General features: G+C 60.1%; 46 protein-coding genes and 1 pseudogene (1 of these 47 running past the window's edge). 23 read left to right on the top strand and 24 right to left on the bottom strand.

Annotated elements, in window-relative coordinates:
- The coding region annotated (locus CAG47_RS26295; RefSeq protein ID WP_143515935.1) for a retention module-containing protein crosses the window boundary (this coding region is incomplete at its 3' end): on the bottom strand, nt 1-3,154 show 3,154 of its 5,161 nt. Its footprint begins 2,007 nt before the window's first position.
- 587 nt (nt 3,155-3,741) lie between these two features.
- Here CAG47_RS26295 and CAG47_RS26290 point away from each other — a divergent pair.
- The 3 genes from CAG47_RS26290 to CAG47_RS26280 are packed head-to-tail and all read left to right on the top strand — an operon-like array spanning nt 3,742 to nt 8,641.
- Nucleotides 3,742-5,100, top strand: coding sequence for a TolC family outer membrane protein (locus tag CAG47_RS26290; protein WP_085729082.1), 1,359 nt, complete (start codon nt 3,742-3,744; stop codon nt 5,098-5,100).
- A gap of 16 nt (nt 5,101-5,116) precedes the next feature.
- Nucleotides 5,117-7,276: a type I secretion system permease/ATPase gene (locus CAG47_RS26285; RefSeq protein ID WP_085729075.1), complete on the top strand. Its 2,160-nt coding sequence runs from the start codon at nt 5,117-5,119 to the stop codon at nt 7,274-7,276.
- Nucleotides 7,277-7,285: 9 nt separating this feature from the next.
- Nucleotides 7,286-8,641 (top strand): HlyD family type I secretion periplasmic adaptor subunit, encoded by a 1,356-nt coding sequence (locus CAG47_RS26280; protein WP_085729072.1) that lies wholly within the window; start codon nt 7,286-7,288, stop codon nt 8,639-8,641.
- Nucleotides 8,642-8,779: 138 nt separating this feature from the next.
- Here the strand turns inward: CAG47_RS26280 and CAG47_RS26275 are convergent, their stop codons facing one another.
- Nucleotides 8,780-9,376: a tRNA-uridine aminocarboxypropyltransferase gene (locus CAG47_RS26275; RefSeq protein ID WP_085729070.1), complete on the bottom strand. Its 597-nt coding sequence runs from the start codon at nt 9,374-9,376 to the stop codon at nt 8,780-8,782.
- Nucleotides 9,377-9,380: 4 nt separating this feature from the next.
- Complete coding sequence (locus CAG47_RS26270; RefSeq protein ID WP_007972518.1) at nt 9,381-10,274, bottom strand: LysR family transcriptional regulator; 894 nt, start codon at nt 10,272-10,274, stop codon at nt 9,381-9,383.
- Between the two features lie 349 nt (nt 10,275-10,623).
- On the opposite strand from CAG47_RS26270, the gene speB reads away from it, so the two are divergent.
- From speB to CAG47_RS26240, 6 genes are all read left to right on the top strand, one after another.
- Entirely contained in the window at nt 10,624-11,574 is a 951-nt protein-coding gene (speB, locus tag CAG47_RS26265; protein WP_085729068.1) for an agmatinase, read from the top strand.
- Between the two features lie 9 nt (nt 11,575-11,583).
- Nucleotides 11,584-11,988 carry a nuclear transport factor 2 family protein gene (locus CAG47_RS26260; RefSeq protein WP_085729066.1) on the top strand — a complete coding sequence of 135 codons (405 nt, stop codon included), beginning with the start codon at nt 11,584-11,586 and terminating at the stop codon, nt 11,986-11,988.
- 73 nt (nt 11,989-12,061) lie between these two features.
- Nucleotides 12,062-13,573, top strand: coding sequence for a cytosine permease (locus tag CAG47_RS26255; RefSeq protein WP_085729064.1), 1,512 nt, complete (start codon nt 12,062-12,064; stop codon nt 13,571-13,573).
- A gap of 163 nt (nt 13,574-13,736) precedes the next feature.
- A complete protein-coding gene (locus CAG47_RS26250; protein WP_085729062.1) occupies nt 13,737-15,116 on the top strand; it encodes a sodium:solute symporter in 1,380 nt (459 codons plus the stop codon).
- Between the two features lie 85 nt (nt 15,117-15,201).
- Nucleotides 15,202-15,927 carry an MBL fold metallo-hydrolase gene (locus CAG47_RS26245; protein WP_085729060.1) on the top strand — a complete coding sequence of 242 codons (726 nt, stop codon included), beginning with the start codon at nt 15,202-15,204 and terminating at the stop codon, nt 15,925-15,927.
- Between the two features lie 70 nt (nt 15,928-15,997).
- Nucleotides 15,998-16,252: a phosphopantetheine-containing protein gene (locus CAG47_RS26240; RefSeq protein ID WP_085729058.1), complete on the top strand. Its 255-nt coding sequence runs from the start codon at nt 15,998-16,000 to the stop codon at nt 16,250-16,252.
- A gap of 86 nt (nt 16,253-16,338) precedes the next feature.
- Here the strand turns inward: CAG47_RS26240 and CAG47_RS29180 are convergent, their stop codons facing one another.
- Both CAG47_RS29180 and CAG47_RS26235 read right to left on the bottom strand, forming a co-directional pair.
- Entirely contained in the window at nt 16,339-16,467 is a 129-nt protein-coding gene (locus tag CAG47_RS29180; protein ID WP_007972508.1) for a PA1414 family protein, read from the bottom strand.
- A 135-nt stretch (nt 16,468-16,602) separates the two neighbouring features.
- Entirely contained in the window at nt 16,603-17,496 is an 894-nt protein-coding gene (locus CAG47_RS26235) for a LysR family transcriptional regulator (protein WP_085729056.1), read from the bottom strand.
- A gap of 104 nt (nt 17,497-17,600) precedes the next feature.
- Here CAG47_RS26235 and CAG47_RS26230 point away from each other — a divergent pair, with 104 nt between their 5' ends.
- Nucleotides 17,601-18,782 carry an MFS transporter gene (locus CAG47_RS26230; protein ID WP_085729054.1) on the top strand — a complete coding sequence of 394 codons (1,182 nt, stop codon included), beginning with the start codon at nt 17,601-17,603 and terminating at the stop codon, nt 18,780-18,782.
- Here the strand turns inward: CAG47_RS26230 and CAG47_RS26225 are convergent.
- Together CAG47_RS26225 and CAG47_RS26220 are read right to left on the bottom strand one after the other, a co-directional pair.
- Nucleotides 18,727-19,659, bottom strand: a complete 933-nt coding sequence (locus CAG47_RS26225; RefSeq protein WP_085729051.1) for a DMT family transporter — start codon at nt 19,657-19,659, stop codon at nt 18,727-18,729. The two genes, CAG47_RS26230 and CAG47_RS26225, sit on opposite strands and share 56 nt — an antisense overlap.
- A gap of 195 nt (nt 19,660-19,854) precedes the next feature.
- Entirely contained in the window at nt 19,855-20,691 is an 837-nt protein-coding gene (locus tag CAG47_RS26220; RefSeq protein ID WP_085729049.1) for a S1 RNA-binding domain-containing protein, read from the bottom strand.
- A 351-nt stretch (nt 20,692-21,042) separates the two neighbouring features.
- Here CAG47_RS26220 and CAG47_RS26215 point away from each other — a divergent pair, with 351 nt between their 5' ends.
- The 3 genes from CAG47_RS26215 (at nt 21,043) to CAG47_RS26205 (ending at nt 23,108) form a co-directional block, all read left to right on the top strand.
- On the top strand, nt 21,043-21,231 hold the full coding sequence (locus CAG47_RS26215) for a hypothetical protein (protein WP_177409079.1): 189 nt from the start codon (nt 21,043-21,045) through the stop codon (nt 21,229-21,231).
- A gap of 207 nt (nt 21,232-21,438) precedes the next feature.
- A complete protein-coding gene (locus tag CAG47_RS26210; protein ID WP_085729047.1) occupies nt 21,439-22,161 on the top strand; it encodes a TorF family putative porin in 723 nt (240 codons plus the stop codon).
- 77 nt (nt 22,162-22,238) lie between these two features.
- Complete coding sequence (locus CAG47_RS26205; protein WP_085729045.1) at nt 22,239-23,108, top strand: DUF6279 family lipoprotein; 870 nt, start codon at nt 22,239-22,241, stop codon at nt 23,106-23,108.
- Nucleotides 23,109-23,225: 117 nt separating this feature from the next.
- On the opposite strand, the pseudogene CAG47_RS26200 reads toward CAG47_RS26205, so the two are convergent.
- Nucleotides 23,226-23,324, bottom strand: a pseudogene (locus CAG47_RS26200) (transcriptional regulator); the annotation flags it as partial.
- Nucleotides 23,325-23,422: 98 nt separating this feature from the next.
- Between CAG47_RS26200 and CAG47_RS26195 the strand changes: the two are divergent.
- The 3 genes from CAG47_RS26195 (at nt 23,423) to CAG47_RS26185 (ending at nt 25,563) form a co-directional block, all read left to right on the top strand.
- The gene (locus CAG47_RS26195; protein ID WP_085729042.1) at nt 23,423-24,157 is read left to right on the top strand and encodes a thioredoxin family protein; all 735 of its coding nucleotides are present in this window, start codon (nt 23,423-23,425) and stop codon (nt 24,155-24,157) included.
- Nucleotides 24,158-24,362: 205 nt separating this feature from the next.
- Nucleotides 24,363-25,145: a bifunctional 2-polyprenyl-6-hydroxyphenol methylase/3-demethylubiquinol 3-O-methyltransferase UbiG gene (locus tag CAG47_RS26190; protein WP_158091333.1), complete on the top strand. Its 783-nt coding sequence runs from the start codon at nt 24,363-24,365 to the stop codon at nt 25,143-25,145.
- Nucleotides 25,146-25,287: 142 nt separating this feature from the next.
- Nucleotides 25,288-25,563, top strand: coding sequence for a hypothetical protein (locus CAG47_RS26185; RefSeq protein ID WP_085729037.1), 276 nt, complete (start codon nt 25,288-25,290; stop codon nt 25,561-25,563).
- A 63-nt stretch (nt 25,564-25,626) separates the two neighbouring features.
- Here CAG47_RS26185 and CAG47_RS26180 read toward each other — a convergent pair whose 3' ends face one another.
- Nucleotides 25,627-26,967 (bottom strand): DEAD/DEAH box helicase, encoded by a 1,341-nt coding sequence (locus CAG47_RS26180; RefSeq protein ID WP_085729035.1) that lies wholly within the window; start codon nt 26,965-26,967, stop codon nt 25,627-25,629.
- 192 nt (nt 26,968-27,159) lie between these two features.
- On the opposite strand from CAG47_RS26180, the gene CAG47_RS26175 reads away from it, so the two are divergent.
- Nucleotides 27,160-28,458, top strand: a complete 1,299-nt coding sequence (locus CAG47_RS26175; protein ID WP_085729033.1) for a mechanosensitive ion channel family protein — start codon at nt 27,160-27,162, stop codon at nt 28,456-28,458.
- Nucleotides 28,459-28,524: 66 nt separating this feature from the next.
- Here CAG47_RS26175 and CAG47_RS26170 read toward each other — a convergent pair whose 3' ends face one another.
- The 4 genes from CAG47_RS26170 to CAG47_RS26155 form a co-directional block, all read right to left on the bottom strand.
- The gene (locus CAG47_RS26170; protein WP_085729031.1) at nt 28,525-30,003 is read right to left on the bottom strand and encodes a S41 family peptidase; all 1,479 of its coding nucleotides are present in this window, start codon (nt 30,001-30,003) and stop codon (nt 28,525-28,527) included.
- 70 nt (nt 30,004-30,073) lie between these two features.
- Nucleotides 30,074-30,940 carry a carboxylate/amino acid/amine transporter gene (locus CAG47_RS26165; protein ID WP_085729029.1) on the bottom strand — a complete coding sequence of 289 codons (867 nt, stop codon included), beginning with the start codon at nt 30,938-30,940 and terminating at the stop codon, nt 30,074-30,076.
- Between the two features lie 352 nt (nt 30,941-31,292).
- Entirely contained in the window at nt 31,293-31,892 is a 600-nt protein-coding gene (locus tag CAG47_RS26160) for an FMN-dependent NADH-azoreductase (RefSeq protein WP_085729027.1), read from the bottom strand.
- A 254-nt stretch (nt 31,893-32,146) separates the two neighbouring features.
- A complete protein-coding gene (locus tag CAG47_RS26155) occupies nt 32,147-32,461 on the bottom strand; it encodes a 3-phosphoglycerate kinase (protein ID WP_085729025.1) in 315 nt (104 codons plus the stop codon).
- A gap of 49 nt (nt 32,462-32,510) precedes the next feature.
- On the opposite strand from CAG47_RS26155, the gene CAG47_RS26150 reads away from it, so the two are divergent.
- The 4 genes from CAG47_RS26150 (at nt 32,511) to CAG47_RS26135 (ending at nt 36,745) form a co-directional block, all read left to right on the top strand.
- Nucleotides 32,511-33,434 carry a LysR family transcriptional regulator gene (locus CAG47_RS26150; RefSeq protein ID WP_085729023.1) on the top strand — a complete coding sequence of 308 codons (924 nt, stop codon included), beginning with the start codon at nt 32,511-32,513 and terminating at the stop codon, nt 33,432-33,434.
- Between the two features lie 14 nt (nt 33,435-33,448).
- Nucleotides 33,449-34,252, top strand: a complete 804-nt coding sequence (locus CAG47_RS26145) for an alpha/beta fold hydrolase (RefSeq protein WP_085729021.1) — start codon at nt 33,449-33,451, stop codon at nt 34,250-34,252.
- Between the two features lie 3 nt (nt 34,253-34,255).
- Nucleotides 34,256-34,819 carry a peptidylprolyl isomerase gene (locus CAG47_RS26140; RefSeq protein WP_085729019.1) on the top strand — a complete coding sequence of 188 codons (564 nt, stop codon included), beginning with the start codon at nt 34,256-34,258 and terminating at the stop codon, nt 34,817-34,819.
- Nucleotides 34,820-34,912: 93 nt separating this feature from the next.
- Nucleotides 34,913-36,745 (top strand): ABC transporter ATP-binding protein, encoded by a 1,833-nt coding sequence (locus tag CAG47_RS26135; RefSeq protein ID WP_085729017.1) that lies wholly within the window; start codon nt 34,913-34,915, stop codon nt 36,743-36,745.
- A 60-nt stretch (nt 36,746-36,805) separates the two neighbouring features.
- Here CAG47_RS26135 and CAG47_RS26130 read toward each other — a convergent pair whose 3' ends face one another.
- Complete coding sequence (locus CAG47_RS26130) at nt 36,806-37,930, bottom strand: GNAT family N-acetyltransferase (protein ID WP_085729078.1); 1,125 nt, start codon at nt 37,928-37,930, stop codon at nt 36,806-36,808.
- 281 nt (nt 37,931-38,211) lie between these two features.
- On the opposite strand from CAG47_RS26130, the gene CAG47_RS26125 reads away from it, so the two are divergent.
- The gene (locus CAG47_RS26125; protein ID WP_085729015.1) at nt 38,212-39,543 is read left to right on the top strand and encodes a putative porin; all 1,332 of its coding nucleotides are present in this window, start codon (nt 38,212-38,214) and stop codon (nt 39,541-39,543) included.
- A 230-nt stretch (nt 39,544-39,773) separates the two neighbouring features.
- Here CAG47_RS26125 and CAG47_RS26120 read toward each other — a convergent pair whose 3' ends face one another.
- From CAG47_RS26120 to aceK, 3 genes are all read right to left on the bottom strand, one after another.
- Nucleotides 39,774-40,895, bottom strand: coding sequence for a beta-ketoacyl-ACP synthase III (locus tag CAG47_RS26120; protein WP_085729013.1), 1,122 nt, complete (start codon nt 40,893-40,895; stop codon nt 39,774-39,776).
- Between the two features lie 326 nt (nt 40,896-41,221).
- Nucleotides 41,222-45,133: an ATP-dependent RNA helicase HrpA gene (gene hrpA / locus CAG47_RS26115; RefSeq protein ID WP_085729011.1), complete on the bottom strand. Its 3,912-nt coding sequence runs from the start codon at nt 45,131-45,133 to the stop codon at nt 41,222-41,224.
- Between the two features lie 111 nt (nt 45,134-45,244).
- Nucleotides 45,245-46,954, bottom strand: a complete 1,710-nt coding sequence (gene aceK / locus CAG47_RS26110; protein WP_085729009.1) for a bifunctional isocitrate dehydrogenase kinase/phosphatase — start codon at nt 46,952-46,954, stop codon at nt 45,245-45,247.
- Nucleotides 46,955-47,113: 159 nt separating this feature from the next.
- Here aceK and CAG47_RS26105 point away from each other — a divergent pair, with 159 nt between their 5' ends.
- Nucleotides 47,114-48,007, top strand: a complete 894-nt coding sequence (locus tag CAG47_RS26105) for a DMT family transporter (protein ID WP_085728936.1) — start codon at nt 47,114-47,116, stop codon at nt 48,005-48,007.
- Between the two features lie 138 nt (nt 48,008-48,145).
- On the opposite strand, the gene CAG47_RS26100 is transcribed toward CAG47_RS26105, so the two are convergent.
- The 7 genes from CAG47_RS26100 to CAG47_RS26070 all read right to left on the bottom strand — a co-directional run bounded on the left by CAG47_RS26100 (nt 48,146) and on the right by CAG47_RS26070 (nt 57,015).
- Entirely contained in the window at nt 48,146-49,726 is a 1,581-nt protein-coding gene (locus CAG47_RS26100) for an aldehyde dehydrogenase (NADP(+)) (protein ID WP_085728890.1), read from the bottom strand.
- A gap of 74 nt (nt 49,727-49,800) precedes the next feature.
- On the bottom strand, nt 49,801-50,796 hold the full coding sequence (gene araD1, locus CAG47_RS26095; protein WP_085728888.1) for an AraD1 family protein: 996 nt from the start codon (nt 50,794-50,796) through the stop codon (nt 49,801-49,803).
- A gap of 53 nt (nt 50,797-50,849) precedes the next feature.
- Nucleotides 50,850-52,025, bottom strand: coding sequence for an L-rhamnonate dehydratase (locus CAG47_RS26090; RefSeq protein ID WP_085728886.1), 1,176 nt, complete (start codon nt 52,023-52,025; stop codon nt 50,850-50,852).
- Between the two features lie 33 nt (nt 52,026-52,058).
- Nucleotides 52,059-53,384: an MFS transporter gene (locus CAG47_RS26085; RefSeq protein ID WP_085728884.1), complete on the bottom strand. Its 1,326-nt coding sequence runs from the start codon at nt 53,382-53,384 to the stop codon at nt 52,059-52,061.
- Nucleotides 53,385-53,724: 340 nt separating this feature from the next.
- The gene (locus tag CAG47_RS26080; RefSeq protein ID WP_085728882.1) at nt 53,725-54,729 is read right to left on the bottom strand and encodes a 4-hydroxythreonine-4-phosphate dehydrogenase PdxA; all 1,005 of its coding nucleotides are present in this window, start codon (nt 54,727-54,729) and stop codon (nt 53,725-53,727) included.
- A complete protein-coding gene (locus CAG47_RS26075; RefSeq protein ID WP_085728880.1) occupies nt 54,726-55,682 on the bottom strand; it encodes an amidohydrolase in 957 nt (318 codons plus the stop codon). Before CAG47_RS26075 ends, CAG47_RS26080 begins: the two co-directional genes overlap by 4 nt.
- Nucleotides 55,675-57,015, bottom strand: coding sequence for an MFS transporter (locus CAG47_RS26070; protein WP_085728878.1), 1,341 nt, complete (start codon nt 57,013-57,015; stop codon nt 55,675-55,677). Before CAG47_RS26070 ends, CAG47_RS26075 begins: the two co-directional genes overlap by 8 nt.
- Between the last annotated feature and the right edge of the window lie 656 nt (nt 57,016-57,671).

The raw sequence follows: 57,671 nt of genomic DNA, 5'->3' as shown, positions 1-57,671 counted from the left end.
GCAAGGTGTTGGCGTTGTTGCCCGTCGGGTGCGCTTCGTTGTCGTTGAGGGTGTAGCTGTAGCTCACCACGCCCGTCGCGGCGTTGAAGCCGGTGATGGTCAGGGTGCTGCCCAGCGGGGTGGTGATCGACTGCGGGAAGCCGGCGGCCACGCCAGCGGTGACCACGGCGATGCCACCCACGGTCAGGGTCGTCACGCCGTCCAGCGCGGTGATGGTGAAGGTGCCGTTCTGGGTCAGGGCCGTGGCATCCGGTGCGCTGCCGTCGCCGAGGTTTTTCTCGAAGACGGTGAGTTCGCCACCGGTGACGTTCAAACCGCCCACCGTGATCGGGTCATCGTTGTTGTGGATCTGCAGCACCAGGTTGGCCGTGCGGCTGTCGCCATCCGAGTCGGTGATGGTGTAGGTGAAGGATTCGGTGCCATTGCCACCGCCGTGCAGGGCTTTGAAATCGGCATCGCTGGTGTTGAGGGTGTAGGTGTAGGTGCCGTTGGCATTCAGCACCAGGGTGCCGTAGGTGCCGGTGAAGGTGCCGGGGGTGATCGGGCCAGTGCCTTCACCGATGGTTACGCGGTCGGCGCCTTGCACATCGTTGCTCAGCACGTTGCCGTTGAGGATCAGTTGGGTTTCCGAGGCGGTGCCATTGCTGTCATCGATTGCTTGCGGCACGTCGTCGACGATGTTCACGTCCAGCGAGCCGGTGGCGGTGCTGCCGTTGTCATCGACCACGGTCACGGCGAACTGCTCTGGCAGGCTGTTGGCGTTGTTGCCCGTCGGGTGCGCTTCGTTGTCGTTGAGGGTGTAGCTGTAGCTCACCACGCCGGTCGCGGCGTTGAAGCCGGTGATGGTCAGGGTGCTGCCCAGCGGGGTGGTGATCGACTGCGGGAAGCCGGCGGCCACGCCAGCGGTGACCACGGCGATGCCACCCACGGTCAGGCTGGTGACGCCGTCCAATGCGGTGACGGTGAAGGTGCCGTTCTGGGTCAGGGCTGTGGCATCCGGTGCGCTGCCGTCGCCGAGGTTTTTCTCGAAGACGGTGAGTTCACCGCCGGTGACGTTCAAACCGCCCACCGTGATCGGGTCATCGTTGTTGTGGATCTGCAGCACCAGGTTGGCCGTGCGGCTGTCGCCGTCGGCGTCCGTCAGCGTATAGGTGAAGGTTTCCGTGCCATTGCCACCGCCGTGCAGGGCTTTGAAATCGGCATCGCTGGTGTTGAGGGTGTAGGTGTAGGTGCCGTTGGCATTCAGTACCAGGGTGCCGTAGGTGCCGGTGAAGGTGCCGGGGGTGATCGGGCCAGTGCCTTCACCGATGGTTACGCGGTCGGCGCCCTGCACGTCGTTGCTCAGCACGTTGCCGTTGAGGGTCAGTTGGGTTTCCGAGGCAGTGCCATTGCTGTCATCGATTGCTTGCGGCACGTCGTCGACGATGTTCACGTCCAGTGAACCCGTGGCGGTGCTGCCGTTGTCATCGACCACGGTCACGGCGAACTGCTCAGGCAAGGTGTTGGCGTTGTTGCCCGTCGGGTGCGCTTCGTTGTCGTTGAGGGTGTAGCTGTAGCTCACCACGCCCGTCGCGGCGTTGAAGCCGGTGATGGTCAGGGTGCTGCCCAGCGGGGTGGTGATCGACTGCGGGAAGCCGGCGGCCACGCCAGCGGTGACCACGGCGATGCCACCCACGGTCAGGGTCGTCACGCCGTCCAGCGCGGTGATGGTGAAGGTGCCGTTCTGGGTCAGCGCCGTGGCATCCGGTGCGCTGCCGTCGCCGAGGTTTTTCTCGAAGACGGTGAGTTCGCCACCGGTGACGTTCAAACCGCCCACCGTGATCGAGTCATCGTTGTTGTGGATCTGCAGCACCAGGTTGGCCGTGCTGGTGTCGCCGTCGGCGTCCGTCAGCGTATAGGTGAAGGTTTCCGTGCCATTGCCACCGCCGTGCAGGGCTTTGAAATCGGCATCGCTAGTGTTGAGGGTGTAGGTGTAGGTGCCGTTGGCATTGAGTACCAGGGTGCCGTAGGTGCCGGTGAAGGTGCCGGGGGTGATCGGACCAGTGCCTTCACCGATGGTCACGCGGTCGGCGCCCTGCACGTCATTGCTCAGCACGTTGCCGTTAAGGGTCAGTCGGGTTTCCGAGGCGGTGCCATTGTTGTCATCGATTGCTTGCGGCACGTCGTCGATGATGCTGATATCCAGCGTACCGGTAGCGCTGTCGCCATTTCTGTCGACGGCCACCACAGTGAAGGGTTCGGCGAGACTATTGGCCCCCTCGCCGCTTGCGTGGGTTTCGGAACGGTTGAGGGTATAGCTGTAACTGACCACGCCCGTGACCGGGTTGTAATCGGTGAAGGTCAAGGTACTGCCCAGAGGGGTAGTAATCGACTGCGCAAAACCTGCCGCCACACCGCCGCTGATCACGTTGATTCCGCCAATGCTGAGGCTGGTGAGCCCGTCGGGCGCATTGATGGTGAAGGTACCGCTTCGTGTCAGCGAGACTTCGTTGCGCGCCGAACCGTCGGCCAGGTTGGCTTCATTGACGGTCCGCTCGCCGTTATGCTCCGACAGGCCGACAAAGGTGACGGGATTGTTCGGCACCTCCGGCGTCACTGGCGGCACCACAGGGGTATCGGCCACTACAACGTTGTTGTTCGGGGTAGCGTCCAGCCGTTCTTCGGGAAGCTCGGGAATGCCGTTGAAACCCGCAGTAGGGAAGCCGATGGTGGGATCGACTCGCCCACCTACTTCTTCCAGCATGACGAAACTATGGCCACTGCCCTGGACTCCACCCGGTACACCGGTTGTCGTGGAAGGTCCTGCAGCGGTGGCTTCAGCGGTTTGGGTCGGGTCGTCGCCCGCCGCGATGGCTTTCTGCAGCTTTTCGACATCCGTCAGCTGCGCTTCGCTTGGCGTCACCGCCTCGGACGAGCTCACATGGGGAATCTGATTGGCGAGCAACTGCGGAGTCATCTGCATGCTGCTGCCGCGCCCGAGGGTCAACTCCTGGCCATTTTGCAGATGCACCGCGACCGCGCCTTCGGCGCCGGTGCTCAGTTGGTCGCCGGCGAACAGCTTGTCCCCCTCGACCAGCACGCGCCGGGTGCCGTCGCTTGCAACCGCGAACACCTGGCCGATGACCTTACTGACGATTCCGATGAGCGTAGCCATGTGCACTTCCTCCGCTGCCAACCATTGTCGGCACCTTGTCTGTGCGAAGAACGCGCTCGTGGCTCAAGCGGGTTGTCTGGCGAATCGTGTTCCGGGTACCGATTTACTTGAGTAAGCCGTGGTCCCGGCAACGATCTCGCCCAGCCAGTTGCTCACGGCGCTGTTTACGATTTCGGGAAAAATCCTCTGCAATCAATGGCATTGGATCCCTGTTCGCAACAGCGTGCCAGTGAGCGATGCGTAACGATCCTGAACCACTCGAGTGACAGAAAACCGTCACCTTTCAGGTCATTCGCGTCCCTCCCCTCCAGCACTTCTCCGCTCTATGTCGATAAGTGGATTGGAACTTTCCTCAAACCCCGGAGAGCGCCCTAGAGCTCATAAAACAAGGGTTTTCGAATTGAACAATGTGCTGGATTTCGCAGAGCGCATAAGTTTTTTTTGACATAGCCGTTATGAAAAAAATTTCTTAGCTACGCTTCAGAATGTTCTTAGCTCTTTTGTTAAGTATGTGAAACAACTTTACCTATAAATGCCGTCAAATAATTGGCGACGGCTAAGCACCATCAGGAATCAGGGAGATGTACATGCGCCTATTAACGCCCCTCTGCAGCGCGGTTCTTTTGGCCATGGCCTGCTCGTCCCAGGCTCAGGCCATGACACTGACCGAAGCGATCCAGAGCACCATCGCGACCCACCCGGAGCTGGCATCACGGGTGGACAGCCGGCTGTCGGCGGATGAAGACGTGAAGGTCGCCAAAGGGGGCTTTTATCCATCGGTCGATCTGAACGCCGCCTACGGGCGCGGCTACAGCGATAACACCAATACCCGGGCATTCGGTAATCACCACACCGAAACCCTCAACTACACCCAGTCGGAATTGCGCCTTCGGCAAATGCTCTTTGACGGGTTCAACACCGCCAATGAAGTCAATCGCACCAAAGGCGTGGTCAACTCGCGTGCCTATTACGCTCAGGGCACGGCCCAGGATCTGGCCCTGCGCACCACCGAGGTTTACCTCGAAGTGCTCAAGCGTCGCGAACTGGTGACACTGGCCAAGAACAACCTGCAAGCGCACTTGCGGGTCAACGACCAGATCGGCCTGCGCACCCAGCGCGGTGTAGGCAGCAACGCCGATGCCGACCAGTCCACCGCTCGTCGGGCACTGGCGGAAAACAACCTCGACACCGCCGAAGTCGATCTGGCGGATGCCGAGTCGAACTTCTACGCCGTTGTCGGGCGCATGCCCGATGAACTCGAGACCCCACCGTCAATTCGCGGCGAAGTCCCTGCCTCTCTGCCCGAAGCCCAGCAAAGCATGGTGGAAAACAACCCTTACCTGAAATCCGCCCAGGCCGACGTGCAATCGGCCGAAAGCCAGTACGAAGTCGCCAAGTCGCCGTTCTACCCTCGCCTCGACGCCGAGGCCGCCGTGGGTGCGAACAACAACGTGCAGGGTGACGAAGGCCACGACAACGAATGGCGGGTCGGCGTGGTGATGAACTACAACCTGTTCCGTGGCGGCAGCGACAAGGCGCGCCTGGCCTCCGACGCGCACAAGATCAACCAGGCCATGGACATTCGTAACAACGCCCTGCGCCAGTTGAACGAAAACATCCACCTGGCCTGGAACGCCATGGTCAATGCCAAGAAACAAACCCCGACCGCCCGTGAATACGCCGAGACCAGCAAACGCGTGCGCATCGCCTATCAGGATCAGTTCGGCCTCGGCCAACGGACCCTTCTTGACTTGCTCGACAGTGAAAACGAACTCTACAACGCCAACCGTCGCTACACCGAGGTGCGCTACACCGAAGAGTTTTCGATGTACCGTGTACTGGCGAACATGGGCCAGTTGCTGAGCAAGCAACGGGTCGTACTGCCCGCCGATGCCATCGCCCAGACAGAAGTGAAAAACGAAGCGCGGCTGCCTGAAATGAAGTAGTGCGCGGGAGCGTTCAATGACCAGCATGGAACCCGGCAACACCGGTGTCGATCCGCGTCTGAGCTTCGATGACCCGCTTCTGGACGGTCTATTGATCCTCTGCAAACTCCACGGCGCGACGGTCAGTCGCGCCAGCCTGAGTGCCGGGCTGCCCATGGCACACCAACGCCTGAGCCTGGACCTGCTGCCCCGTGCAGCGGCCCGTGCGGGTTTGCAGGCGCGCATGCTGCGTCGCGATCTCAAGGACATTTCCGCGCTCAACCTGCCCGTACTGCTGCTGTTGAACAACGGCCGTACGGCCGTCCTGCGCCGTTATGGCGAAGACGGCAAGGTACTTATCCTGCCCAGCGAAGCCGACGGCGGCGAGCAATGGCTCAGCCCCGAGGAACTGGCCGAACACTACAGTGGACAGGCGCTGTTTGCCCGGCCACGCCACGAACTCGAAGACTTGCGCTCGCCGCTGGTACCGCGGGTGCAGGCATGGTTTCGCGATACGCTGAAGCTGTCGAAATGGCTGTACAGCGACGCAATTCTGGCGAGCTTGCTGATCAACCTGCTGGGCCTGATGGTGCCGCTGTTCGTGATGCAGACCTACGACCGCGTGGTGCCGAACCAGGCCACTTCGACCCTGTGGGTGCTGGCGATCGGTCTGCTGATCGGCACCGCTTTCGAATTGGTGCTGCGGGTGGTGCGCGCGCACTTGCTGGATACCGCCGGCAAGAAAACCGACGTGATCCTGTCGGCCACCCTGTTCGAGCGCATCACCGGCATGTCGATGAAAGCGCGTCCGGCGACCATTGGCGGGTTTGCCCAGAGCATTCATGACTTCCAGGGGCTGCGGGAATTTCTCACCGCCGTGACCCTCACCAGCCTGATCGACCTGCCCTTCTGTCTGCTGATGCTGCTGGTGATCGGCCTGCTCGGCGGCTGGCTCGTGGTGATCCCGATCCTCGCGTTTCCAATCACCATCATCTTCGCCATGGTGATCCAGGTGCGCCTGCGCGACACCGTGCAAAAGAGCCTTAGCCTCGGCGCCGAACGCCAGGCCCTGCTGATCGAAACCCTCAGCGGCCTGGAAACCCTCAAGGCTTGCAGCGCCGAAAGCGAACGCCAGCACAAATGGGAAAGCACCCACGGCGCTCTCACCCGCCTCGACAGCCATGCGCGCAACCTCTCGGCCCTGGCCACCAACGGTACACTATTCATCCAACAACTTTCCGGCATGGCGACCATCGTCGCCGGGGTCTACAGCATCATCGCCGGCAACCTCAGCGTCGGTGCCCTGGTAGCCAGCTACATGCTCGGCAGTCGGGTACTGGCGCCACTGGGGCAGATCGCCGGCCTGATCACCCGCTACCAGCAAGCACAACTGACCATGAAAAGCACCGACGCGCTGATGGGCCTGCCCCAGGAGCGCGACACCAAACAACGGCCATTGGAGCGCACGCAACTGCAAGGCGCACTGGATGTTGTCGGCGTGAACTTCCACTACAACGGCCAGAGCACTCCCGCCCTGGCCAACATCAGCTTCAGTGTGAAACCCGGCGAGCGCGTCGGCATCATCGGCCGCAGCGGCTCCGGCAAAAGCACCCTGGCGCGCCTGGTGATGGGATTCTATGAACCGGAAGAAGGCCAGTTGCTGCTTGACGGCCTGGACCTGCGCCAACTGGACGTCGCCGACCTGCGCCATCAAATCGGCTACGTTGCCCACGACCTGCCGCTGCTGGCCGGCAGCCTGCGCGACAACCTGACTCTCGGCGCGCGCTACATCAGTGACTCACGCATGCTCGAAGTGGCGGAAATGACCGGTGTCACCGAACTGGCCCGGCAACACCCGCACGGCTTCGACCGGCCGGTGGGCGAACGCGGGCAGTTACTGTCCGGCGGCCAGCGCCAGGCGGTACTGATGGCCCGGGCGATGCTGCTCGACCCGCCGATCATGCTGCTGGACGAGCCCACCAGCGCCATGGACAACAGCAGTGAAGACGTTCTGCGGCAAAAACTTCACGGCTGGGTCCAGGGCAAAACCATCCTGCTGGTGACCCACCGCACCTCGATGCTGAGCCTCGTGGACCGGTTGGTGGTGCTGGACAACGGACGGATCGTCGCCGACGGTCCGAAAGAAGCGGTCATCGATGCACTGCGCAAGGGCCGTGTAGGCTCTGCGGCCGTCTAGGAGTCGCCCATGTCTGCCGATCAGGGATCCCGTGGCTACTTCGACAGTTTCAACAAAAGTGCCGAAACCGAGTTCATGCCGGAAACCGCCGGCGCCTCATTGCAGGACTCACCGCGCTGGTCGCGAATCACCGTGTGGCTGGCCGCCGCGCTGCTGGCCAGCGCACTGGTCTGGGCCAAGTTCGCCGTGTTGCAGGAAGTGACCATGGGCGAAGGCAAGGCGATTCCGTCGAGCAAGGTCCAGGTGATCCAGAACCTTGAGGGTGGCATCGTCACTGAAATTTTCGTCCGTGAAGGACAAATGGTGAACAAGGGCGACACCCTGCTGCGCCTGGATGACACGCGCTACCTGTCGAACAAGGGCGAAAGCGAAGCCGATCGTTATGCCTTGACCGCGCAGGTCGAACGGCTTTCGGCCGAAGCCGAGGGCCGGCCTTTCACGCTGTCAGAAGATGTGATCGCCAAAGCCCCGCAAGTGGCCGAAGACGAACGTTCGCTGTACGAGCAGCGGCAACGTCGACTCGCGAGCGAGCAGCGCACACTGTCCGAGCAACTTCGGCAAAAAACCCAGGAACTTGCGGAATTTCGCTCGAAACAGGGTCAGTTCAGTTCGAGCCTGGCGCTACTGCAACAAGAGATGAACATGTCCACGCCACTGGTAGGCACCGGTGCCGTGTCACCGGTGGAAATCCTGCGCCTCAAACGCAGCGCGGTGGAGATTCGCGGCTCGCTGAATGCCACTACCCTGGCGATTCCCCGGGCGGAGGCGGCGATCAACGAGATCAAGAGCAAGATCGATGAGTCGGAACAAACCTTCCGTTCCGAGGCGGCGAAAGAACTGAATGAGAAACGTACAGACCTGTCAAAAATAACGGCATCGAGCATCGCCATCGACGACCGCGTGACCCGTACCACCGTGGTCTCCCCGGTACACGGCATCATCAAGGTGTTGAAGGTCAACACCATCGGCGGTGTGGTCCAGCCAGGCAGCGACATGGTGGAAATCGTGCCGCTGGAAGACAACCTGCTGATCGAAGCCAAGGTCCGTCCGCAGGATGTTGCATTCCTGCATCCTGGCCAGAAAGCCATGGTCAAGTTCAGTGCCTACGACTACACGATCTATGGCGGCCTCAGCGCCAAACTGGAACTGATCGGTGCCGACACCATCACCGACGACAAGGGCAACAGCTTTTATCTGATTCAGGTGCGCACTGACAAAAACCACTTGGGCGGGGACATCAAACCCCTGCTGATCATCCCGGGGATGGTGGCGACGGTGGACATCATTACCGGAGAGAAGACGGTGCTGGATTACTTGCTTAAACCGGTGTTGAAAGCGCGGACCGAGGCGATGCGGGAAAGGTAGTGACTGTTCAAGATCTCTTGTGATTGTTCCACCGCTTTCGCGAGCAGGCTCGCTCCCACATTCGACCGGGTTCCTTCAGGAAAAAACGATCAACCGTGGGAGCGAGCCTGCTCGCGAAGACGCAATCAAAAACACCGACTAATCCGGCCCATGGTTACGCTGAAAAACCTCCTCCCCCATCGCCGCAATCTGCCCCTCGATCAACGCTTCGAATGGCTTCAACAACGGCGCGAACGAAGTCGGGGCTTCGAGGGTTTCCAGCGCCTGGACAATCGCCTCCACTGTCGACAATGCTCCCGGCCCCGGCGCCTTGCGCAACCGGTAACGGGATACACCGCCTTCGGCCAGCGTCACCCTCGGCAACGCCGCCAGCAGCGGATTGAGGTGCAGCAACTTGCGCGCCTTGCGCCAGGTGCCGTCCGGGACGACCAGCAACAAGGGTTCGTCTGTCGCGGCACAAGCCTGCATCGGCTGCGCATCGTCACCCGGGAACAACAAGCGTGCCTGATATCCCGGCTGATTCAGCAGTGCTGGCAAATCCTCGAACACTTCACCCACAATCAACTCGGCATTGTTCAAGCCCAATGCCGCCAATCGCGCCGTGTTCAGCGCATGATTGACTTCGCTCGGATGCTGCAGCAGCAACACGCGGGTACGGCTGTCGAGGCTCGGGATCAAGGGGCACAGGCAATGGCTTTGCGGGCGCAGGCAGCGCGGGCATTGGATTCTGGACATCTTCTCAGGCCTGGTTCAGTTGGGCTTTAAGCAAGTCGCGGAATGTCTGGATCAGCGGCTCGCGGCTACGACCTCGACGCACGATCATCGAAAACGGTGCCTGATAACCAAAGGTCGCGGGCAGCAACACCCGCAAGTCACCCTTGTCGGCCCAGGCCTGGGCGTAATGCTCCGGCAGGTAGCCGATGTAGGCACCAGACAACACCAGAATCAACTGCGCTTCCATACTTTCCACGGTCGCGGCACTGTGCTTGAAGCCGTGACGCGCCAGTTCGGCCTGGCTCCAATAGCCACGACCGACCATGCGCTGCTGGGTGATGACTTGCTCGGGAATGCGCCGCTCGTTGAACAGCGGATGCCGCGTGCTGCAATACAACCAGTGTTGTTCACGATACAGCGGCATATACACCAGGCCGCTCATGCGCGTGGAAAATGCGCCAATAGCCAGGTCGAGACGGTTGTCCTGCACGCCGAGTTGCAATTCGTAAGGGCTCATCACCGACAGGTGCAGGTGCACGGCCGGGTGTTCCTGGCTGTAGGCACCGATAGCTTCGGCGAACGGCAGGGCCTTGTCGCTGACCGTGGAGTCGATCACACCGAGGTTCAAGGTACCGCGCAACTCGCCCTTGAGGGCGGCGGCGTACTGCTCGAAGCCTTCGAGCTCACCCAACAGACGCAGGGTTTCCTGATGGAACAGCTCGCCCTTGCTGGTCAGGCTGAAACCGCCACGACCGCGATGGCACAGCACCAGGCCAAGGGCCGCTTCGAGCTGACTCATGTAGGTGCTGATGGCCGACGTCGAGAGATTGAGTTCCTGCTGGGCGTTGGCGAAGCCCTGATGACGCACCACGCTGACGAAAATGCGCAATAGTTTCAGGTCGGGTAAAGCGTTGGCCATGGAAAAGCTCCAATCTCGGGGTAACGCGTAGTGCTCGAATCAATAGAGAACCTTGTGGGAGCGAGCCTGCTCGCGATGAGGGCATAACAATCAGCATCAATGTTGACTGACCCACCGCTATCGCGAGCAGGCTCGCCCCCACAAGGTTTGCGTCTGGCATCGGGTTATGCATATGGAAGGAAGTCTACCGCTGCCCCGGTCATTAGTTTAGAAAAATCTGAACTAAGTATTTGCCCGTAGCGATTCTTCCCGGTCACTACATTTCGCAGAATCGGCGCCACAAGGTGCCCCCGTGCTTCCGTACAGGGTGCAACCCAATAAATAAAACAACGACGATGAGGCCCTACCCGTGGACAAGATTCTTCACCAACCACTGGGCGGCAACGAAATGCCGCGCTTCGGCGGCATCGCCACCATGATGCGACTCCCCCACCTGGAAACTGCCGCCGGCCTGGACGCTGCCTTCGTAGGCGTGCCGCTGGACATCGGTACCTCCCTGCGCCCTGGCACCCGTTTCGGGCCTCGCGACATTCGCACCGAATCGGTGATGATCCGTCCTTACAACATGGCCACCGGTGCTGCGCCGTTCGACTCGCTGTCGGTTGCCGACATCGGCGACGTGGCGATCAACACCTTCAACCTGCTGGACGCCGTACGCATCATCGAAGAAGCCTACGACGACATCCTCGAGCACAACGTGATCCCGCTGACCCTGGGCGGCGACCACACCATCACCCTGCCGATCCTGCGTGCCATCCATAAAAAGCACGGCAAGGTCGGCCTGGTCCACATCGACGCTCACGCCGATGTGAACGATCACATGTTCGGCGAGAAAATCGCCCACGGCACCACCTTCCGCCGCGCCGTCGAAGAAGGCCTGCTGGACCCGGACCGTGTCGTGCAGATTGGCCTGCGCGCCCAGGGCTACACCGCTGACGACTTCAACTGGAGCCGCAACCAGGGCTTCCGTGTGGTCCAGGCCGAAGAGTGCTGGCACAAATCGCTTGAGCCATTGATGGCTGAAGTCCGCGAGAAAGTCGGCGGCGGCCCTGTCTACCTCAGCTTCGACATCGACGGCATCGACCCAGCCTGGGCACCCGGTACCGGCACCCCGGAAATCGGCGGCCTGACGACCATCCAGGCGATCGAGATCGTTCGTGGCTGCCAAGGCCTCGACCTGGTCGGTTGCGATCTGGTAGAAGTCTCGCCCGCTTACGACACCACGGGTAACACCTCACTGCTGGCCGCCAACCTGCTGTACGAAATGCTCTGCGTACTGCCTGGCGTAGTCCATCGCTGAGGATGGTTCATGAACGAACGTGATCAGGTACTGAAAGCCGCCGCCGACCTGGTGGCCGCTTTTGCCCGCAACGATCGCGAAGCCTACTTCGGCGCGTTCAGCGCCGATGCCAGCTTCGTCTTCTACACCCTCGAACAGCCCCTGCTGTCGCGCGACGCCTATCAGGCGATGTGGGACAGCTGGCGCGCCGAGGATGGCTTCGAGGTGCTCTCGTGCACCTCGAGCAACGCTTTCGTCAGCCTGCAGGGTGACGTAGCGATTTTCATCCATGACGTAGCCACCGAGCTGCGCATGCAAGGGGAGCAGCACTTTAGCCAGGAGCGCGAGACGATTGTTTTCAAGAAACAGGCGTCTGGCCCGGAACGACAAGGCCCATGGCTGGCCTGCCACGAACATTTGTCCGCGATGCCGTAACGACTGCCAACCCCTTGGCCAACACAGGTGACGCTCACGCACGATGAGCGCGCCTTTATGATCGGAGCTGATCATGAATAACAACAACAAAGACCAAAGCCTTACACAAATTGAAACCCACGGGGTCGAGCAGATCCCGGATAACGAACGCACCGCAGGCCCGACGGACTTGTTCCGGATGATCTTCGGTGGTTCGAATACCTTTGCTACCGCCGTACTTGGCAGTTTCCCGGTACTGTTCGGCCTGTCTTTCCAGGCGGGCGCCTGGGCGATTGTGCTGGGCGTATTGCTGGGTTCGCTGATCCTTGCGCCGATGGGCCTGTTCGGCCCGATCAACGGCACCAACAACGCCGTGTCTTCCGGTGCGCACTTCGGCGTGCACGGGCGGATCGTCGGTTCGTTCCTGTCGCTGTTGACCGCCATCGCCTTCTTCTCGCTCTCGGTGTGGAGCTCGGGTGATGCGCTGATCGGTGGCGCCAAACGCCTGATCGGCCTGCCGGAAACCGACCTGACCCTGGGCCTGGCCTACGGTCTGTTCGCTGTTCTGGTATTGACCGTGTGCATCTATGGCTTCCGCTTCCTGCTGTGGGTCAACAAGATCGCGGTATGGAGTGCCAGCCTGCTGTTCCTGCTGGGCGTCCTCGCTTTCGCCGGTCCTTTCGATGCGAACTACGCCGGCACCGTCAACATGGGGCAACCAGGTTTCTGGGCGGCGTTCATTGGCGCTGCGCTCGTGGCCATGAGCAACCCGATTTCCTTCGGCGCGTTCCTTGGCGACTGGTCACGCTACATTCCACGTGACACCTCCAAGCGGCGGATCATGGCCGCGGTGGTGATCTCGCAGGTCGCGACGTTCATCCCGTTCCTGTTCGGCCTCATCACCGCCACCATCGTAGCGGTCAGGGCGCCCGACTACATTGCGGCCAACAACTATGTCGGCGGCCTGCTGGCGGTATCGCCGAGCTGGTTCTTCCTGCCGGTGTGCCTGATTGCCGTGATCGGCGGCATGTCCACCGGCACCACCTCGCTCTACGGTACCGGCCTGGACATGTCCAGCGTGTTCCCGCGAGTGCTGTCGCGAGTCAAGGCCACGCTGCTGATCGGTGTACTGTCGATTGCCTTCATCTTCATCGGGCGCTTCGCGGCCAACCTGGTGCAGAGCGTGTCGACCTTCGCCGTGTTGATCATCACCTGCACCACCCCCTGGATGGTGATCATGATCATCGGCCTGCTGGTGCGCCGCGGCTTCTACTGCCCGGATGACCTGCAAGTGTTCACCCGTGGCGAGAAAGGTGGCCGCTACTGGTTCACCCACGGCTGGAACTGGCGTGGCCTGGGTGCCTGGATCCCGAGCGCGGCCGTCGGCCTGTGCTTCGTCAACCTGCCGGGGCAGTTTGTCGGTCCACTGGGCGAGATTGCCGGAGGCATCGATATCAGCCTGCCAGTGACTTTGGGCCTGGCCTCGCTGGTGTACCTGGCGCTGCTGAGCCTGTTCCCGGAACCGCGCGAAGTGTTCGGCCCGAACGACCCTCGCAGCAAGAGCACAAGCATCACGGCGAAACCGGAATTACGTCAGCCTGCCTGACACAGATACGCCTGTGGGAGCGAGCCTGCTCGCGAAGACTGCGGCACATTCAACATTGATGTGACTGATAGACCGCATTCGCGAGCAGGCTCGCTCCCACAGAAAGCAACCCCACAAAATCGCTTTTGTTCCACATAAAAAAGACAATCGGAGACACGCCATAATGGCTTTGGATTTATTCGTCGTACTCATCTACGCCGCCGCGATGCTGCTACTCGGCTACTACGGCATGCGCAAGGCCAAGACCAACGAAGACTTTTTGGTCGCCGGTCGTAACCTGGGCCCAAGCCTGTACATGGGCACCATGGCTGCCACCGTTCTGGGCGGCGCGTCCACCGTGGGCACTGTGCGTCTGGGCTACGTGCATGGCATCTCCGGTTTCTGGCTATGTGCCGCACTGGGTTGCGGCATCGTCGCGTTGAACCTGTTTCTCGCCAAACCGCTGCTGAAACTGAAGATCTACACCGTTACCCAGGTGCTGGAAAAACGCTACAACCCGATGGCCCGCTCCGCGAGCGCGGCGATCATGCTGGCCTACGCGCTGATGATCGGCGTGACCTCGATCCTGGCAATCGGCACCGTTCTGCAAGTGCTGTTCGGCCTGCCGTTCTGGATTTCGGTACTGCTCGGCGGCGGCGTCGTGGTGATCTACTCGGCCATCGGCGGCATGTGGTCCCTGACCCTGACCGACATCGTCCAGTTCATCATCAAGACCGTAGGCCTGATGTTCATCCTGTTGCCAATCTGCATGTACCGCGTCGGCGGCTGGGATGAGTTGGTGACGAAACTGCCGGCGGCGAGCTTCAGCTTCACCACCATCGGCTGGGACACCATCATCACCTACTTCATGATCTACTTCTTCGGCATCCTGATCGGTCAGGACATCTGGCAACGGGTGTTCACCGTCAAGACCGCCAAAGTGGCTCAGGTTGCCGGTACCGCTGCCGGTATCTACTGCATCCTCTACGGTCTGGCCTGCGCCCTGATCGGCATGGCCGCACACGTACTGATCCCGGATCTGGACAACGTCAACAACGCCTTCGCCGCCATCGTCAAACTGTCCCTGCCGGACGGTATCCGTGGCCTGGTGATCGCTGCCGCACTGGCCGCCATGATGTCCACCGCGAGCGCCGGCCTGCTGGCCGCTGCCACCACCCTGACCGAAGACCTGCTGCCGAAACTGCGTGGCGGTAAACAGTCGAGCCTGGCGATCAACCGTCTGTTCACCCTGTTGACCGGCATCGTGGTACTCGGCATTGCACTGGTGGTCAACGACGTGATCAGCGCCCTGACCCTGGCCTACAACCTGCTGGTGGGCGGCATGCTGATCCCGCTGATCGGCGCCATCTTCTGGAAACGCGCCACCACCGCCGGCGCCATCGCCAGCATGGGCATGGGCTTCGCCACCGCGCTGCTGTTCATGTTCAAGGACGGTCTGGACGCCAACACCCCGATCTACTACAGCCTCGGCGTAGGCCTGGTGAGTTTCGTAGTGGTGAGCCTGATGTCTCGCCGCCCGGTGACAGTGGCCAGCGCTGCCTAAGCTATACATAACGACTTGATGCTTTCTTCGACGGGTGTGGCGTCGGTTGCCACACCCGTTTTTTTTCGTCTGGAGAATACGTTTCATGAAGATTGTTTCTCGTGACCAGTGGTTCGAGGTGAAATCGCTCAACGACGGCATTCGCTTGATCCACGAGCCGTATATCCGCCCGTTCTACCGCTGCAACCTCTGGCACATCCAGGGCCGGGACAAAGACCTGCTGCTGGACAGTGGCTCGGGCCTGGTCAGTCTGCGCGAGCAACTGCCGTGGATCACCGAACGGCCGCTGGTGGCCGTGGCCAGCCACTGCCATTTCGACCACATCGCCGGTCATCACGAATTCAAAGAGCGCCTGGTGCATCCGGCCGAGGCGGACATTCTCGCTGCACCCGATGGCAACAACGATCTGAGCAAGGCTTTTGTCGGCGACGATATGTTCGAAGCCCACCCCGATTGCCCGCTGTGCTACGCCGAGTATCGGGTCAAGGCCGCACCGGCCACGGGATTTGTCCAAGACGGAGATGTGCTGGACCTGGGCAATCGGGTATTGCAGGTCGTACACACACCGGGACATTCGCCAGGCGGCATCTGCCTGTACGAAGCTGCCACCGAGACGCTGTTCAGCGGCGACATCATCTACGACGGCCCGCTGATCGAAGACGCCTACCATTCCAATCTCGACGACTACGCCCGCAGCCTGCAACGCTTGCATGCGCTGCCGATCCGTACGGTGCATGGCGGACATTTCGGCAGTTTTTCCGGGGAACATTTGCGCAGCATGATTGACCAATGGCAGCGCTCACACGGCTAAAACCTGCTGTACTCAACGGCAGGAACGACACCGGCAGGGAGAACTACGCCGATCTCCTGGAAGAACGCTCATGAGAAAAAAAGACGACGTTCGTGCTGCCGTGCATCGCTTTATCAGCCGTCTGCTGGAAGGGCGGGATGGCTTCGACGACAACGCCAGCCTGGTGCAGTTGGGATTGGATAAGGAAGATATCGAAGAACTGATCTTCCATCTGGAAGATGAGCTGGGGGTAACGGCGTTTACCGCCGAGGAAGACCGGATGCTGAAATCCGCCAGGACAGCGAATGATTTGAGCCGGTTTTTGCTGGAGATCGGGCGGCACTAAGGCCGGCGATCAAACGTACACGAAGCGGCAAGGGATTTTGCTCCCTCGCCACGGAAAGCCTTTCACCTGTCAGGTGTTGCCTGCCTTTACCGGCGCCGTTGCTGCCGCCGACGTTGTTCGTCGTCGGTACGAACAGGCACGGGTTGCAGAGGCGGCTCGATCAAACCGAGAGCCACGCCCAGGTCATGCAGCCAGTTTTGGATTTTCTCTTTCATGGTGCCCCCTTCAGGGTAGTGCCGAGCGGCCCAGATTCTGTAGCCCCTTCGCACAGATAATAGTCCGAAGTCCTACGCAATGCTCGCGCAAAGTGGCAATGATCTGTTACTGAATCCAACACAATCAGCCATTGTTCAGGCAATTTCCTGGGTCTGCACCGGTGCCTGCGGAAAAACCACCTGTTGCTGCTCGATCCAGGCATTCAGGTTGGCGCCGACCATGCCCTTGCGCCACATCAGCCAGGTGGTAGCGCTGGCAAACGGTTCGGCCAAGGGATGCACCGCCACGCTTTCACGGCCCGGCAAGCTGGCGAGCATCGACTCCGACATCAATGCCACACCGGAACCGGCAATCACGCAGGCGAGCATCCCCGGATAGGACTCGATCTCCATCGCCCGCCCCATGGCTGCGTGGTCATGGGCGAACCAGGCCTCCAGGCGCATGCGGTAGGAACAGCCCTGGCGAAAGGTGAACACCGCGCGTCCTTGCACATCCAGCGCACTGTGCACCGGCGGATGGTCGGCCTCGCTGATCAGCACCAGGCGTTCTTCGCACAAGGGCACACCGTCGAGTCCGGCCAATTCCAGAGGACCATCCACCAGCGCCGCATCGAGACGGCCGGCAAGCAGGCCCTCGAGCAATTCACCGCTGGGTCCGGATTGCACTTGCAGATTTACCGCCGGATACATCCGGTGGTAACGCGCCAACAACCCCGGCAGGTGAATCGCCGCCGTGCTGTACATGGTGCCAAGCACAAAATCACCCGCCGGTTGCCCGCCCTGCACTGCCGCGCTGGCTTCGTCGCGCAAGGCAAACAGCTTGGCGGTGTAGTCCAGCAAGACTTTTCCCGCAGGTGATAGCTGCAAGCGCTGACGCTCGCGCAGGAAAAGTTCGACACCCAGTTGTTCTTCCAACTGCTTGAGCCGGGTCGACAGGTTCGACGGCACTCGATGCAACCGCTCGGCAGCACGGGTGATGGAACCTTCTTCGGCCACCGCCTGGAAGATGCGCAATTGGTTGAACTCCACGACACTCTCCAAAAAAGAACAACTTGCTCAATATTATTCATTTTTAAAGAAAGTCAATCAGTCCTAGCCTGACGGTCATCAGTCCTCTAAACGGAATCCCGACCATGTCTCCCCTGATTCGCTTATCCGCCAGTTTCGTTGCCCTCATGATGGCCATGGGTATCGGCCGTTTTGCCCTGACACCGCAACTGCCGCACCTGCTCAGTGAAGGCCAGATCGACCTGACCGCCGCCGGACTGATTGCCGCCGCCAACTACCTCGGATATTTAATCGGCGCGGTGGATGCCATGTTCTCCCGGCGTCCGGCGCAAGTGCGCGGGCGCTTGCTGGGCGGGTTGTGGCTTTGCGTGCTGCTGACCCTGGCGTCGTTCTGGGCCAATGGTTTCTGGTCACACCTGCTGCTGCGTTTCGGCACCGGCGTGGCCAGCGCCTGGGTGCTGGTGATGATCACCGCACTGAGCCAACCGCTTGCGGCAGCGGCCGGGCGTCCCCGGCTTGGCGCCCTGGTCTTCGCCGGACCGGGCCTGGGGATTTTTCTGACCGGCTTGTTGGCCCTGGGCTCGAATCTGCTGGGCCAGACTTCCGCAACCCTGTGGCTGGTATACGCCGCCGTGGCGCTGGCGATGCTGCTGGGGATTCTGCCGTTCCTGCCACAACCGGGCGCAACCGCGACCGCTGCGCCCGGCGCCGACTTGTCGGGCACCCAAGGCATCGGTCGCCTGGGCTGGATTTATGCCTTGTACGGTTTGGGCTACATCATCCCCGCGACCTTTCTCTCGCAAATGGCCAACGCGCAATTCCATGGTCAATGGCAGGCTGATCTGTTTTGGCCGTGCTTCGGTCTTGCGGCTGCCACGGGCGTGGTGTTGGTGAGTCTGCGTCGGCAAAACACCGGCGCGACGCGTCACTGGCTGATGGCGACCTTATGGCTGCAAGCCGCTGGTGTATTCGCTTGCCTGCTGGGCAACGGGCCAGGCCTGGCGTTGGGTGTGGTGCTGTGCGGCACGCCGTTCCTGGCCTGCATGCAACTGGTGATGCAGCGTTCCCGGGAACTGGCGCCCCACGCCACCCAGCGCAATGCTGGCCTGCTGACGGCCTGCTTCGCCGTGGGCCAGCTGAGCGGGCCATTGCTGGCGGCGTTGAGCAGTCATTTCAGTGGCGGTCTGCAACCGGCACTGGTGGTCGCCGGCTGCGGCCTGCTGATCGCCGGCGGCCTGTCGCTCGTACCGGTCAGTGCTGCCCGAGGGCTTTGCGCAAACGCCGGCGCAACCACTGCTCGGCGCTGACAAAAGTGATGCCCGCCAACACCAGCACTGCGCCGATGACGAAGTTCAAGCTCAGTTCCTCGCCGAGCAGCACGACACCGAACGTGACGCCAAACAACGGCGTCATGAACGAAAACACCGCGAGGTTGGCCGCCAGGTAACGGCGCAACAACCAGAACCAGACCAGGTAACTGAAAAAGGACACGACCACACCCTGAAACAGCACGCTGGTCAGCGCAACGGTGGTCAGGCTGACATGGGTGATCTGGCCGCTGAGCAGTGCGATCAACAACAAACCGAAGAAACCGACGATCAACTGATAGAACAGCGTCAGGGTCACCGGCGCTTCCGACAAGCGCGAGGCACGCACCACTACCGTGGTCGCCCCCCAGGCCGCGCCCGCCAGCACACCCAGGGCATCGCCCATCAACATGCGGTAATCAAGGTTGCCCCAGGACACCCCACCGGCAAACGCGATGGCAATCCCGATAAAAGCCAGGACAATCCCCAGCCATTGCAAAGGTCGCAAACGCTCACTGGGCAACAACCAGTGCACACCCAACGCGGTGAAGATCGGCGCGGTATAAAGGAACACCGACATGTGCGCCGCCGTGGTCAGTTGCAAACCTTCGGAAATGAAGAAGAACTCCAGACCGAACAAGGCACCGGCCAGCAGACCGCCTCGCCAGGTCGTACTCACCTGGTTCCAGCCGCCCTTCCAGCAGATCAACAGCCCGACCAGCAACGCCGACATGCCGGAACGTCCGGCCGCCTGCATCACCGGCGCGATATCAGCCGCAGCCCACTTGATCATCACCTGTTGAACGCCCCAGACCAGGCACAACCCGATCATCACTTGCAGGGCAAACCCGTCGGCACTGCGCCGGGTGGCGCTCACCGGAACACCTCGAAGACACAATCCATGGCAAAAGACTCGGCAGTAAAAGCAAAGCCCCGGCCTTCTCGTTGAAGAGAAAACACCGGGGCGAAAAATTCTGTTGTCAATTATTAACCAGAAGGCCAGAAAATGCCGCCTGCCAGAGACCTCTACGTCTCTGCTTGCGCCATCCTGGCCCTGCATATTGTCAGAGCATCAGCTAAGTTCGATGCGATCGGAATGAATGACGATCTGGCCACTCTTGTACAGCGCACCGATAGCCTTCTTGAAGTTCCCCTTGCTGACACCAAACAGGCTGCTGATCAACGCTGGATCGCTCTTGTCGCTCACCGCCAGGCTGCCGTTGTTTTCACGCAACTTGGCGAGGATCTTCGAGTTCAGGCTGGTGGCCGCGTCCTGACCGACCGGTTGCAGGCTCAGGCTGATCTTGCCGTCGGCGCGAACTTCCTTGATGAAGCCCTTTTCCTCTTTCCCGGCGCGCATGAACTTGAAGATTTCGTTCTTGTGGATCAGGCCCCAATGCTTGTTGTTGATGATGGCCTTGAAGCCCATGTCCGTGGCTTCGGCCACCAGCAAATCCACTTCCTGGCCCGCGGTATAGTTGGCCGGGACCTTGTCCAGATAACGATCCAGGCGCGCCGTCGCGGTGATGCGGCGGGTGTGTTTGTCGAGGTAGACGTGCACCACCACATACTCGCCCGCCGACATCTGGCGCTTCTCCTCGGAGAACGGCAGCAACAGGTCTTTCGGTAAACCCCAGTCGAGGAATACGCCGATACTGTTGACTTCAACAACTTTCAAACTGGCAAACTCACCAACTTGAACTTTCGGCTTTTCGGTAGTTGCGATGAGTTTGTCATCGCTGTCCAGATAAACAAAAACATTGAGCCAGTCTTCATCTTCGCTGGGAATATCTTTTGGAATATAACGATTGGGCAGAAGGATTTCGCCATCCGCGCCACCGTCCAGATATAAACCGAAGTTAGTGTGTTTAACCACTTGCAAACTGTTGTAACGCCCGACTAATGCCATGTCCAATACCCTCATTGCGTGGGCGGCATTCTACCCGGTTTTAAGCACCGCGTTGGGCAACCGGCCAGGTGGTGCGCGAAAATCCTCTGAAGGCTTTGATTTTCCGGGGTTTTCAATGCTCATCTGGCCGCTCGTCAGACCAATCCGGGCATTTACGCCATGCTCAGGCGAGCGTAACGCGGTATTTTTCCAGGTAATGTTCTTAGTTAAAACAGCGACTTAGACACCTGTTTCGAATATGGGCCGATGACGGTTTACCCTGATCTCACGATTATTGCGAGGGGATATTTGCCAAGCAGTTATCAGGTAATTCCTGTACGATGCCTGGCCAATTTAATTTTCTACAGGTTAATGGCCGCCATGCGCGTAAAAGCATCCACCGTCAAAGCAAAACCAGCTCCAGCCGTCGAAACCAGCGAATCGATCAATAGCCAGATAGCAGCGTTTCTCAAGTCCGGCGGTGAAATCCAGCAAATTGCCAAAGGCGTCAGCGGCCAGACGTTCGGCCCGTCCAAGCAGATCACCCTGGGCAAAAAGTAACCCCCTCGCGCCACCTGGTCCCAAAGCGCTTTGAGCTTCGAAGCGCTTGGACTGGAACCCTCGTTTCTCCCTCCGACACACCTTCGTTTCCTGTGGAAATCGACGAACGGCCTACGCCACCGATCATTCGCCGGTATCCTTGCACGCGTCTGGATCAAGCGTTCCAGCGGGCCTGCCAGCCTGCCCTCGCTGTTCATGGAGTGACGCATGTTCAAACTTTCCTGTTTATCGGCATTGCTCGGCAGCCTGTTGGCCTGCTCTGAAGCACATGCACAAATCTTCCAGCGCGAGATGGGAGCCTTCGACCTCAAGCTCGGTACCACTCCCACCCGCAGCATGGCCCAGGGCCTGGTCAAACCTTCGGCCGTCGGCTCGTTCCACGGTGGCCTGGACCTGAGCCACGAGAGCGGTTTCTATGTAGGCCAATGGACGCCCAGCATGGGCATCAGCTCTGGGAAAAACCTCGAGATCGACTCCTACATGGGCTTTAAACAGCCTTTCGACCAGGTCCTCGGCTACGAAGTGGGTCTGATCCGCTACAGCTACCCCGAAGTCACGACCCCCGACAGCCAGGAACTGTTCGGCGGCCTGACTCTGCTCGGCAGCCGATTCGGCATCGCCTTCAGCAATGACCCGGACAAACAGAACAACACCCTGTTCGCCAATTTGAGCGGCAATCAACCATTCGGTATCGGCATCAGCCTGAAATACACCAGCCATCAATTCAACGCACCAGTGGCGGTGGATGGCGGATACGTAGGAAGTTTTACCGATTGGTCGCTGAAATTGTCCCGTCCGTTCATGGGTATCGACCTTGACCTGATCTACAGTGACTCCAGTCTGCGCGGCAGCGATTGTTCGGCTTACGCCGGGCACAACAGCCAGTGCGACGGGCTGGTTACCCTCAAGGCCGAACACGTATTCCATTGATCGGCTGAACTGCCGGGCTCAACCCGGGCTCACATGAGAATCAGCCCCCGAATGCTGGCTTTAGCAAGGATTCGCCCATGTCCCGCTGGTTCAATTACATCGCCATGGTCCTGACCGTTGCCCTCGCTCTCGGCGCCTGCAGCCGCATAGGTCTGGCTTATCGCAACCTCGACGTGATCATCCCGTGGACACTCAGCGACTACCTGGACATGAACGGCGAGCAAAAAAGCTGGCTGGACGAACGCCTGAAGGAACACCTGAACTGGCACTGCACCACCCAATTACCCGGCTACCTCGACTGGCTTGACCGCTTGCAGACCATGATCGCCACCGACCAGGTCAGCGATGCCGCCTTGCAGGCCCGTACCCACGAAGCCGAACAGGCGATCGCCGAGATCGCGCGGGAAATCACCCCTTCGGCCATCGAACTACTGCAAGGGCTGGATGATCATCAAGTCGCCGAGATGAATGAGGCCTTTGCCAAGGACCAGCGCAAACGCCAGGAGGCATACCTCAAGCCGTCCCTCGACCAGCAGATCAAGGAACGTGGCGAACGCATGGAAAAGCGCCTGAACGACTGGTTCGGGCCACTGAACAGCACCCAGCGACAACGGATAACCACATGGTCCAGCGCCTTGGGCGATCAGAACACCCAGTGGATTGCCAACCGGGCCCATTGGCAGAAGCAGTTCAGCGCTGCCGTTGCGCAACGCCACAGTCCACAATTCCCACAACGGATCGAGATACTTCTGGTCAATCGTGAAAGCTTGTGGACGCCCGCCTATCGTCAAGCCTTCGCCAACACCGAAGCCCAGGCGCGTTCACTGTTCGTGGATCTGATGGCGGACAGCACGCCAAACCAGCGCGAACGATTGCTGAAGAAAATCGAAGGCGTGAAGCAGGATTTCAGTGACTTGAAGTGCCTGAAAGCGGCGAAACAAGGCTGAGACCTACGCAAGCCCCATGTGGAAACGAGCCTGCTCTCGATTGCGCTGTATCAGTCAACATCAATGCTGAATGTGACATTGCAATCGCGAGCTCGCTCCCCCAGGGATCACACAACGTCAGGCAATCTGCGCCTTCGACGCTACCTCATCGAACGTCGCCTCATCCAGCGCATCCTCCTGCTCGTCCAGTACCTGTCGCGGGTGATCATTGCCAGGTTGTTGCCGACGACCGACCGGCGGCATGTCGAAATCCACGCAAGCCAAACGACTAGGCTGTGTAAGTCACCTCCCCGCCCCACGCAGGAGAAAACAACATGAACATTCAGAACCATCCCGTCGTATCGCGGGAAGAATGGCTCGCCGCTCGCAAACAGCACCTGGCCCGCGAGAAAGCCTTCACCAAGGAAAGGGACAAACTCAGTGCCGAACGCCGCGCCCTGCCCTGGGTGAAAATCGACAAGGACTACCACTTCCAGGGACCCAATGGCGAACTGAAACTGGCGGATCTGTTCGGGGGGCGCAGCCAGTTGGTGATCTACCACTTCATGTTCGCCGAGGGCTGGGACGAGGGCTGCCCCGGTTGCTCGTACCTCAGCGATCACATCGACGGCGCCAACCTGCACCTGGCCCATCATGACGTGGCCGTGGTAGCGGTTTCCCACGCACCGTTCGCCGAATTCCAGGCCTTCAAACGGCGTATGGGCTGGAAGTTCGACTGGCTATCGTCAGAAGGATGCGATTTCAACTACGACTTTGGCGTCTGTGCCCGAGCGGAAGACGTCGCCGCCGGGAAGGCTACGTACAACTACGAAAAAACCGACGGATCCGAGGAAGAACTCCCCGGTCTCAGCGTTTTTTATCGCAATGACGCCGGAGAAATCTTCCATACCTACTCCACTTATGCCCGGGGCCTGGACCTGCTGGTCGGCGCCTACAATTACCTCGACCTGACGCCCAAAGGCCGCAACGAAGACGAAATCATGGAGTGGGTACGGCATCACGACCGCTACGAAGAGCAAGCGCAATCCAGCTGCTGCCATGGCGGTTAATCACCGCGTCGAGGCCATCGCGAGAGGGTTCGCTCCCACACTGGACCTGTACTCGCGATGACCTCTTTCGGAGCGAGCCTGCTCGCGAAGAGACCCGCCCCGCACGGAAAGTCAGCCGACGGCTGACCGCAGAACTGTCTTTTTTTTAGGCTACGCTCAAGACCGGCTTAGGGTTACAACACTAAAAAAACAAATGGAGAGATTCATGTCAGGACGACAAGACCAGAATAAGGTGACTGACGAAAGCTACTGGGACGGTGTGTGGTCCCCTGCACAGTCCTCGCTGTCTACCTTGAGCAGTTCAGATTTCTACTACGGGAAAAATGGCCTCTTCGCCAAGTTGATTCATGAACGGCTTGGTTCGCTCAAGGGCTCTCGTATTCTCGAACTGGGAGGTGGCGGTGAAAACAAACGCCTCTTGTCCATGAAAAAATGGATGGACGCAGACGTCACCGCACTCGACTTCTCGGATGAAGGCCTGAAGGTAGTCAAGGAGCTCTTTGATATCAATCAATGCTCAGGCCACTTCCTCAACGCCGACATCTGCAGCTGGGTGCCTGATCAGCAATACGACACCGTCGTTCACTGGGGTGTCCTGGAACATTTCATTGATCCGGGACCTATGCTCGAGAAATCATTTTGCGCGTTGAAAAAAAACGGCAGGTTGCTTTTTTCGATGCCGAACATGGAAGCTGTTGGCGCACAACTGTGGAAAAACTGGTGCCCTGAAAACTGGTCAAAACACGTATTTCACTCCAAAGAACTCATCGAAAAAACGTTAAATGAGATCGGCTTCTCAACAATTGAAAGCTTTCATTATGGTGTGCCTTTCTTGAAGGGCGCTGAGTGGGAAATTTCTGCCATGGGCCAGCGTCCCATCGACTTGTTACAGAAAGTCTGCAGCGCCTCTGCACGTGTAGTGCCGATTTTTCATAAATATGGAAACAAGCATATCTCCATGGAAAGAGGATTCATTGCGGTCAAGTAATCGAGGCGTGAGCAAACAGAATCGACTCTAACGTCGTTTTTTGTTGGGCTCCCATACCGGAATCATTCGCCACTTCGGCTGAACTTATCTTGCCGTTGTCCCCTCAACCGGATATCTGCCATGACCGGAACAGAGGACACTTATGAAAACCCTGAGCAAGCTGACCCTCGCTATCGCCCTCGCTTGTACCTTGCCCGCCTGGGCCTGCACCCCCGAAGAAGCCATCGCCAAACGCGACCAACTGGCCCGGCAAGTGGCCAGGCTTACCGAGCAGAATCCGGCCAAGGCCAGGGAAATCAACGATGAATTGCAGAAGATGGATCTGGGCACTGCCGCCAAGGACCTGCCGGACAAGTGTCAGTTGATCGATCAGCGTTTGAAGGAGCTGGAGTCGGCTGAGGAAAAAACCGAAGGCTGATAAACGCCAGGCATAAAAAAACCCGGAAACCGTCCGGGTTTTTCGTGGACCTTCTACAACGACTTACTCAGCCGCTGGCGCTTCCGGCTTGCGGCGCTTGAGCGGGGCCATGCCGTCCTTGCTCACCAGCGAGTCGCTCTTGGGCCGGTTGGCGGTCTTGCGCCGGGTCGGGGTCTTGGCGGCAGTTTTCTTCTTGTCGCCCTTGGCGTCGGTCTTTTTCTTCTTCGTACCGGCGGCTTTACCCGAGGCCTTGACCTTTTTCGGTCCGCTGTAAGTACCTTTGACTTCTTTGATGGTACGGCGCTCGAAGCTCTGCTTGAGGTAGCGCTCGATGCTCGACATCAGGTTCCAGTCGCCGTGGCAGATCAGCGAGATGGCCAGGCCGTCGTTGCCGGCGCGGCCGGTGCGACCGATGCGGTGCACATATTCGTCGCCACTGCGCGGCATGTCGAAGTTGATCACCAGGTCCAAGCCGTCGACATCCAGGCCGCGAGCGGCGACGTCGGTGGCCACGAGGATTTTCACGCTGCCCTGCTTCAGGCGGTCGATCGCCAGTTTGCGATCCTTCTGGTCTTTCTCGCCGTGCAGCACGAACGCCTTGTATTCCTGCGCCACCAGGCGGCCGTAGATGCGGTCGGCCATGACCCGGGTGTTGGTGAAGATGATTGCCTTCTGGTAGGTCTCGTTGGCCAGCAGCCAGTTGACGATCTGTTCTTTGTGCTGGTTGTGGTCAGCGGTGATGATTTGCTGACGGGTAGCGTCGTTCAGCTGGCTGACCGCGTTGAGCTGCAAGTGCTCAGGGTTGTTCAGGACCTTGGCGACCATTTCGCGCAGACCGGAACCACCGGTGGTGGCGGAGAACAGCATGGTCTGCTGACGGTTCGGGCATTCGTCCACCAGACGCTGCACGTCTTCGGCAAAGCCCATGTCAAGCATGCGGTCGGCTTCGTCGAGCACCAGGACTTCGACATCCTTGAGGTCGAGGTTGCCGGCGTTCAACTGCTCGATCATCCGGCCCGGCGTACCGATCAGGATGTCCGGCACCTTGCGCAGCATCGCGGCCTGGACCTTGAAGTCTTCACCACCGGTGATCAGGCCGGACTTGATGAAAGTGAACTGCGAGAAGCGTTCAACTTCCTTCAGCGTCTGCTGGGCCAGTTCGCGAGTCGGCAGCAGGATCAGGGTCTTGATGCTGACGCGGATTTTCGCCGGGCCGATCAGACGGTTGAGGATGGGCAAAACGAATGCAGCGGTTTTGCCGCTACCGGTTTGCGCCGTCACCCGCAGGTCACGCCCCTGGAGCGCCAGCGGGATGGCCGCGGCTTGCACAGGCGTTGGCTCGACAAATTTCAGCTCGGCCACGGCTTTGAGCAGGCGTTCGTGCAGGGCGAATTGGGAAAACACGGGTGCTACCTCGAAGAAATGCAAAAAAACAGCTGCATAGGGTAACGGTTTCGAGCGCTCAGGCCGAGTTTCTTTATGCAAATGGCGGTAAACAGTTGGTTTTTTGTTGCCTGATTTTTCTCCAAACGTAATACAAAGCGTCTTGAATGCTCTAATCCCCTCTCGCGCCCTACAGAAGAATCGTTTTTGACAATGGATATCAAACAGCTCTGGACCAACGTCCTGGACCTTTGGGGTGCCCTCGATCAGCACCCGCTCGTGCACTCCAGCCTGTCGCTGTTGTTGCTGTTGGCGATTGCGCTGTTCCTCGGACGGGTGGCGCGTTACCTCATATTGCACGCGACCAAAATGCTCGGCCGCCAGCCGGCCTTGCATTGGGTCAATGATTTCCTGCAGAACAAGGTGTTCCATCGCCTGGCACAGATCACGCCGTCACTGGTAATCCAGTTCGGTCTCAATCTGGTGCCGGACCTGAGCAAATCCAGCCTGAATTTCCTCGGCAACGTCGCGCTGTCTTTCACCTTCCTGTTTCTGCTGCTGGCAGTCAGCGCCCTGCTCAACGCCCTGCTGGACATCTACGCCCGCACCGAGCACGCCCGCACCCGCTCGATCAAAGGCTATGTGCAACTGGCGAAAATGGTGTTGTACGTGTTTGGCGCGATCATCATCGTCGCCACCCTGATCGACCGCTCGCCGCTGTTGCTGCTGTCGGGCCTGGGTGCCATGTCGGCGGTGATTCTATTGGTGTACAAGGACACGCTGCTGTCGTTCGTCGCCAGCGTGCAGTTGACCAGCAACGACATGCTGCGGGTCGGCGACTGGATCGAAATGCCCCAGGTGGGCGCCGATGGCGATGTGGTGGACATCACGCTGCACACGGTCAAGGTGCAGAACTTCGACAAGACCATCGTCTCGATCCCGACCTGGCGCCTGATGTCCGAGTCGTTCAAGAACTGGCGCGGCATGCAGGCTTCTGGTGGTCGCCGGATCAAACGCAGCCTGTTCATCGACGCCAGCGGCGTACGCTTTTTGCGTGACGATGAGGAGTCGAAGCTGTCCCAGGTGCACTTGCTCACCGACTACATGACCCGCAAACAGGCCGAACTCAAGGCCTGGAACGAAGCCCAGGGCAACGTCGCGGCCATGTCCGCCAACCGCCGCCGCATGACCAACATCGGCACATTCCGCGCCTATGCGCTGGCCTACCTGAAGAGTCACCCGGGAATCCAGCCGAACATGACCTGCATGGTTCGCCAGATGCAGACCACGGCCCAGGGCATTCCACTGGAGATCTACTGTTTTACCGGCACCACGGCGTGGGCCGATTACGAGCGGATCCAGGGGGATATTTTCGACTACCTGCTGGCGGTACTGCCAGAGTTTGGCTTGAGCCTGTACCAGCAGCCGAGCGGCGGGGACTTACGCTCCGGATTGCTGCCGGCGGTCCTTGGCGCGAGCCATATTCCCGAAGCCGAGAAACACATCATGTAATGCCCCCCTCCTCCGCAAACTCCCGCCGAAACGCTTCGAGCTACCGGCGGCATGGAGCTGGCCTGTTCAAAAGTGACCAAGAACCCACTTTTGAACAGCGGACGTGTCATTTATGTCGCCATCGAAAACATATTGCGGATCATAACTTTGATTATTTCCCCGCACTCGACCTCTCCAGACTTTCAATGGCAACCAGAACTGCGCCCCGCTCGGCAAAGCCTGAGAACCAATATCGATATACAACGTGTCAGCACTCGTCGATAAGCCGAAATGGGTCGCTCCGGGAACGGCTAGAACGGCATCTGCAAAATCCAGACAAGCACTCGCACAGTACGAATCGGTAACCAGCACAAGCTGGCCCTTGAATGTTTTCTGATTCGAATCTTTCGAACGGTCTTTATCGAGCGAAGTCGTATCGGGCTGCCGCAACCAGTCTCTCTTCGCCTCAAGCGCAGCGTTCATTGACTCACGCAAAGCTGAAACAAATGTGTAGGCTTCGCTGCTTTTCCCGTAATCGCGTTCCGTACTGGCCAGAGCGTTATTGAGCGTTGAAAGCGCCAGCGGAGAAACCCGCCACATTGCATACGAACGAGAGGACCCATCCAGGCTTTTTGCAAACTTGTCACCCAACAAAGCAGACAGGATCCTGGCCCCCACCAGGCTGTTACCGCCACGATTACCACGTGTATCAAGTACAACCAACCTGGCATCATCGATACTTTCGAGAACATCGAGCATCTTCTCGAGGGATGCATTCTCGGCTGCCGAAGGTGCGAAATTCGATGCATGCACCCAATACCGTCCACCTCCGAGGTTCTGGACAGACTGAGGCGGTTGAGGTTGACGCAGAACATCCGCTAACTGCCCGCGATCCTCCTGCCACAGCAGATCATGGTTTTGCTTTACTCCGCTCGACAGAACAACCTGGCATTGGTTTGCCCGTTTTCTGGCGAGTACTGGATAGTCGGCATCATCGACAGTCAAGTGCCTGGCCAAGTGACTCCAGGTAGATTTCAAATCCAGTCTGCGATCTACATAGGGTGATATTTCATTACCAAATATATCGCTGACTGCTTTTCCGTCACATGAGATGACTCTGGAATCGACGGGAGGCAAGGGCACAGGCCACCCCTTTGCAACATGACTGACAACAAAATCCTCCCCTCTCTTGTCCAGGATGAAGCCCGCCCACGAAGATCTGTCTTTTCTGGATTGATAAATGCCTACGTGGCCATCCTTGAACCCTGAAATATAAAAACCCAGAACAGCTTGAGCATCCCTCCTTGACCCGACAAGCCGAGAGAGTTGTTTCGCCTCCGAATAACCCCGCTCAACCCAGTCAGAAAAATTGCTGTTTTCCTGATCTATGGCCCCCGGGTGGGCGCTCACTATAAGTTGATGAACGGTAGAAAGGTCGCTGAGCGCCAAGTCTACAAATTCATCCTTGCGAGAATCCTCGGCAAACACGGCGCCGACAATACCGCCCCCCATCAGGAGTACTGCCAGAATCCTGTTGAAAACATTCATATCAAAAATACTAATCATGCCCGCCGGCCCATACGTCGTAGTGGTGATTCCTGGTTCACCCAATAAAAAACCGCGTCGACGACAAGGCCTACTTCAATTGAGCAACATCTTTGTTCCCCAACCGGCTGATCCACACCGCTGCCAGAATCACCCCGCCACCGAGAAACAATCGCCCCAGCTCTTCATGCTGATTCCAGATCAGCAGATTGATCAGCAACCCCACCGGCACATGCAGGTTGTTCATCACCGCCAATGTCCCGCCGTTGACCAGGCACGCACCCTTGTTCCACCAGTAAAGCCCCAACGCCGTGGAGACCAGGCCGAGGAACAGCAGCACACCCCATTGCAGCGGCGCTTCGGGCAGGAAGTTCTGTTTGCCGAACAACAGAAACGCCGGCAACGCCACCGCCAGTGCGCCGAGGTAGAAGTAGCCGAAACGCCGGTAATGCGGCAGGTCGCTCGGGTGGCGGGCGACCAGGTGTTTGTAGAGCACCTGCCCGGCTGCATAGGTGAAGTTGGCCAGTTGCAGCAACAGGAAGCCCAGGAAGAAGTCCGGGTTGATCCGGTCGAAGCGAATCACCGCCGCTCCCGCCACGGCCACCAGCGCCGCCATCAGGGCCCAGGGATTGAAGCGACGATTCAGTGCATCTTCAATCAGAGTCACGTGCAATGGCGTGAGGATGGTGAACAGCAGCACTTCCGGCACCGTCAGTACGCGAAAGCTCAGGTACAGGCAGACGTAGGTCACACCGAACTGCAATGCGCCGATCAGCAGCATGCCGCGCATGAACGCCGGTTCCACCGAGCGCCAGCGAGTCAGTGGAATGAACACCAGCCCTGCCAGCATTACGCGTACCAGCACAGCGAAGTAACTGTCGACATGACCGGCCAGGTATTCGCCGATCAAACTGAAGGAAAACGCCTGGATCAGCGTGACAAAAAGTAGATAGCCCATGCTCGCCTCATTTCGAATGGCGGCGACGATAGCGGGTTTTGTTTTGAATCGCGATCCCCAAGACCTGTCGGAAAACACACAAAACCTTGTGGGAGCGGGCTTGCTCGCGAAAGCGGTGTGTCAGCAGCGAAGATGTCGACTGACAGGACGCCTTCGCGAGCAAGCCCGCTCCCACAGGGGTTGCAGGTGTGAGCCGAATCGCAGGCAAAAAAAAGCCCGATCTCGCTAAAGCGTTCAATCGGGCCAGGGCACTCAGGAGCAACAAGTGCGAAGGGAGGTTCGATGCGCGTACAGGCTTGAAGGGTTGCGCCAGATCACTAGACCATCCAGCGATTATCTGGCGATTAACGTATCAGGCCACTTGCGAAAGCTTGGCGTTCGCCTGGTTCAGGCCTTTTTCCTGGAAATCACCGCCCAGGTTCATGCCTTCGGCGTGGATGAAGGTCACGTCGTGGATACCGATGAAGCCCATGACCTGACGCAGGTACGGTTCCTGGTGATCGGCGGTGCTGCCGGCATAGATGCCGCCGCGGGCCGTCAGCACATAAGCACGCTTGCCGCTGAGCAGGCCTTGCGGGCCGGTTTCGGTGTACTTGAAAGTCACGCCGGCACGCAGCACATGGTCGAGCCAGGCTTTGAGGGTGCTGGGGATTGCAAAGTTGTACATCGGCGCGGCCATGACCAGTACATCGGCGGCGAGCAGCTCGTCGGTCAACTGGTTTGAGCGTTCCAGCGACGCCTGTTCGATGTCGCTGCGCTGCTCGGTGGGTTTCATCCAGCCACCCAGCAGGTTGATATCCAGGTGCGGAACCGGGTTGACGGCCAGGTCCCGGACGGTGATCTGGTCATTCGGGTGTGCGGCTTTCCACTGGTTGATGAACGTCTGGGTCAGTTGACGGGAAACCGAGTCTTGCTGGCGGGCGCTGCTTTCGATGATCAGAACACGGGACATGGGATGTAGCCTCCATCTGAGAATGCTGTAAGTCGATGGAGTGAAGATTAAACAGAGTCATATCGATGAAAAAGCGCAAATAACTGCTATAACCGATCAAGAAATTCGTTTATAAGCTCTCCTATGCCCATCCCCTGTAGGAGCGAGCACGCTCGCGATGGTCGTCAACGATGACGCGGGATGCCTGATGCCCCGTCGCGATCTCGAGTTCATCGCGAGCGTGCTCGCTCCTACAGGGACAGTGACAGCGGGAATCATTTCGGGGTGCAGGTCAGCTCGATGCGTAGTTTGATGATGTTGCGGTTGAATTTGGCCGTGGCGGTTTTGTGTTTGCCGGCCGGCACATCGATCTTGCGAGTGCGGGGTGCTTCCGGGCCATTGCTGAAAACCGCCTTGCAGCTCGCATCGACATCGCCGTAGTTGGCCACCCGGATGGAGCCGATATCGCTATCGGTGTCGAAGGTTTCGTAGTCGATCTTCATGCCGTTGAGGTTCTTCTGCACATCAATCGGGTAAGCAAACGCCGTCAGCGGTAGCAGCGCCAGCAGCACACAACAGAGTTTTTTCATTCAGCAGCCTCCAGTCAGGGCTGCCAGCTTAGGACAACAGGAGCACAACATGAAAGCGCCCCGCGTGACCCTTGATCAATGGCGAACGCTGCAAGCCGTGGTCGATCATGGCGGTTTCGCCCAGGCCGCCGAGGCGCTGCATCGCTCGCAATCGTCGGTCAGCTACACCGTGGCACGCATGCAGGATCAGCTCGGCGTGCCGTTGCTGCGCATCGACGGACGCAAAGCCGTGCTGACCGAAGCCGGTGGCGTGCTGTTGCGCCGCTCCCGGCAATTGGTCAAACAGGCCAGTCAACTCGAAGACCTGGCCCATCACATGGAGCAGGGCTGGGAAGCCGAAGTGCGCCTGGTGGTCGATGCCGCTTACCCAAGCGCCCGCCTCGTCCGCGCCTTGACTGCTTTCATGCCGCAAAGCCGCGGCTGCCGGGTACGCCTGCGCGAGGAAGTACTGTCGGGCGTAGAGGAAGTCCTGCTCGAAGGCGTGGCCGACCTGGCCATCACCGGGTTCAGTATTCCCGGTTATCTGGGTGCGGAGTTGAGCGACGTCGAGTTCGTCGCGGTCGCGCACCCGGAGCATCCCCTGCACCGCCTCAACCGCGAACTGAGCTTCCAGGACCTGGAAAGCCAGATGCAAGTGGTGATCCGCGACTCGGGGCGCCAGCAACCGCGGGACGTCGGCTGGCTCGGTGCCGAACAACGCTGGACCGTCGGCAGCCTGGCCACCGCCGCCACCTTCGTCAGCAGTGGCCTGGGATTTGCGTGGTTGCCCCGACACATGATCGAACGAGAACTCAAGGAAGGTACGCTCAAGCTGCTACCGTTGGATCAGGGCGGTAGCCGCAACCCGAGCTTTTACCTGTATTCGAACAAGGACAAACCGCTCGGGCCGGCCACGCAGATTCTCATCGAACTGCTGCGCACCTTCGACACCGCACCACTGGACGCAGCGTTCGCCGCCCCCGAACAAGCCTGACACGGAGTGTATGCATGGCCTATTTCGAACACGAAGGTTGCAACCTGCACTATGAGGAATATGGCCACGGCACACCGCTGCTGCTGGTCCACGGTCTCGGTTCCAGCACGCTGGACTGGGAAAAACAGATCCCGACCCTGGCTGCCCGCTACCGGGTGATCGTCCCGGATGTCCGCGGTCACGGCCGTTCGGACAAACCTCGGGAACGCTACAGCATCGCCGGATTCAGCGCCGACCTGATTGCGCTGATCGAGCACCTCAATCTCGGCCCGGCACATTATGTCGGCCTGTCCATGGGCGGCATGATCGGTTTTCAATTGGGCGTGGATCAGCCGCAATTGCTCAAGAGCCTGTGCATCGTCAACAGCGCGCCCGAGGTCAAACTGCGCAGCCGCGACGATTACTGGCAGTGGTTCAAGCGCTGGAGCCTGATGCACGCGCTCAGCCTGCGTACCATCGGCAAAGCCTTGGGCGGCAAGTTGTTTCCGAAGCCCGAGCAGGCCGATTTGCGCCAAAAGATGGCCGAGCGCTGGGCAAAAAACGACAAACATGCTTATCTCGCCAGCTTCAATGCCATTGTGGGCTGGGGGGTCCAGGAACGACTTTCGAAGGTTACCTGTCCAACCCTGATCGTCAGCGCCGACCGTGACTACACACCGGTGGCGCTGAAGGAAAACTACGTAAAACTGCTGCCCGACGCGCGGCTGGTGGTGATCACCGATTCACGCCACGCCACGCCGCTGGACCAGCCGGACCACTTCAACCAAACACTGCTAAAGTTTCTGACCGCAGTCGACACCACCACTCAGGATCACTGACCCATGCTGAAAAAAATCGCCCTCGCCGCAGGCTCCGTCCTGTTTGCCGCCAACCTGATGGCCGCGACGCCGGAAAAGGCACCCCATGTGCTGCTGGACACCAGCAACGGCCAGATCGAAATCGAACTGGACCCGGTCAAGGCCCCAATCACTACCAAGAACTTTCTTGAGTACGTAGACAGTGGTTTCTATGACAACACGATTTTCCACCGAGTGATTCCGGGGTTCATGGCCCAGGGCGGTGGGTTCACCTCATCGATGCAGCAAAAGCCGACCAAAGACCCGATCAAGAACGAAGCCAGCAACGGCCTGCATAACGTACGCGGCACCCTGTCGATGGCGCGTACCTCCGATCCGAATTCGGCCACCAGCCAGTTCTTCATCAACGTCAAGGACAACGACTTCCTCGATCCGGGTCGCGATGCCGGTTACGCCGTGTTCGCCAAAGTGGTCAAGGGTATGGACGTGGTCGATATCATCGTCAATACGCCTACCACCACCAAAAGCGGTATGCGCGACGTGCCAGCCGACCCAGTCTTCATCAAGTCGGCCAAGCGCATCGACTGAGACTAAGCTGGACAAGGATGTCCGAGCCGTTGCCGGCTTTGCCGGCAACGCTCAAACCGTTCAAAGGAGAGTCCGCTCGCGGGCGAAAACAACATGCTTTATCGCCGTTTTGAAAAACTGATCGATGTTTTCCGTGAAGCACCGACGGAGTCCCCGCCGGACCGGGTTTTCCCTTTTTATACCTATTACCTCAAGCAGGTCTGGCCGAGCTTTGTCGCCCTGCTGATCGTCGGCCTGATTGGTGCCTTGATCGAGGTGGCGTTGTTCAGCTACCTGAGCCGCATCATCGATCTGGCCCAGGGCACGCCGAACGTCGATCTGCTCAAGGAACACGCCCTCGAACTGACCTGGATGGTGGTGGTTGCGCTGGTGTTGCGCCCGATATTCGTGGGCTTGCACGACCTGCTGGTGCACCAGACCCTGAGCCCGAGCATGACCAGCATGATCCGCTGGCAGAACCACAGCTACGTGCTCAAGCAGAGCCTGAACTTCTTCCAGAACGACTTCGCCGGGCGCATCGCCCAACGCATCATGCAAACCGGTAACTCACTGCGCGATTCAGCCGTACAAGCCGTGGATGCGTTGTGGCATGTGCTGATCTACGCCATCAGTTCGCTGGTGCTGTTCGCCGAAGCCGACTGGCGCCTGATGGTCCCGCTGCTGACATGGATCTTCGCCTTCGTCGGCGCCCTCTACTACTTCGTGCCACGGGTCAAGGATCGCTCGGTGGTGGCGTCCGATGCGCGCTCCAAGCTCATGGGGCGAATTGTCGACGGCTATACCAACATCACCACCCTGAAGCTGTTCGCCCATACCAACTTCGAGCAGCAGTACGCCCGCGAAGCGATCAAGGAACAGACCGAAAAAGCCCAGTTGGCCGGCCGTGTGGTAACCAGCATGGACGTGGTCATCACCAGCATGAACGGTTTGCTGATCGTCTGCACCACCGGCCTGGCCCTGTGGTTGTGGACGCAGTCGCTGATCAGCGTCGGTGCGATTGCCCTGGCCACCGGCCTGGTGATCCGCATCGTCAACATGTCCGGCTGGATCATGTGGGTGGTGACCGGCATCTTCGAAAACATCGGCATGGTCCAGGACGGCCTGCAGACCATTTCGCAACCGGTCTCGGTCACCGACCGCGACCAGGCCAAACCCCTGGCGGTGGCCCGCGGCGAAGTGCGCTTCGAACAGGTGGACTTCCACTACGGCAAGCAGAGCGGGATCATCGGCGACCTCAACCTGACCATCAAGGCTGGCGAGAAAATCGGCCTGATCGGCCCGTCCGGTGCCGGCAAATCGACCCTGGTGAACCTGCTGCTGCGCCTGTACGACGTCGAAGGCGGACGTATCCTGATCGATGGCCAGAACATCGCCGACGTCAGCCAGGAAAGCCTGCGCGAACGCATCGGCATGATCACCCAGGACACCTCGCTGCTGCACCGTTCGATCCGTGACAACCTGCTATACGGCAAGCCCGACGCCACCGACGCCGAACTCTGGGAAGCGGTGCACAAGGCCCGGGCTGACGGGTTTATTCCTTCACTGTCGGACGCTGAAGGCCGCATCGGCTTCGATGCCCACGTCGGCGAGCGCGGAGTGAAACTCTCCGGTGGTCAACGCCAACGCATCGCCATTGCCCGCGTACTGCTCAAGGACGCACCGATCCTGATCATGGACGAGGCGACCTCGGCACTGGATTCGGAAGTCGAAGCGGCGATCCAGGAAAGTCTCGAAACCCTGATGCAGGGCAAAACCGTGATCGCCATCGCTCACCGGCTCTCGACCATCGCCCGGATGGACCGGCTGGTGGTGCTGGAAAACGGCAAGATCGCCGAAACCGGAACCCACGCCGAACTGCTCGCCCACGGCGGGTTGTATGCGCGGTTGTGGCAACACCAGACCGGTGGGTTTGTCGGGATCGATTGATCCCCGAACAACACATCTCCCCTGTGGGACCAATTGACTCCAATGGCCCCTGAAAGAAGATCAGCCTTGTCGATAAGGCAAGGCTGACTTTGCATCCTCAGCATAAGCCAGCACTCCCTGCCGCTCCCGCTCCAGAAAGTCTTTCACCGCCGCTTTCAATCCCGGATGCCGCAAGTAGTGCCAGGAATGGGTGATGACGGGCTCGAATCCGCGAATCAGTTTGTGCTCGCCCTGGGCCCCGGCGTCGAAACGCTGGAAACCGTTGGCGATGGCATAGTCCATACCCTGGTAGAAACAGGTCTCGAAATGCAGGCGATCGAACTCCGCCAGGCATCCCCAGTAACGTCCATAAAAGCTGTCGCCTCCTACCAGGCTGAATGCCATCGCCACCGGCCGTGAACCCTGTTTGGCCAGCACTACGCGAATCGATTCCGGCATGCGTTCGGCCAACAAACTGAAAAACTCCCGCGTCAGGTACGGTGCTTGCCGGCGCACCGCATAGGTATTGGCATAGCAGGCATAGACGAAATCCCATTGCGCCTGACTCAGCTCCCGCCCCTCCAACCACTCGAACTCGAAGCCCTGCCCGGCCACCTGTTCGCGCTCCTTGCGCATCTGTTTGCGCTTGCGCGAACTGAGCACGTCGAGGAAGTCCTGGAAATCCCGATAGCCGCGATTCTGCCAGTGATACTGACAGCCCACGCGCTGCAGCCAGCCGGCCTGCTGGCTCAAGGCCGCGTCGGTGAACGGATCGGTGAAGTTGATGTGTGCGCTCGAGAGCCCTTCAAGCTCAAGGTAGCCCGGCAGGCTTTTCAACAACTCGAAACCGTCTTCGACCGTGGCCGCCAACAGCCGCGGACCGGTGACGGGACTGAACGGCACGGCGGTCAACAGCTTGGGGTAGTAGTCGATACCGGCACGCTCGCAGGCATCGGCCCAGGCGTGGTCGAACACATACTCGCCATAGGAATGCCACTTGCGATAACCAGGTAGCGCGGCGATCAGGCGCTCACCTTCAACGTGCAGCAAATGCTCGGGTTGCCAGCCGGTATGAGGGCCGACACTGCCGCTGTCTTCCAGTGCGCTCAAAAAGGCATGACGCAGAAAAGGCTGAGTCTGGGGCACCAGTGCGTCCCAGGTTTGCGGGGCGATTTCCGACAGTTTTTGCAGGCGTTGCAGCGGCATCACCATCCTCACTCTTCATGGCGTGAAAGCCTCGCGAGTATCGCCGATCGCACTCCTTTGCACACGGCCAATTCGACGACAGCGCTCTAACTCAATAGTTCAAGACGACTTTGTATCGTCATGGACATGAAATCACATTGCCACTGCTCTGTAATAAACCATCGCGATACTGGCGCCTGTTTTTAGAGCGCCGGGTTATACCCGGCCACAGTTTTCCGCCCCCTAACGGTCGGTTGTGTCCCGGATGGCTCAGTCATCCCCTCTCATCTTCGGAGATTGATATGCGTCTTGCTTTCACAAAAACTGCGGCGGCCTTGTGCGGTGGCCTGTTGCTGGCCATGAGTGTTCCGGCCAGTGCCGCAGTCGACGCCAAACTGCTCGACATGCTCAAGGCCAACGGCTCGATCACCAACGCGCAGTACAACGAACTGCAAGCCGAGCTGGCCAGAGATCAGAAAGAACAGCAGATCGCCCGTCAGGCTCAGCAAGAGACCAACGAACAAATCGCGGCCACCGCGAAGAAAACCGAAACACTGAGCGCTTTCGACCAGAAACTGGCCTGGGCTGCCAAGACTCAGTTCAAGGGCGACGTGCGCTTCCGCCAGGAAAACGTCCACAACGATGGCGTACCCAACAACAAAGACCAGGACCGTCAGCGCATTCGCGCCCGCCTGGGTGCCTACAGCGAAATCAACTCGCAGGTCGACACCGGTATCCGTATCGCCACCGGCAGCAACGACGACGCTCGCTCCACCAACCAGGACCTGAACAACTACTTCGACAAGAAGCAGATCTGGCTGGACCAGGGTTACATCGACTACCACCCGGACGCGATCAAGAACCTGCACCTGGTTGGCGGCAAGATGCCGCAACAATGGGTGAGCATGGGCGACATCATCTGGGATAGCGACATCAACCCTGAAGGCCTGGCCGTCACCTACAAATACCCGCTGAGCGGCAGCACCGAGCTGTTCGGTAGCGCCGGTCACTACACCCTCAAGGACAACGTCGACGGCGAAGGCGTGCAGTTCAAGCACGACCTGCGTCTGTACGCCGGCCAGTTGGGTGCGCGCTTCGCCATCACCGACAGCATGAAAATGACCTTGGGCGGCAGTATCTACGCCTACGACAACGATGACAGCAGCGCCTGCCCTACCAGCGGCACCGTCACCACGCCATGCGCACTGGCCGTCAACGGCAACAGCCCGGGCGAACAGTTCAACCTGTACGAAGGCTTTGGCCAGCTGGACTTCAGCAACCTGCCAGTTCCGCTGTCGATCTACGGTCAGTACGTCAACAACACCGATGCCAGCAACGACCAGGACACTGGCTGGCTGGCCGGTGTGAAATCCAAGTTGTACGGCTTCAACGTGGACTACAACTACCGCGACGTGCAGCGTAACGCTGTGGTGGGTGCCTTCACCGACTCCGACTTCGCCAACGGTTTCACCGGTTCGCGCGGCAGCAAGCTGAAAGTGAGCTACGACCTGGACAAGAACTTTGCCCTGGGCGCGACCTACTTCATGGCGACCTCGGACCAGACCAACGCCAACATCAACAAGAAGGATTCGGACATCAACACCCTGCAACTGGATGCCGAAGCCAAGTTCTGATTCACCCCGCTCCACTACTCAGGCAAGGATGCCTGGGCTCCTTTTTCAGCCTGGCGTTGGTGTGTCGGTCCCCATCATCCTCCGACACACCAACGCCGGGCTGCTTGTTTTTGCAAACCCCTGTAGGAGCGAGCATGCTCCGGGCGGCGTTCCGACGATGGTCGTCAACGATAACGCTGGATGCCTGACACCCCGCGGTGTTCTTGCGTCCATCGCGAGCATGCTCGCTCCTACAGCTTGCGCAGCAACACACTGCCAATCGAATAACCGGCACCGAACGAACTGAGCACCGCCAGCGAACCGGCAGGCAGATCGTCCTGGTTCTTGTGGAACGCAATCACGGACCCGGCGGAGCTGGTGTTGGCGTAGGTGTCGAGAATCACCGGCGCTTCCTGTTCGGTGGCGTCGCGTCCCAGCAGTTTCTTCACGATCAGGTGGTTCATGCTGAGGTTGGCCTGGTGCAGCCAGAAGCGCTTCACGTCGCTGACGTTGAGCTGATTCTCCTGCAGATGCTCAGCGATCAGCTCAGCCACCATCGGGCAGACTTCCTTGAACACCTTGCGGCCTTCCTGCACGAACAGTTTGTCCCTGGCGCCGATGCCCTCTTCCGCCGTGCGGTTGAGGAAGCCGAAGTTGTTGCGGATGTTGTTGGAGAACTTGGTCAGCAGCTTGGTGCTGACGATGTCGAACTGGTGCCTGGACGTCGCCAGGTCGGCACGCTCGATGATCACCGCGGTGGCGGCATCGCCGAAGATAAAGTGGCTGTCACGGTCACGGAAGTTCAGGTGGCCGGTGCAGACTTCCGGGTTGACCATCAGGATCGCCCGGGCCTGGCCCAGTTTCACGCTGTTGGCGGCGGTCTGGATACCGAAGGTCGCCGAAGAACAGGCCACGTTCATGTCGAAACCGAAACCCTGGATGCCCAGCGCTTCCTGCACTTCGATGGCAATGGCCGGGTAGGCACGTTGCAGGTTGGAGCAGGCGACGATCACGCCGTCGATATCTGCGGCAGTCTTGCCGGCGCGCTGCAAGGCTTGTTCGGCCGCGCCGATGGCCATCTGGCACAGCACCGACCACTCGTCGTTGGAACGTTCCGGCAGACGAGGAGCCATGCGTTGCGGGTCGAGGATGCCGTCCTTGTCCATGACAAAGCGGCTCTTGATGCCGGAAGCTTTTTCGATGAATGCGGCGCTGGACTCGGTCAACGCTTCGATTTGACCGCTCGCGATGGCATCGGCGTTGTCGGCGTTGAATTGCGCGACGTAAGTATTGAAAGACTGGACCAGCTCTTCGTTGGAAATGCTGTTGGCCGGGGTGTACAGGCCGGTGCCGCTGATGACGACGTTATGCATGGTCGTGTCTCTAATCTGTTCAGGCAGAAAGTATTGGCACCTTCGTACCAACACGCAAAGGGTCTATTCCCATCCCGGGGACGCAAACCTGGCATCGCTTTATTCCGACATCCGACCTGAACGAGAGGCTCTGGGTCGCGAAAGCGGCGTTTATGGTCGCGAAGTTTGCCATAAACAGTAGATTTTGGCGCTTTTTACTGTAGGAGCGAGCACGCTCCGGGCGGCGTTCCGACGATGAACTGAAGAACACCGCGGGGAATCAGGTTTCCCGCGTTATCGTTGACGTCCATCGCGAGCGTGCTCGCTCCTACAGGGGCGGTGGTGTGTCAGGGTTCCACTTGTGTCCACTGCTTGCTCAGCCGCTTGTCGGAGATCGGTACCCTGGTTCCCAGCTGTTGCGCAAACAGCGATACCCGATACTCCTCCAGCCACCAGCGATACAACTCCAGTTGCGGATCGCGCTTGCCTTCCTGGGCGTGTTTGCCGGCGCGGGTCTGGTATTGCGTCCACAGGCCGCTCAATTCGCCGCTCCAGACCCGATCCCTCTGCACCTGGGCGCCGATTTTCTCGAAGCGCTGTTCGATCGCCTTCAGGTACCGCGGCAATTCCTTGAGCCACTGCATCGGCGTTTCCCGGACGAAACCCGGATAAACCAGATGGCTGAGCTGCTGCTTGATGTCATTCAAGGCCACGGCTTGCGCCAGATCGATCTTGCCCTTGAAGCGCTTTTGCAAACCGTGCCAGAGCTTGAGGATTTCCAGGGTCAGCCTGGCAACACGCTCGGCATGCTCAGTCCAGGCGCCGCGCTTGCGCTCGGCCAGTGACGCCAATCCGGCGCCATCCCGTGGCAACGGGTCTTCGCCCTCAAGAATGCAGCTGTCGAGGCTGGCCAGCAGGATGTCTTCCACCAGCGCATCGACGCGCCCCATGTCGCGGTACAGCAGGCCCAGTTCGGTCAGGCCCGGCAATTTGCCACGCAGGAACTTCGCCGACTCGGCCAGTTGTTGCATCAGCAGCCGCTGCAAGGCGCGGCGATGCTGGAACTCGGCTTCGGCCGGGGTCGAGAACCGCCCTTCCTTGACCGTACCGCTCTCCTCTACCAACGCCGGGTAGACCGTCATCGACAGCCCGGCGATCTTCTGTTGGGTTTTCTCGGCCACGGCGGCGAACACTTTCGGCTCCACCGGTTGCTGGCTCTTCGCGGTTTGCGGCACTGCCAGCGCCGCCTGGCTGGCTTCGGCAAAACGCGCCGTCAGTTGCGCCAGGTCGCGACCTTCACCGAGGAACTTGCCCTGGCCATCGACGATTTCCAGGTTCATCCGCAGATGGCTTTCGACCTGCTGCGCAGCCTCGGCCCAGGCTTCATCGCTGACCCGCGCGCCGGTCATGCGCAACAGCTCGCGCCCCAAAGCCTGGGGCAGCGAGCCCTCGGCAAAGGTCATGCGCTGCAAGGCCGCCTTGACGAAGTCCGGCACCGGCACGAAATTCTTGCGCAGGGCCTTGGGCAGGTTACGTACCAAGGCAATGCACTTGGCTTCGATGACACCGGGCACCAGCCATTCCAGGCGTTCCGGCGGTAGCATCGGCAGCAGCGGAGCCGGCACGCGCAGGGTCACGCCATCCCGTGGATGGTTGGGCTCAAAGTGGTAGCTCAAGGCCAACTCCAGATCGCCGATGTGCAGCGTGTCCGGGTAATGCTGGGCGGTGACTTCACTGGCTTCGCGGGCCAGCACGTCTTCCTCGCGCATGATCAACAGCTGCGGGTCTTTCTGGCTGTTGATCCGGTACCAACTGTCGAAGGTCGCGGTCTGGTGAATCTCCGCCGGCAGCCGCGCATCGTAGAATGCGTACAGGGTTTCTTCGTCGGCGAGGATGTCGCGACGGCGGGCCTTGGCTTCCAGTTCGTCGAGCTGTTCCAGCAGCTGCTTGTTGGCCGTCAGACACTTGGCCTTCGACTGGATTTCACCGCGCACCAGCGCTTCGCGGATAAACAGTTCCCGCGCCACCACCGGATCCACCGGGCCGTAATGCACCGGCCGGCGCCCGACCACGATCAAGCCGAACAGGGTAATCTGCTCGAACGCCACGACCTGGCCGCGCTTCTTCTCCCAATGGGGTTCGAAGTGGTTTTTCTTGATCAGGTGCCCGGCCAGCGGCTCGATCCAGTCAGCATCGATCTTCGCCACCATGCGCGCATAAAGCTTGGTGGTTTCCACCAGTTCGGCCGTCATCAGCCACTGCGGGCGTTTCTTGCCGATGCCCGACGACGGGTGAATCCAGAAACGCCGCTGACGCGCGCCGAGGTAATCGCCCTCCTCGGTTTTCTGGCCGATCTGGCTCAGCAGCCCCACCAGCACCGCTTTGTGCAGTTTCGGATAGTCCGCCGGCTCTTTATTGAGGCTCAGCTGCATGTCGCGGCAGATCAGGCTCAGCTGTCGATGGGAGTCGCGCCACTCGCGCAGGCGCAGGTAATTCAGGAAGTTCTTGCGGCACCAGTTGCGCAACGGGTTGGCGCCCAACGCCTGGCGTTGTTCTTCGAAACCGCGCCACAAGTTGACCAGCCCGGCGAAGTCCGAATCGGCGTCTTTCCACTGGGCGTGAGCCTGATCCGCCGCTTGCTGACGCTCCGGCGGACGCTCGCGCGGGTCCTGGATCGACATGGCGCTGGCGACGATCAGCACTTCCTGCAAGCTGCCCAGCTTCGCCGCTTCCAGCAACATGCGGCCCATGCGCGGGTCCACCGGCAAACGCGCCAGTTGACGACCGAGCGGGGTCAGCTGGCTGTTGCGGTCCACCGCCGACAGCTCTTGCAGCAGGTTGTAGCCGTCACTGATGGCCTTGCCGTCCGGCGGCTCGATAAACGGGAACGCGGTGACCTCGCCAAGGCGCAGGTGCAGCATCTGCAAAATGACCGCCGCGAGGTTGGTACGCAGGATCTCCGGATCGGTAAATTCCGGACGACCGAGGAAATCCTCTTCGCTATACAGGCGCACGCAGATACCCGGCTCGACTCGCCCGCAACGGCCCTTGCGCTGGTTGGCGCTGGCCTGGGAAATCGCTTCGATCGGCAAGCGCTGGACCTTGGCCCGGTAGCTGTAGCGACTGATGCGCGCGGTGCCGCTGTCGATCACGTAGCGGATACCCGGCACGGTCAGCGAGGTTTCCGCGACGTTGGTCGCCAGGACCACGCGACGGCCCGGGTGCGACTGGAAAATCCGCTGTTGCTCGGCCGGCGACAACCGCGCGTACAGCGGCAGGATTTCGGTGTGCTTGAGCTGGGCCTTGCGCAGCATGTCGGCGGCGTCGCGAATCTCCCGCTCACCGGGCAGGAACACCAGCACGTCACCGGGACTGCGGCGCTCGCTGCGCTCATGGGCGGCGATTTCGTCGAGGGCGGCGAGAATCGCCTGATCCACGGTCAGGTCGTCCTCGACGCGGTTGCCCTCCTCGTCCTGCTCCAGCGTCAGCGGGCGATACCAGGTGTCCACCGGGAAGGTGCGACCGGACACTTCGACAATCGGTGCATCGTCGAAATGCTTGGAGAAGCGTTCGAGGTCGATGGTCGCCGAGGTGATGATGACTTTCAGGTCCGGACGACGGGGCAGCAGGGTTTTCAGGTAGCCGAGCAGGAAGTCGATGTTGAGGCTGCGTTCATGGGCCTCGTCGACGATGATCGTGTCGTAGCGTTCCAGATAGCGGTCGTTCTGGGTTTCCGCCAGCAGGATGCCGTCGGTCATCAGTTTGATCAGGGTGTTGGAATCGCTCTGATCCTCGAAACGCACCTGATAGCCGACCAATGCGCCCAGCGGCGTGCCGAGCTCTTCGGCGACCCGGCTGGCGACGCTGCGCGCAGCGATCCGCCGCGGTTGGGTGTGGCCGATCAGGCCGTGCCGGCCACGACCGATTTCCAGGCAGATCTTCGGCAACTGGGTGGTTTTACCCGAACCGGTTTCGCCGGCGATGATCAACACCTGGTGCTTTTCCAGCGCCTTCTTGATTTCGTCGCGCTTGGCGGCGATCGGCAGGCTGTCGTCGTAACGAATCACCGGCAGGCTGGCCTTGCGCGCCAGCACCAGCTCACAGGACGCCTGCATGCGCGCCACCCACTGGGCCAGTTTGGCCTCGTCGGGTTTCTTGCGCAGCTCAAGCAACTGCCGCCGCAGCCGGTGGCGGTCGGCGAGCATGGCGTGATCGAGGTTTTTCAGCAGTTTGTCGATGGAGGGCGATTCGTCGGTCATAGAAGCAGCAGCAAGCTGTAAGCCAAAAGCGGCAAGAGTAACAGAGAAGCAGCTGCAAGCCTCAAGCTACAGGTTGAATGCAGCTTTAACCTGCGGCTTGAAGCTTGTGGCTTACAGCTCCTTTCTCCGATACGGAAACACATCGATCACCTTCCCCGCCCGAATCGCCTCCTGCAACCCCTTCCAGTAATCGGCGTTGTACAACTCGCCATGCAACTGATCGAACAGCCTGCGCTGCCCCGAATCGGCAAACAGGAACGGCGGAAACTCTTCCGGGAACACATCCAGCGGCCCGATCGAATACCAGGGTTCGGAGGCCATTTCGTCCTCGGGTGTGCGCGGTGCCGGGATGTGGCGGAAGTTGGCTTCGGTGAGGAAGCAGATTTCGTCGTAGTCGTAGAACACCACCCGGCCGTGTCGGGTGACGCCGAAGTTCTTCAACAGCATGTCGCCGGGAAAGATGTTGGCCGCCGCCAGTTGCTTGATCGCCAGGCCATAATCTTCCAGGGCCTCGCGCACCTGAGCCTCGTTGGCGTTCTCCAGGTACAGGTTGAGCGGGGTCATGCGCCGTTCGGTCCAGCAGTGGCGGATCAACACCGTGTCGCCTTCCACCGAGACCGTGGACGGTGCGACTTCCAGCAGTTCCTCCAGGCAAGCCGGGTCGAACTTGCTCAAGGGAAAACGGAAGTCGGCGAATTCCTGGGTATCGGCCATGCGCCCTACCCGGTCGACGCTTTTCACCAGGCGATACTTCTCGATCACCGTGGCGCGGTCGACGTTTTTCGATGGCGAGAAACGGTCCTTGATGATTTTGAACACGGTGTTGAAACCCGGCAGGGTGAACACGCTCATGACCATGCCGCGCACACCGGGAGCCATGATGAACCGGTCGTCGGTGTTGGCCAGGTGATTGATCAACGCCCGGTAGAACTCCGACTTGCCGTGCTTGTAGAAGCCGATCGAGGTGTACAGCTCGGCAATGTGCTTGCCCGGCAGGATACGACGCAGGAAGCCGATGAACTCTGCCGGCACCGGCACATCCACCATGAAATACGAACGGGTGAAGGAGAAGATGATCGACACATCTGCTTCGTCGGTGATCAGCGCATCGATCTGGATACCGCGACCTTCGAGGTGCAACAGCGGAATCGCCAGCGGCCATTGCTCATCGGCGGTGTAGATGCGCCCCACCAGGTACGCGCCCTTGTTACGGTAGAGCACCGAGGAAAACAGTTCGACGCTCAGCTCCGGGTCCTTGCATACCCAGTCCGGCAGGTTCTCGCGCAGTTGCACTTCGAGGCGCTTCAGGTCGCCAGGCAGGTCGGCGTAGTCCTCACTGAAGCGGTAGTCGACGAAGATGCTCGCCAGCATGGCCGACAATTGCCCTTGCGGCTTGTAGGTCCGGGTTTGCGCGGCCCGGGCACGACGCAGGCTCGGCCGGGTGGTATGGATGAACATGCAGCCGTCGCTGATCAGGTCGTGGCTGAACAGCCCGCAGAAGATCGAGTTGTACCAGGTCTCGGACAGTTCATCGTCAAAACGCAGGTCGATCAGGCTGATGTAGGCGCTCTTGACCAGCGGCCAGCAACTGACGTCCAGCGTGTCGGCATCGAACGCGGTGCGCAATCGCCCCACCGTTTCAGCGACTTTGTCTTCGTACAGATTGATCCGCGCCGCCGACGCCGACTGTGTCTCTTGCCACCTGGCCTGTTCGAAGCGGGCCCGGGCGCCATCGGTGATCTGGCGAAAATGCTCGCGGTAATCGTCAAAGCCATCGAGGATCAAGCGGGCGATGTCGGCGGCTGGCCATTGCTGCGGCATGGTGAGACCTCTGCGGGAATTCGGGAGTCCTGAGCTTAGCCAGTGAAGCGGGTGCAGGAGAAGCGTAATTTTCCGGGCGAATTGAATGCCCGGTTTGCGGTTGCCATCGCTCACACACTCGGCAACACTTTCGCCCCTCCATCAAGGAAGGACCGCGCTGTGAACCCCGTCGATATATTCCGTTTACTGTCCCTGGCGGCCATTTGGGGAGCGAGTTTCCTGTTCATGCGCATCATCGCCCCGGTGATTGGCAGCATTCCTACCGCTTTTTTCCGTGTATCGATAGCCGCTGCCGGCCTGCTGGTGATTCTTGGGCTGATGCGCATCAGTTGGGACTTCAAGGGCAAGCTCAAGACCGTGATGCTGCTTGGCGTGATCAACTCCGGGATTCCGGCGACGCTCTATTCGGTGGCCGCGCAGGTGCTGCCTGCCGGTTATTCGTCGATTTTCAATGCCACGACACCCTTGATGGGCGTACTGATCGGCGGCCTGTTTTTCCATGAAAGGCTCACTGGCGCCAAACTCGGCGGCGTGTTCCTGGGGCTGGTTGGCGTGGGCGTGCTGACCCGTGCCGGTCCAGTGGCGTTCAATATGGAACTGCTGATGGGGGCCATTGCCTGCCTGCTCGCGACCACTTGCTACGGCTTCGCCGGTTTTCTCGCCCGGCGCTGGCTCGACCAGGCCGGAGGCCTCGACAGCCGCTTGTCGGCACTGGGCAGCATGCTCGGTGCGACCTTGTTCATGCTGCCGCTGTTCGGCTACAGCGTGATCAGCCAGCCACCCGCGAACTGGGGCGGCTGGAGCGTATGGTTGTCGTTGCTGGGGTTGGGTCTGGGATGTACGGCGTTTGCGTACATTGTTTACTTCCGGCTCCTGAGCTCCATTGGCCCGGTGAAATCGATGACCACGACCTTCCTGATCCCGCTGTTCGGTGTGTTGTGGGGGGCGTTGTTTCTCGATGAGCCACTGTCGATGGCGCATGTCTATGGCGGGATGTTGATTGCGCTGGCGTTGTGGTTGGTGTTGAAGCCAGGGTTGGTGGTTGACCGGTAGTCTTGTGACGTTGCCGATGACGCCTTCGCGGGCAGGCCCGCTCCCACAGTGATGGGTGCCGAACACAAACTCTGTCTTCGGCGCAGAACCTTGTGGGAGCGAGCCTGCTCGCGAAGGCGTCAGCCCTGGCGCCGACAATCACAAGGCCGAATCACTCACCTCCCCATCCACCAACCGCCGAATCCCCAGCGGATTGCCGTTCTGCAACGCCTCGGGCAGCAGCGCATCCGGATAGTTCTGGAAACATACCGGCCGCAGGAAGCGATCGATCGCCAGGCTGCCGACCGAAGTGCCCCGCGAGTCGGACGTCGCCGGATACGGCCCACCATGCACCATGGCCTCGCAGACTTCGACCCCGGTCGGATAGCCATTGAGCAAGATCCGTCCGACCTTCTCCTGGAGCAATTCAGCCAGCCAGCGGTACTCCAGCAATTCTTCGGCCTCGCCGATCAACGTCGCCGTCAATTGCCCGCGCAGGCCATGCAGCGCCGCCGCCAACTGCGCTCGATCCTCGACCTCGACGATAATGGTGGTCGGCCCGAACACTTCCTCCTGCAACAACTCATCGCCCTTGAGCAACAGGCTGACATCGGCCTTGAACACCTGCGGTTGCGCCTGATTGCCCTGTTGCGGCCGGCCCGCCAGATGGGTCAGGCCCAGATGCTCGTGCAGTTCGCCGAGGCCCCGGCTGTAGCTGGTCAGCGCGCCGGCGTTGAGCATGGTTTGCGCCGGTTGCTGGTTCATGTGGGCGCAGAATGTCTCAAGGAAAGAACTGAACTGCGGCGAACGCAGGCCAACGACCAAACCCGGATTGGTGCAGAACTGGCCGCAACCCAGGGTGACCGAACCGGCCAATTGCGCCGCGATCTGCTCGCCACGCTCCTTGAGGGCTTCGGGCAGCAAGAACACCGGGTTGATGCTCGACATCTCGGCGAACACCGGGATCGGCTGAGCCCGGTTGGCGGCCATATGGCTCAGGGCATTGCCGCCCTTGAGCGAACCGGTGAAGCCGACTGCCTGAATCGCCGGATGCTTGACCAGCCGTTCGCCGACACCGCCGCCATAAATCATGTTGAACACCCCGGCTGGCATGCCGGTTTTTTCCGCGCCGCGGATGATCGCGTCAGCCACCCACTCGGCGGTTGCCATGTGCCCGCTGTGGGCCTTGAACACCACCGGGCAACCGGCGGCCAGTGCCGAAGCGGTATCGCCGCCGGCCGTGGAAAACGCCAAAGGGAAGTTACTGGCGCCGAACACTGCTACCGGCCCCAGGCCGATGCGGTACTGACGCAGATCCGGACGTGGCAACGGCTGCCGATCCGGCAGTGCGCGGTCGATGCGCGCACCAAGGAAATCACCGCGACGCAGCACCTTGGCGAACAGGCGCAACTGGCCGCTGGTGCGTGCGCGTTCACCTTGGATACGCCCGGCCGGCAAGGCTGTTTCGCGGCATACGGTGGCGACGAACTCATCGCCCAGTTCGTCGATTTCATCGGCGATGGCATCGAGAAACCGCGCACGTTGCTCCGCGCTCAAGTTGCGGTAGATCGGGTAGGCCGCCGCCGCTGCTTTCGCAGCAGCATCCACTTCGGCTTCGCTGGCCTGGATAAAGGTTCCGGGCAACGGCTCGCCGGTGGTGGCGTCGAGGCTTTGCAGTCGAAGCGTGCCGTTGGCGCTGCGGCGACCGCCAATGTAATTGTGTCCAGATAACGTGGTCATGAGTGATTCCTTGATCGTCTGGCTAGCCGAGGATTTTTGCGGCGCTCTCGAGTCCATCGCGAGCGTGCTCGCTCCTACAGTGTGCGTACCTGACCGATGGACACTGGCTGGGCACTTTCACCGATGCCATTGACCAGCGGCGCACCGAACTCCTCGAGGCTGATCTGGAAACGGTCTCCCGGCCGGGTCTTCACCCCGTCGGCAAACGACAGCGTGGCGGTGCCGAAGTAATGCACGTGAACATCGCCGGGACGCAGGAACTGCGCGTACTTGAAGTGATGGAATTCCAGATTGGCCAGGCTGTGGCACATGTTGTCCTCGCCACTGAGGAATTCCTTTTCCCAGAGAGTCTGGCCGTTGCGCTTGATGCGGCTGGTGCCGACCAGGTGACGGGGCAGCTCGCCTACTCGCAACTCGGGGCCGTAGGAGCAACTGCGCAGTTTCGAATGGGCGAGGTACAGGTAATTGCGCCGCTCCATGACGTGGTCGGAGAACTCGTTGCCAAGGGCATAACCCAAGCGATACGGCTGACCGTCATCGCCAATCACATAGAGCCCGGTCAGCTCCGGTTCTTCGCCGGCATCCTCGGCGAACGGCGGCACCGGGAAGTCCGCACCGGGCCGCACGACGATGCTGCCGTCGCCCTTGTAGAACCACTCCGGCTGCGCACCGACCTGCCCGTCTGCCGGCTTGCCGCCTTCCAGCCCCCACTTGAACATGCGCATGGTATCGGTCATCCCGGCTTCGACCGCGCCATCGTGCTGGTGCATCTTGTCCCGCGTCGAGGCGCTGCCCAGGTGGGTCAGGCCGGTGCCGCTGATCAGGCAATGCGCCGTGTCTTCATGATCCAGCGGCGGCAGTACCCGGTGCTCCTGCAACAACTGCGCGTAATCCAGGCTCGCTTCGCTGCCGCGCAAAATGACCTCTTCGGCCAAGCTGTGCCGGGCCCGGATAGCCGCAAGTGCCAGTTCGCGAGTAGTGCGAGTGTCTTTCAACACCTGAACCTGTGAACCATCGACAACGCCCACCTGGCGCTGACCGTCAGTGTTTTCAAATTGAATCAGGCGCATGTCGGCCCTCCCGAAAGTTGTGGTGGGCACCGCCCGAGAGCGGTGCCTGGCGGTCACTCGATGATGTTGAATTCGCTCAGGTACTCATCGGAGATTTCCAGACCCAGCCCCGGTTTGTTGTCGTCGAGCTGGATATAGCCGTTGACCGGTTGCGGCTCGCCCTTGAACACGTAGTAGAAGAGTTCGTTGCCGACCTCGACGTCGAACACCGGGAAGAACTCGGCCATCGGCGAGGCGGTGGTGGACATGGTCAGGTGGTAGTTGTGCATCTGCCCGGCATGTGGAATCACCGGCACCGACCAGGCCTCGGCCATGGCATTGATCTTGCGCGCGGCGGTGATGCCGCCGACGCGGTTGGTGTCGTACTGGATCACGTCGACGGCGCGGCGCTCCAGCAGGTCCTTGAAGCCGTAGGAAGTGAACTCGTGCTCGCCGCCGGAGATCGGCATGATCCCCATCTTCTTCAGCTCGATATAGCCTTCGATGTCATCGGCGATCACCGGTTCTTCGAGCCAGCGCGGTTCGAACTCGGCCAGTTTCGGCAACATGCGGCGCGCATATTCGAGGGTCCAGCCCATGTAGCATTCGAGCATGATGTCGACGTCAGGGCCGGCCAGCAAACGCAGGGCGCGCACTTGTTCGATGTTGCGGCGCATGCCGGCCGGGCCGTCTTTCGGGCCATAGCCGAAGCGCATCTTCAGCGCGGTGAACCCCTGATTCAGGTAGCCCTGGGCCTCTTCGAGGAACAGGTCGAGATTGTCGTTGGCGTAGAGTTTGGACGCGTAGGTCCAGATCTTTTCCTTGGTGCGCCCGCCCAGCAGCTTGAACACCGGCTTGTTCACCGCTTTGCCCATGATGTCCCAGATCGCGATGTCGACCGCCGAGATCGCTGCCATGCCAATGCCTTTGCGGCCCCAGGCATGGCTCTGGCGGTACATCTTCTGCCAGATGTATTCGTTGTCGAACGGGTCTTCACCGATGGCGATCGGCGCCAGGTAGGTGTCGATGATTTCCTTGGCTACACGGGGCGCCAGGGCGCAGTTGCCGATGCCGACAAGGCCGGTGTCAGTCTCGACTTCCACCACCAGCCAGCCGTGGAAACGGAACGAGCCCATGGCGTCGCCCCGTTCGAACAGGATGTCGCTGGCGTTGGTGCAAAAGTGCGCTTGTGGCGGGACGACTTTGCCTTTCCACTCGAAAACGCGGGTACGGATCGCTTTGATTTTCATGAATACAGTTCCTTGCTAACGCATGGGTAGTGATCAGCCAACCTGAGCCGGTGTGAGCTGCGAGGGGGATTTGGGGGTATGGGTGGTGCGTAGTCGGGACAGCAGGACGGCGCCGATAATGCCCACCGTGGCCAGGGCGAACATGCCGGCACGGGGGTCTGCAAAACTGCTTTCCATCACGGTTTTCAGGTTCGGCGCAACGAAGCCGCCGAGGTTGCCGATGGAGTTGATCAGGGCGATCCCGCCAGCAGCGGCGGCACCGCTGAGGTAGCTGGTGGGGATGGTCCAGAACAGCGGTTGCACCGAGACGAAACCGGCAGCCGCGAAGCAGAACGCGAGCACCACCGGTACCATGCTCGTACCCAGCGCGGAGGCGGCAATACCCAGGGCAGCCATGGTCAGCATGCACACGGCGAGGCGACGGTGCTGGCCGGTACGGTCGGCATAGCGAGTGACGAGGCGAGTCACAATCAGCGCGCAGACCCAGGGGATTGCGGTGATCAGGCCGACGTTAAGGCCAACATGCCCGTCAAGCAAACCTGCGATACGGGTCGGCAGGTAGAACACCACGCCGTACACGCTCATCTGAATGGTGAAATACGCCAGGCAGAATTGCAGCACCCGAGGGTTGCGCAAGGCACTGAGGAAGCCGTGGGGGCTGCTGTGTTTTTTCTGCGCGTCTTCGTCTGCCAGGGCGGTTTCCAGTGCCTGTTTTTCTTCAGCACTGAGCCAGCTGGCCTCAGCCGGACGATTGACCAGGTAGAAGTACGCGACGATGCCGACCACCGAAGCCATCAAGCCCTCGACGACGAACAACCACTGCCAGTTGGTCAGGCCGAACACGCCGTGGAAATCCAGCAGCCAGCCGGACAACGGGCTGCCCAACACCAGCGCCAGGGGCAGGCCGAAATAGAACAGGCCCAGCGCCTGGCCACGGCTCTGCGCCGGGAACCAGTAGGTGAGGTAAAGGATGATCCCCGGGAAGAACCCGGCTTCGGCCACACCCAGCAGGAAGCGCAGCACGTAGAAGGTCTGGGCATTGTGAGCGAACATCATCGCCGCCGACACCAGGCCCCAGGTGACCATGATCCGGCACAGCCAGACCTTGGCGCCGAGGCGATGCAGCATGTAGTTGCTCGGCACTTCGAAGCACGCGTAACCGATGAAGAAGATGCTCGCGCCAAACGCGAACGCGGCATCGCCCAACCCGGTGTCAGCCTGCAACGCCGCTTTGGCGAAGCCGACGTTGGAGCGATCGATGAACGCCAGGATGTACATCAGAATCAGAAAGGGCAGCAGGCGAAGCCGGCTTTTGGTGATAGCGCTGGACAGCGCCAGGACGGAATCTGGGCGGGTCATATGAGTGTTCCTTTGCTGCCGGTATGTGCCTTGCGGAAGTGACAAGGCGGGCTTTTTGTAGTTGTCATTCGCTTGATTGCAGTGGCCGAAAATGCTCGGTTGCGTTCATTCGACGGAGCGACTTTAGCCAGCGCAAAGGGCGGCGAATAATCACTTATGCGTATCCACCGATAACCTGGGGTGATAGCAAAACCCAACAAGTTGGCAGATCGGATATCAGCCATACACAAAACAAATGTGGGAGCGAGCCTGCTCGCGAATGCGGCCTGGCAGTCACTGCAAAAGTGTCTGGCATACCGTCTTCGCGAGCAGGCTCGCTCCCACAGGGAACTACGGTGAATCAGTTGTTATGGGAACCCATCCGGCAGGCAATCTCGAACGCCTGGCGGATCGCGCCGACATTCGCCTTGCCCTGCCCCGCGATGTCGAACGCAGTGCCATGGGCCGGGGTGGTGATCGGGATCGGCAGACCGCCCTGCACCGTCACGCCACGGGAAAACCCCATCAGCTTGATCGCGATCTGGCCCTGATCGTGGTACATGGTCACTACCGCGTCGAAGGCACTGGCATCGCCCTGGACCTTGAGGAAAATGGTGTCGGCCGGATAGGGCCCGTCCGCCGCGATCCCCAGCGCCTGCGCCGAGCGCACGGCCGGGCCGATGATGTCCAGTTCCTCGCGACCGAACGAGCCGTTGTCGCCGTTGTGCGGATTCAAGCCACACACACCGATTCGTGGTTTCTCCAGACCATTGCGCTTGAGCGCCGTGTCGATCAGTTGAATCGCTTCCACCACCCGTTGCTGGCTGAGCAGGCCTGGTACATCGGCCAGGGCCACATGGGAGGTCACCCGTGAAGTCCAGAGATTGTCGAGCACGTTGAACTCGCAGAACGGGCCGTGGAAGTCCAGCAGCTCGGCGAACCAGTGCAACTCATCGCTGTGCGCCATGCCCGCCATGTGCAGCGAGGTCTTGTTCAATGGCCCGAACAGCACCGCATCGGTGATGCCCGCTTCGGTCAGACGCAGGGCTTTTTCCAGGGTGTCGAGGCTATAGCGCCCGCCGATGACGCTGGCCTCGCTGCGTGCAAACTCACCGACGGTGTCGCCACGAAAGTCGTAGAACAACGGCGTGTCATCGACGAATGCCAGATGCTCCAGGGACTCGACGCGACGGTAGGGAAACTCCATCCCGGCGATGCGCATGCCGCGGCGCATTTCCGCTTCGTCGGCGATCAGGATCACGTTGGCCTGGCTGCGCACTTCGGGCTCGCCGAGCAAGCGGGCGATCAGTTCCGGGCCGATGCCCGCCGGGTCGCCAAGGACCATCGCGATGGTGGATTTACTCATGCTTCACTCCTCAAGGATTCAGGCAACGCCCGGTCAATGGCGCAAGGCTCGCAGCGATAGACCCGCTGCGCGTTGCCATGGAAAAGTCGCTCCTGATCGGCCATTGGCAAATCGGCAACGATGGATTTGAAACCGCTATAGATGTCGTCGAACGAGCCACACAAGCTGTCCACCGGAAAGTTGCTGGCAAACATCGCTCTGTCGCTGCCGAACATGGCGATGACTTCGCGCACGATCCAGGCGTTATCCTTGGCGCGCCAGCGCTGGCCGCGCTGCCCCAGGCCGGAAATCTTCACCTGCACGTTAGGCCATTGCGCCAGCCGCGCCATCGCCAGACGCCAGCCCGCCAGGCCTTCGGCACTGCGGTCGCTGGGCAAACCGGCATGGTTGAGGATCAGCGTGATACCGGGAAAATCCCGAACCAGGCGTTCGGCTTCGTGCAGGTTCCACCAGGGTGTCTGCAAATCGAAATGCAGGCCCAGCCCTTCGAGCGCGGCATAGCTGCGACGCCAATGCTCATCGCTCATCAGGCTGCGCATGTGCCCCACCTGTTGCGGCGTGGCCGGCCCGCCGGGCTTGTGCCGAACGCTGCGCACATGCTTGAAGCGCGCCTGCTCGGTCAGGACATCGATGGCGTCCGGGTGGTCGAGCCAGGCTTGCGCCACAACCGCATTCGGCACGCCGTAACGGGTGGCCAGTTGCTCGATGAAACGGGTTTCGCCAATCGGGTCCCGGGGGTTCCATTCGGTCTCGACATACACCGTTTGCACGACGTTATGGGAACCGACATCGGCGAAGTAATCCTCGGGAAAATAGCGGCGCTTGATGGCGCTGTAATCACCATAGCGAAACGCAACATTGGCCTCGGGGGCGAGCCACGGGTGATCGTTGATCGTTGGGTCCCAGAAATGATGATGGGCGTCGATGATCGGGCCGTCCCACAACTCAGTCATGACGCACCTCATCCAGGCTGATGAACAACGTGGCTAGAACAAACACCGCCGAGCACACCGCGAAGAACCCGAGCACCGGGGCAAAACCGCCAGCTGCTTGCAGTATCACGCCCACCAGGATTGGCACCGCAATGCCACCGGTGCTGCCGGCCATGTTCATCACGCCGCCGATCAGGCCGACCCGCGCCGGAGCGGCCAGCAGCGCCGGGAAACTCCAGTAGAGGCTGCCCCACATCAGGAAAAACGCAGTCATGGCCAGCAGCGCCACCGCCGCAAAAGGATGGCTCAGGGTCGGCAGCAACAGGAACGCGCCGAGGGCCACCAGCCCGGAGAATGCCAGCAGGCTCTTGACCGCCACACCGCGACCGACGCCCTTGCGAATCAAACCATCGCAGAGGAAGCCACCGGTCAACGAGCCGAGCGCACCGCAGATGAAAATCACGAAAGTCGCCGCGCCGATGCCCTTGATATCGAAGCCGCGGGCCTGGGCCAGATAGCTCGGCCCCCAGGTCAGCAGACCGAAATACACCATGGCCCAACTGGCCCGGCCGATCAGCAGACCGCTCAGGGAACGGGCCGCAATGCCCAAGCCCTTGACCGGCATCCGCGCGGCCTCGGCGGCCGGTGTGGCGCGGCCGACGTTGATCTTTTCCAGCTCCGCCTCATTGACCTGCGGATGGCTGGCCGGGTCATCGCGCAGATAACGCCACGCCAGCCAGGCCAGTACCAGGGTGGCGATACCGGCAATCACGAACGCCAGGCGCCAGGAGTCCAGCGAGGCAATCAGGTAGGCAATGATCAATCCGCCAAGGGCCACGCCCAGCGGGCTGCCGCTGTCCATCAATACCGCACCGCGACTGCGCTCGCTCGGTGCGAGCCACAGGGAAATCAGCTTGCCACCCGACGGGAACAGCGGGGCTTCGGCGGCGCCCAGTGCAACCCGGGCAAACAACAAGGACAAGCCGCCGGTGGCAAACGCCGCCAACACCTGAAACGTCCCCCACAACCCGGTGGACCAACTGATGACCCGATGCGGACCAAAGCGATCGATCAACCAGCCGCCGGGAATCTGCAACAACGCGTAGGCCCAGAAGAAGCTACTGAGGATCAGCCCCTGCAGGCTGGGTGACAGGGAAAACTCATGAGCGATGGTCGGCATTGCAATGGACAGCGACACCCGGTCGATCAGGTTGACCATGGTCAGCGCGAAGATGATCGCGAAGATCCGCCATCGCACGCTGCTGGCCCTGTTGAGGTGCGTCTGCGCGGGAGCTTCGGCCTGGGACGGGACAACTTCGCCGCCCAGGTTCAGGGATGCACTGGATCGAGCCATGGTGCGTACCTCTTTTATTATTTTTGTGGAGACAGCAACGCCGCTTCCTGGCGGCGTTTGTGAGCACTATCGAAGGCCCGGTGATAACCGTCTAATCAAAACTTGAAATCGGGTGATAGCTTCGAGTTATGCCATGTGCTGCTTTCATTGTGCTTTCAGCGTTGGCACGCATTCATTTCTGGCCGCCAACTACTACGCGTGTTTACTGGGTAACTGCGGTGTTTTTGAGTACATCGCTACAAAGCGATCAATTTTGCTTTTCTGTAGGAGCGAGCACGCTCGCGATGGTGGATCAGACACCTAGGGCTATCAGGCAGCCAGCGTCATCGTTGGCGACCATCGCGAGCTTGCTCGCTCCTACAAAGGATCAATTTGCTTTTCTGTAGGAGCGAGCACGCTCGCGATGGTGGACCAGACACCTCGGGGTATCAGGCAACCAGCGTCATCGTTGGCGACCATCGCGAGCTTGCTCGCTCCTACAAAGGATCAATTTGCTTTTCTGTAGGAGCGAGCATGAACTGGCCTAATGATCCCGGACACCTCTTAAGGGCGATATGATTCGCCCAATCAGGAGGTTCCATGCAAGAGCGAAAGACCTATACCCGCGAGTTCAAGCAACGTGCTGCCAGCATGGTTCTTGATGACAACTGCTCGAT

This window comes from Pseudomonas sp. R37(2017) (genome assembly GCF_002113375.1).
In the GTDB taxonomy this organism is placed as follows: domain Bacteria; phylum Pseudomonadota; class Gammaproteobacteria; order Pseudomonadales; family Pseudomonadaceae; genus Aquipseudomonas.
The sequence above is the reverse complement of the archived record's forward strand: the minus strand, read 5'-3'. Positions and strand labels throughout refer to the sequence as shown.

Bases quoted from the DNA above. Each gene is read 5' to 3' on its own strand.
- CAG47_RS26290 (WP_085729082.1), top strand. From the start codon at position 3,742: ATGCGCCTATTAACGCCCCTCTGCAGCGCGGTTCTTTTGGCCATGGCC.
- CAG47_RS26285 (WP_085729075.1), top strand. From the start codon at position 5,117: ATGACCAGCATGGAACCCGGCAACACCGGTGTCGATCCGCGTCTGAGC.
- CAG47_RS26280 (WP_085729072.1), top strand. From the start codon at position 7,286: ATGTCTGCCGATCAGGGATCCCGTGGCTACTTCGACAGTTTCAACAAA.
- CAG47_RS26275 (WP_085729070.1), bottom strand. From the start codon at position 9,376: ATGTCCAGAATCCAATGCCCGCGCTGCCTGCGCCCGCAAAGCCATTGC.
- CAG47_RS26270 (WP_007972518.1), bottom strand. From the start codon at position 10,274: ATGGCCAACGCTTTACCCGACCTGAAACTATTGCGCATTTTCGTCAGC.
- CAG47_RS26260 (WP_085729066.1), top strand. From the start codon at position 11,584: ATGAACGAACGTGATCAGGTACTGAAAGCCGCCGCCGACCTGGTGGCC.
- CAG47_RS26255 (WP_085729064.1), top strand. From the start codon at position 12,062: ATGAATAACAACAACAAAGACCAAAGCCTTACACAAATTGAAACCCAC.
- CAG47_RS26250 (WP_085729062.1), top strand. From the start codon at position 13,737: ATGGCTTTGGATTTATTCGTCGTACTCATCTACGCCGCCGCGATGCTG.
- CAG47_RS26245 (WP_085729060.1), top strand. From the start codon at position 15,202: ATGAAGATTGTTTCTCGTGACCAGTGGTTCGAGGTGAAATCGCTCAAC.
- CAG47_RS26240 (WP_085729058.1), top strand. From the start codon at position 15,998: ATGAGAAAAAAAGACGACGTTCGTGCTGCCGTGCATCGCTTTATCAGC.
- CAG47_RS29180 (WP_007972508.1), bottom strand. From the start codon at position 16,467: ATGAAAGAGAAAATCCAAAACTGGCTGCATGACCTGGGCGTGGCTCTC.
- CAG47_RS26230 (WP_085729054.1), top strand. From the start codon at position 17,601: ATGTCTCCCCTGATTCGCTTATCCGCCAGTTTCGTTGCCCTCATGATG.
- CAG47_RS26220 (WP_085729049.1), bottom strand. From the start codon at position 20,691: ATGGCATTAGTCGGGCGTTACAACAGTTTGCAAGTGGTTAAACACACT.
- CAG47_RS26215 (WP_177409079.1), top strand. From the start codon at position 21,043: ATGGCCGCCATGCGCGTAAAAGCATCCACCGTCAAAGCAAAACCAGCT.
- CAG47_RS26210 (WP_085729047.1), top strand. From the start codon at position 21,439: ATGTTCAAACTTTCCTGTTTATCGGCATTGCTCGGCAGCCTGTTGGCC.
- CAG47_RS26205 (WP_085729045.1), top strand. From the start codon at position 22,239: ATGTCCCGCTGGTTCAATTACATCGCCATGGTCCTGACCGTTGCCCTC.
- CAG47_RS26195 (WP_085729042.1), top strand. From the start codon at position 23,423: ATGAACATTCAGAACCATCCCGTCGTATCGCGGGAAGAATGGCTCGCC.
- CAG47_RS26190 (WP_158091333.1), top strand. From the start codon at position 24,363: ATGTCAGGACGACAAGACCAGAATAAGGTGACTGACGAAAGCTACTGG.
- CAG47_RS26185 (WP_085729037.1), top strand. From the start codon at position 25,288: ATGAAAACCCTGAGCAAGCTGACCCTCGCTATCGCCCTCGCTTGTACC.
- CAG47_RS26175 (WP_085729033.1), top strand. From the start codon at position 27,160: ATGGATATCAAACAGCTCTGGACCAACGTCCTGGACCTTTGGGGTGCC.
- CAG47_RS26170 (WP_085729031.1), bottom strand. From the start codon at position 30,003: ATGATTAGTATTTTTGATATGAATGTTTTCAACAGGATTCTGGCAGTA.
- CAG47_RS26165 (WP_085729029.1), bottom strand. From the start codon at position 30,940: ATGGGCTATCTACTTTTTGTCACGCTGATCCAGGCGTTTTCCTTCAGT.
- CAG47_RS26160 (WP_085729027.1), bottom strand. From the start codon at position 31,892: ATGTCCCGTGTTCTGATCATCGAAAGCAGCGCCCGCCAGCAAGACTCG.
- CAG47_RS26155 (WP_085729025.1), bottom strand. From the start codon at position 32,461: ATGAAAAAACTCTGTTGTGTGCTGCTGGCGCTGCTACCGCTGACGGCG.
- CAG47_RS26150 (WP_085729023.1), top strand. From the start codon at position 32,511: ATGAAAGCGCCCCGCGTGACCCTTGATCAATGGCGAACGCTGCAAGCC.
- CAG47_RS26145 (WP_085729021.1), top strand. From the start codon at position 33,449: ATGGCCTATTTCGAACACGAAGGTTGCAACCTGCACTATGAGGAATAT.
- CAG47_RS26140 (WP_085729019.1), top strand. From the start codon at position 34,256: ATGCTGAAAAAAATCGCCCTCGCCGCAGGCTCCGTCCTGTTTGCCGCC.
- CAG47_RS26135 (WP_085729017.1), top strand. From the start codon at position 34,913: ATGCTTTATCGCCGTTTTGAAAAACTGATCGATGTTTTCCGTGAAGCA.
- CAG47_RS26130 (WP_085729078.1), bottom strand. From the start codon at position 37,930: ATGCCGCTGCAACGCCTGCAAAAACTGTCGGAAATCGCCCCGCAAACC.
- CAG47_RS26125 (WP_085729015.1), top strand. From the start codon at position 38,212: ATGCGTCTTGCTTTCACAAAAACTGCGGCGGCCTTGTGCGGTGGCCTG.
- CAG47_RS26120 (WP_085729013.1), bottom strand. From the start codon at position 40,895: ATGCATAACGTCGTCATCAGCGGCACCGGCCTGTACACCCCGGCCAAC.
- hrpA (WP_085729011.1), bottom strand. From the start codon at position 45,133: ATGACCGACGAATCGCCCTCCATCGACAAACTGCTGAAAAACCTCGAT.
- aceK (WP_085729009.1), bottom strand. From the start codon at position 46,954: ATGCCGCAGCAATGGCCAGCCGCCGACATCGCCCGCTTGATCCTCGAT.
- CAG47_RS26100 (WP_085728890.1), bottom strand. From the start codon at position 49,726: ATGACCACGTTATCTGGACACAATTACATTGGCGGTCGCCGCAGCGCC.
- araD1 (WP_085728888.1), bottom strand. From the start codon at position 50,796: ATGCGCCTGATTCAATTTGAAAACACTGACGGTCAGCGCCAGGTGGGC.
- CAG47_RS26090 (WP_085728886.1), bottom strand. From the start codon at position 52,025: ATGAAAATCAAAGCGATCCGTACCCGCGTTTTCGAGTGGAAAGGCAAA.
- CAG47_RS26085 (WP_085728884.1), bottom strand. From the start codon at position 53,384: ATGACCCGCCCAGATTCCGTCCTGGCGCTGTCCAGCGCTATCACCAAA.
- CAG47_RS26080 (WP_085728882.1), bottom strand. From the start codon at position 54,729: ATGAGTAAATCCACCATCGCGATGGTCCTTGGCGACCCGGCGGGCATC.
- CAG47_RS26075 (WP_085728880.1), bottom strand. From the start codon at position 55,682: ATGACTGAGTTGTGGGACGGCCCGATCATCGACGCCCATCATCATTTC.
- CAG47_RS26070 (WP_085728878.1), bottom strand. From the start codon at position 57,015: ATGGCTCGATCCAGTGCATCCCTGAACCTGGGCGGCGAAGTTGTCCCG.